This window comes from Lactobacillus apis (assembly GCF_003150935.1).
GTDB classification, from domain to species: domain Bacteria; phylum Bacillota; class Bacilli; order Lactobacillales; family Lactobacillaceae; genus Lactobacillus; species Lactobacillus apis.
This window is the reverse complement of sequence record NZ_CP029476.1, coordinates 1,591,034-1,648,704: the sequence shown is the minus strand read 5'-3', so window position 1 is coordinate 1,648,704 and position 57,671 is coordinate 1,591,034. Positions and strand designations below refer to the sequence as shown.

Annotated in this window: 54 protein-coding genes and 1 riboswitch (2 of these 55 running past the window's edge); of the genes, 42 read left to right on the top strand and 12 right to left on the bottom strand. The window is 37.3% G+C overall.

From position 1 onward, the window contains the following. The 4 genes from dltD to DKL56_RS07675 all read left to right on the top strand — a co-directional run. A protein-coding gene (gene dltD, locus DKL56_RS07690) for a D-alanyl-lipoteichoic acid biosynthesis protein DltD (protein WP_109715993.1) crosses the window boundary here: on the top strand, positions 1-231 show its 3' portion. The gene continues 1,065 nt to the left of window position 1, outside the view; only the last 231 of its 1,296 coding nucleotides appear in the window; its start codon lies beyond the left edge, outside the window; its stop codon occupies positions 229-231. Then, positions 231-1,181, top strand: coding sequence for a serine hydrolase domain-containing protein (locus DKL56_RS07685; protein WP_109715992.1), 951 nt, complete (start codon positions 231-233; stop codon positions 1,179-1,181). The genes dltD and DKL56_RS07685 overlap by 1 nt, the downstream gene beginning before the upstream one ends. 272 nt (positions 1,182-1,453) lie before the next feature. Further along, complete coding sequence (locus DKL56_RS07680; RefSeq protein ID WP_162542527.1) at positions 1,454-2,152, top strand: DUF975 family protein; 699 nt, start codon at positions 1,454-1,456, stop codon at positions 2,150-2,152. A 204-nt stretch (positions 2,153-2,356) separates the two neighbouring features. Further along, positions 2,357-3,448, top strand: coding sequence for a Fic family protein (locus tag DKL56_RS07675; RefSeq protein ID WP_109715990.1), 1,092 nt, complete (start codon positions 2,357-2,359; stop codon positions 3,446-3,448). 117 nt (positions 3,449-3,565) lie between these two features. On the opposite strand, the gene DKL56_RS07670 is transcribed toward DKL56_RS07675, so the two are convergent. Then, a complete protein-coding gene (locus DKL56_RS07670; RefSeq protein WP_109715989.1) occupies positions 3,566-3,793 on the bottom strand; it encodes a hypothetical protein in 228 nt (75 codons plus the stop codon). A gap of 156 nt (positions 3,794-3,949) precedes the next feature. Between DKL56_RS07670 and DKL56_RS07665 the strand changes: the two genes are divergently transcribed. From DKL56_RS07665 to DKL56_RS07645, 5 genes are all read left to right on the top strand, one after another. Beyond that, complete coding sequence (locus DKL56_RS07665; RefSeq protein WP_109715988.1) at positions 3,950-5,260, top strand: PTS sugar transporter subunit IIC; 1,311 nt, start codon at positions 3,950-3,952, stop codon at positions 5,258-5,260. Next, positions 5,260-6,150, top strand: coding sequence for an alpha/beta hydrolase (locus tag DKL56_RS07660; RefSeq protein ID WP_239440582.1), 891 nt, complete (start codon positions 5,260-5,262; stop codon positions 6,148-6,150). The genes DKL56_RS07665 and DKL56_RS07660 overlap by 1 nt, the downstream gene beginning before the upstream one ends. Next, the gene (locus DKL56_RS07655; protein WP_109715986.1) at positions 6,147-8,678 is read left to right on the top strand and encodes an AAA family ATPase; all 2,532 of its coding nucleotides are present in this window, start codon (positions 6,147-6,149) and stop codon (positions 8,676-8,678) included. The genes DKL56_RS07660 and DKL56_RS07655 overlap by 4 nt, the downstream gene beginning before the upstream one ends. A 207-nt stretch (positions 8,679-8,885) precedes the next feature. After that, the gene (locus DKL56_RS07650) at positions 8,886-10,985 is read left to right on the top strand and encodes an ATP-dependent Clp protease ATP-binding subunit (RefSeq protein ID WP_109715985.1); all 2,100 of its coding nucleotides are present in this window, start codon (positions 8,886-8,888) and stop codon (positions 10,983-10,985) included. A 239-nt stretch (positions 10,986-11,224) separates the two neighbouring features. Continuing rightward, complete coding sequence (locus DKL56_RS07645) at positions 11,225-12,247, top strand: branched-chain amino acid aminotransferase (RefSeq protein ID WP_109715984.1); 1,023 nt, start codon at positions 11,225-11,227, stop codon at positions 12,245-12,247. A 43-nt stretch (positions 12,248-12,290) separates the two neighbouring features. Here DKL56_RS07645 and DKL56_RS07640 read toward each other — a convergent pair whose 3' ends face one another. After that, positions 12,291-12,848 carry a TetR/AcrR family transcriptional regulator gene (locus DKL56_RS07640; protein WP_109715983.1) on the bottom strand — a complete coding sequence of 186 codons (558 nt, stop codon included), beginning with the start codon at positions 12,846-12,848 and terminating at the stop codon, positions 12,291-12,293. 96 nt (positions 12,849-12,944) lie between these two features. Here DKL56_RS07640 and DKL56_RS07635 point away from each other — a divergent pair, with 96 nt between their 5' ends. The 10 genes from DKL56_RS07635 (at position 12,945) to DKL56_RS07590 (ending at position 21,146) form a co-directional block, all read left to right on the top strand. Further along, a complete protein-coding gene (locus tag DKL56_RS07635) occupies positions 12,945-13,694 on the top strand; it encodes a sulfite exporter TauE/SafE family protein (RefSeq protein WP_109715982.1) in 750 nt (249 codons plus the stop codon). A gap of 152 nt (positions 13,695-13,846) precedes the next feature. Beyond that, positions 13,847-14,929, top strand: coding sequence for an alpha/beta hydrolase (locus tag DKL56_RS07630; RefSeq protein WP_109715981.1), 1,083 nt, complete (start codon positions 13,847-13,849; stop codon positions 14,927-14,929). A 150-nt stretch (positions 14,930-15,079) separates the two neighbouring features. Next, on the top strand, positions 15,080-15,574 hold the full coding sequence (locus tag DKL56_RS07625; RefSeq protein ID WP_109715980.1) for a PTS sugar transporter subunit IIB: 495 nt from the start codon (positions 15,080-15,082) through the stop codon (positions 15,572-15,574). A 2-nt stretch (positions 15,575-15,576) separates the two neighbouring features. Then, on the top strand, positions 15,577-16,365 hold the full coding sequence (locus DKL56_RS07620; RefSeq protein WP_109715979.1) for a PTS mannose/fructose/sorbose/N-acetylgalactosamine transporter subunit IIC: 789 nt from the start codon (positions 15,577-15,579) through the stop codon (positions 16,363-16,365). Continuing rightward, positions 16,358-17,179 carry a PTS system mannose/fructose/sorbose family transporter subunit IID gene (locus DKL56_RS07615; RefSeq protein ID WP_109715978.1) on the top strand — a complete coding sequence of 274 codons (822 nt, stop codon included), beginning with the start codon at positions 16,358-16,360 and terminating at the stop codon, positions 17,177-17,179. Before DKL56_RS07620 ends, DKL56_RS07615 begins: the two co-directional genes overlap by 8 nt. Positions 17,180-17,181: 2 nt before the next feature. Then, positions 17,182-17,598: a PTS sugar transporter subunit IIA gene (locus tag DKL56_RS07610; RefSeq protein WP_074426196.1), complete on the top strand. Its 417-nt coding sequence runs from the start codon at positions 17,182-17,184 to the stop codon at positions 17,596-17,598. Positions 17,599-17,607: 9 nt separating this feature from the next. Further along, entirely contained in the window at positions 17,608-18,465 is an 858-nt protein-coding gene (locus DKL56_RS07605) for a PRD domain-containing protein (protein WP_074426197.1), read from the top strand. A gap of 127 nt (positions 18,466-18,592) precedes the next feature. After that, on the top strand, positions 18,593-18,892 hold the full coding sequence (locus DKL56_RS07600; protein WP_074426198.1) for a nucleoside triphosphate pyrophosphohydrolase: 300 nt from the start codon (positions 18,593-18,595) through the stop codon (positions 18,890-18,892). Positions 18,893-19,077: 185 nt separating this feature from the next. After that, complete coding sequence (locus tag DKL56_RS07595) at positions 19,078-19,968, top strand: DUF3737 family protein (RefSeq protein WP_109715977.1); 891 nt, start codon at positions 19,078-19,080, stop codon at positions 19,966-19,968. Between the two features lie 2 nt (positions 19,969-19,970). Further along, complete coding sequence (locus DKL56_RS07590) at positions 19,971-21,146, top strand: MalY/PatB family protein (protein WP_109715976.1); 1,176 nt, start codon at positions 19,971-19,973, stop codon at positions 21,144-21,146. 173 nt (positions 21,147-21,319) lie between these two features. On the opposite strand, the gene DKL56_RS07585 is transcribed toward DKL56_RS07590, so the two are convergent. Both DKL56_RS07585 and DKL56_RS07580 read right to left on the bottom strand, forming a co-directional pair. Next, complete coding sequence (locus DKL56_RS07585) at positions 21,320-21,877, bottom strand: hypothetical protein (RefSeq protein ID WP_109715975.1); 558 nt, start codon at positions 21,875-21,877, stop codon at positions 21,320-21,322. A gap of 91 nt (positions 21,878-21,968) precedes the next feature. Continuing rightward, complete coding sequence (locus DKL56_RS07580; RefSeq protein ID WP_109715974.1) at positions 21,969-23,021, bottom strand: zinc-dependent alcohol dehydrogenase family protein; 1,053 nt, start codon at positions 23,019-23,021, stop codon at positions 21,969-21,971. A 281-nt stretch (positions 23,022-23,302) separates the two neighbouring features. Here DKL56_RS07580 and DKL56_RS07575 point away from each other — a divergent pair, with 281 nt between their 5' ends. Further along, complete coding sequence (locus tag DKL56_RS07575; protein WP_109715973.1) at positions 23,303-23,743, top strand: MerR family transcriptional regulator; 441 nt, start codon at positions 23,303-23,305, stop codon at positions 23,741-23,743. 680 nt (positions 23,744-24,423) lie between these two features. On the opposite strand, the gene DKL56_RS07570 is transcribed toward DKL56_RS07575, so the two are convergent. Beyond that, positions 24,424-24,789, bottom strand: a complete 366-nt coding sequence (locus DKL56_RS07570) for a DUF805 domain-containing protein (protein ID WP_046307992.1) — start codon at positions 24,787-24,789, stop codon at positions 24,424-24,426. A gap of 166 nt (positions 24,790-24,955) precedes the next feature. On the opposite strand from DKL56_RS07570, the gene DKL56_RS07565 reads away from it, so the two are divergent. The 5 genes from DKL56_RS07565 to DKL56_RS07545 all read left to right on the top strand — a co-directional run bounded on the left by DKL56_RS07565 (position 24,956) and on the right by DKL56_RS07545 (position 29,320). Next, positions 24,956-25,843, top strand: coding sequence for an SDR family oxidoreductase (locus DKL56_RS07565; protein WP_046307991.1), 888 nt, complete (start codon positions 24,956-24,958; stop codon positions 25,841-25,843). A 132-nt stretch (positions 25,844-25,975) separates the two neighbouring features. Further along, positions 25,976-26,461 (top strand): GNAT family N-acetyltransferase, encoded by a 486-nt coding sequence (locus DKL56_RS07560; protein WP_109715972.1) that lies wholly within the window; start codon positions 25,976-25,978, stop codon positions 26,459-26,461. A gap of 38 nt (positions 26,462-26,499) precedes the next feature. Continuing rightward, the gene (locus tag DKL56_RS07555; RefSeq protein WP_109715971.1) at positions 26,500-26,940 is read left to right on the top strand and encodes an ASCH domain-containing protein; all 441 of its coding nucleotides are present in this window, start codon (positions 26,500-26,502) and stop codon (positions 26,938-26,940) included. 232 nt (positions 26,941-27,172) lie between these two features. Next, positions 27,173-27,901 (top strand): gamma-glutamyl-gamma-aminobutyrate hydrolase family protein, encoded by a 729-nt coding sequence (locus DKL56_RS07550; RefSeq protein WP_109715970.1) that lies wholly within the window; start codon positions 27,173-27,175, stop codon positions 27,899-27,901. Positions 27,902-27,916: 15 nt separating this feature from the next. After that, the gene (locus DKL56_RS07545; protein ID WP_109715969.1) at positions 27,917-29,320 is read left to right on the top strand and encodes an APC family permease; all 1,404 of its coding nucleotides are present in this window, start codon (positions 27,917-27,919) and stop codon (positions 29,318-29,320) included. 1,064 nt (positions 29,321-30,384) lie between these two features. Here DKL56_RS07545 and DKL56_RS07540 read toward each other — a convergent pair. The 5 genes from DKL56_RS07540 to DKL56_RS07520 form a co-directional block, all read right to left on the bottom strand. Further along, a complete protein-coding gene (locus DKL56_RS07540) occupies positions 30,385-31,569 on the bottom strand; it encodes an MFS transporter (RefSeq protein WP_109715968.1) in 1,185 nt (394 codons plus the stop codon). 85 nt (positions 31,570-31,654) lie between these two features. Next, entirely contained in the window at positions 31,655-32,524 is an 870-nt protein-coding gene (locus tag DKL56_RS07535) for an AraC family transcriptional regulator (RefSeq protein WP_109715967.1), read from the bottom strand. Positions 32,525-32,588: 64 nt separating this feature from the next. Continuing rightward, complete coding sequence (locus tag DKL56_RS07530; RefSeq protein WP_109716054.1) at positions 32,589-33,488, bottom strand: alpha/beta hydrolase; 900 nt, start codon at positions 33,486-33,488, stop codon at positions 32,589-32,591. Positions 33,489-33,686: 198 nt separating this feature from the next. Further along, complete coding sequence (gene dapF / locus DKL56_RS07525; protein ID WP_109715966.1) at positions 33,687-34,673, bottom strand: diaminopimelate epimerase; 987 nt, start codon at positions 34,671-34,673, stop codon at positions 33,687-33,689. Beyond that, positions 34,670-36,037 carry an aspartate kinase gene (locus DKL56_RS07520; RefSeq protein ID WP_109715965.1) on the bottom strand — a complete coding sequence of 456 codons (1,368 nt, stop codon included), beginning with the start codon at positions 36,035-36,037 and terminating at the stop codon, positions 34,670-34,672. Before DKL56_RS07520 ends, dapF begins: the two co-directional genes overlap by 4 nt. Before the next feature lie 173 nt (positions 36,038-36,210). Continuing rightward, positions 36,211-36,389: riboswitch (Lysine riboswitch) on the top strand. Positions 36,390-36,483: 94 nt separating this feature from the next. Between DKL56_RS07520 and lysA the strand changes: the two genes are divergently transcribed. From lysA to DKL56_RS07460, 12 genes are all read left to right on the top strand, one after another. Next, the gene (gene lysA / locus DKL56_RS07515) at positions 36,484-37,794 is read left to right on the top strand and encodes a diaminopimelate decarboxylase (RefSeq protein WP_109715964.1); all 1,311 of its coding nucleotides are present in this window, start codon (positions 36,484-36,486) and stop codon (positions 37,792-37,794) included. Between the two features lie 9 nt (positions 37,795-37,803). Further along, a complete protein-coding gene (gene dapD / locus DKL56_RS07510; protein WP_074426213.1) occupies positions 37,804-38,514 on the top strand; it encodes a 2,3,4,5-tetrahydropyridine-2,6-dicarboxylate N-acetyltransferase in 711 nt (236 codons plus the stop codon). 4 nt (positions 38,515-38,518) lie between these two features. Beyond that, positions 38,519-39,658 carry an N-acetyldiaminopimelate deacetylase gene (locus DKL56_RS07505; protein WP_109715963.1) on the top strand — a complete coding sequence of 380 codons (1,140 nt, stop codon included), beginning with the start codon at positions 38,519-38,521 and terminating at the stop codon, positions 39,656-39,658. Between the two features lie 25 nt (positions 39,659-39,683). After that, positions 39,684-40,607, top strand: coding sequence for a 4-hydroxy-tetrahydrodipicolinate synthase (gene dapA, locus DKL56_RS07500; protein ID WP_109715962.1), 924 nt, complete (start codon positions 39,684-39,686; stop codon positions 40,605-40,607). Beyond that, entirely contained in the window at positions 40,607-41,371 is a 765-nt protein-coding gene (dapB, locus tag DKL56_RS07495) for a 4-hydroxy-tetrahydrodipicolinate reductase (protein ID WP_109715961.1), read from the top strand. Before dapA ends, dapB begins: the two co-directional genes overlap by 1 nt. Positions 41,372-41,381: 10 nt before the next feature. Next, the gene (locus tag DKL56_RS07490) at positions 41,382-42,572 is read left to right on the top strand and encodes an aminotransferase class I/II-fold pyridoxal phosphate-dependent enzyme (protein WP_109715960.1); all 1,191 of its coding nucleotides are present in this window, start codon (positions 41,382-41,384) and stop codon (positions 42,570-42,572) included. Next, positions 42,569-43,630, top strand: a complete 1,062-nt coding sequence (locus tag DKL56_RS07485; RefSeq protein ID WP_109715959.1) for an aspartate-semialdehyde dehydrogenase — start codon at positions 42,569-42,571, stop codon at positions 43,628-43,630. The genes DKL56_RS07490 and DKL56_RS07485 overlap by 4 nt, the downstream gene beginning before the upstream one ends. Before the next feature lie 200 nt (positions 43,631-43,830). Next, positions 43,831-44,661: an ABC transporter permease gene (locus DKL56_RS07480; RefSeq protein WP_046307958.1), complete on the top strand. Its 831-nt coding sequence runs from the start codon at positions 43,831-43,833 to the stop codon at positions 44,659-44,661. Next, positions 44,654-45,442, top strand: a complete 789-nt coding sequence (locus tag DKL56_RS07475; RefSeq protein ID WP_109715958.1) for an ABC transporter permease — start codon at positions 44,654-44,656, stop codon at positions 45,440-45,442. Before DKL56_RS07480 ends, DKL56_RS07475 begins: the two co-directional genes overlap by 8 nt. An 11-nt stretch (positions 45,443-45,453) precedes the next feature. Further along, on the top strand, positions 45,454-46,494 hold the full coding sequence (locus DKL56_RS07470) for an ABC transporter ATP-binding protein (RefSeq protein ID WP_109715957.1): 1,041 nt from the start codon (positions 45,454-45,456) through the stop codon (positions 46,492-46,494). 25 nt (positions 46,495-46,519) lie between these two features. Continuing rightward, on the top strand, positions 46,520-47,572 hold the full coding sequence (locus tag DKL56_RS07465) for an ABC transporter substrate-binding protein (protein ID WP_109715956.1): 1,053 nt from the start codon (positions 46,520-46,522) through the stop codon (positions 47,570-47,572). Between the two features lie 54 nt (positions 47,573-47,626). Then, positions 47,627-49,330, top strand: a complete 1,704-nt coding sequence (locus DKL56_RS07460) for an adenine deaminase C-terminal domain-containing protein (protein WP_109715955.1) — start codon at positions 47,627-47,629, stop codon at positions 49,328-49,330. A gap of 159 nt (positions 49,331-49,489) precedes the next feature. On the opposite strand, the gene DKL56_RS07455 is transcribed toward DKL56_RS07460, so the two are convergent. Beyond that, positions 49,490-50,407, bottom strand: coding sequence for a LysR family transcriptional regulator (locus DKL56_RS07455; protein WP_046307952.1), 918 nt, complete (start codon positions 50,405-50,407; stop codon positions 49,490-49,492). Positions 50,408-50,535: 128 nt separating this feature from the next. On the opposite strand from DKL56_RS07455, the gene DKL56_RS07450 reads away from it, so the two are divergent. The 3 genes from DKL56_RS07450 to DKL56_RS07440 are packed head-to-tail and all read left to right on the top strand — an operon-like array spanning position 50,536 to position 54,559. Beyond that, positions 50,536-51,789 (top strand): MFS transporter, encoded by a 1,254-nt coding sequence (locus DKL56_RS07450; protein ID WP_046307949.1) that lies wholly within the window; start codon positions 50,536-50,538, stop codon positions 51,787-51,789. Between the two features lie 10 nt (positions 51,790-51,799). After that, positions 51,800-53,281: an FAD-dependent oxidoreductase gene (locus DKL56_RS07445; protein ID WP_046307948.1), complete on the top strand. Its 1,482-nt coding sequence runs from the start codon at positions 51,800-51,802 to the stop codon at positions 53,279-53,281. A gap of 21 nt (positions 53,282-53,302) precedes the next feature. After that, positions 53,303-54,559, top strand: a complete 1,257-nt coding sequence (locus DKL56_RS07440; RefSeq protein ID WP_109715954.1) for an MFS transporter — start codon at positions 53,303-53,305, stop codon at positions 54,557-54,559. A 67-nt stretch (positions 54,560-54,626) separates the two neighbouring features. Here the strand turns inward: DKL56_RS07440 and DKL56_RS07435 are convergent, their stop codons facing one another. After that, positions 54,627-56,069: a vinyl phenol reductase gene (locus DKL56_RS07435; RefSeq protein ID WP_162542525.1), complete on the bottom strand. Its 1,443-nt coding sequence runs from the start codon at positions 56,067-56,069 to the stop codon at positions 54,627-54,629. Positions 56,070-56,137: 68 nt separating this feature from the next. On the opposite strand from DKL56_RS07435, the gene DKL56_RS07430 reads away from it, so the two are divergent. Together DKL56_RS07430 and DKL56_RS07425 are read left to right on the top strand one after the other, a co-directional pair. After that, positions 56,138-57,070, top strand: a complete 933-nt coding sequence (locus DKL56_RS07430) for a LysR family transcriptional regulator (RefSeq protein ID WP_162542524.1) — start codon at positions 56,138-56,140, stop codon at positions 57,068-57,070. Between the two features lie 95 nt (positions 57,071-57,165). Next, positions 57,166-57,671 carry the 5' end (the start) of a sigma 54-interacting transcriptional regulator gene (locus tag DKL56_RS07425; protein ID WP_162542523.1) on the top strand. Its footprint extends 2,215 nt past the window's final position, so the window shows 506 of its 2,721 coding nt (coding positions 1-506); it begins with the start codon at positions 57,166-57,168; its stop codon lies beyond the right edge, outside the window.

Genomic DNA, 57,671 nt, shown 5'->3' with positions numbered 1-57,671 from the left:
GACCTCTCAATGCATGGCGGTGAAAAGTACTTCATGGAAGATACCATTCACCTTGGTTGGCGCGGTTGGGTTGCAGTTGATCAAGCGGTCAAGCCGTTCATGCAACGCCCTAATGGTCGTTATAACTATAACATTCATGATTATTTCTACACTAAAAAGTGGCAAAAGGAACCGCACAAGATTGGTTCAACGGATAAGAGCCCAATAAATTACAGCTTAAAAGGAAATTAGTGCGCCAGCAAATTGATGCTTTAGGCATCAAGGGTTCAGTTTTGGTCATCAGAAAGGGTAAGGTTTTACTCAATTATGCTGATAGCAATACTACTGACACTAGTTACTTAATTAATTCAGCACAAAAGTCGCTAACCGCGGCTATGGTGATGAGATTGGTTCAAGATGGTAAGCTAAGCTTACAAGACCGATTGAGTAAGTTTTATCCGGAGATTCCAGGTGCGAAAAAAATCAAAATTGAGCACTTGTTGGCAATGCGAGCAGGTTTGAGCCTCAAGCCGGGTGCCAAACTTGGTAGAAAACACTTTGTTTCAGACCAAGATAATATTGCCTGCGATGTGAAAAAGACTGTTTTTGACCCTAAGTTGTTAGGAAAATGGCATTATAGTTCACTTAATTATGTCTATCTATGCGGAATTATTACTAAGGTGACCAATAAGAGTTATGAACAGTTATTCCATGAAACTTACGTTGAGCCGCTAAAGCTGAAGCATACAGAATTCTTGTGGTCAAAGCCACATCGTATTTTGAAAAGCGGACTAGTGCCCGGGTTCTTTTATCGTAATGGGCATTATGATATTATCAAGCACGAAGCAGCTCTGCGGGATGCGCATAATGAACTTGGTGCAGGCTCAGTTGTAATGTCAAATCAGGATTTGGCAAAGGCAATTCGCTACGTCTTAACAGGTAACTTGTTAACTAAGAGGAGTCGTAAGCTTCTCTATGATGCACAACCGCCAAGTTACTATAATGGTGGCTTATATCACAATGACAAGCAGAAGACCAAACTGGCCAATGGTGCAGGTGAAGGCTATTATACTTTTATGCGTACCACAAATGATGCCAAAACAATGATCATTATTCAGTCGAATCGCACACGCAAAAACGAGTTCGATAAGTTGAAAAAGTCAGTCAATCAAGTCATGCGCCAACTGCTTGAAAGCCAGTAAGGCTGTGAAAATATAATCTGCCGTATCTTGTTTTTTAGTTAATTGCATGCTAAAATTTTGTTGTGTCGCCAGAGAAGAAGTACGAGTTTTCTCCGGTAGCGAAAATATAATACTTCTATATGTGGTCAGTAATGGCGGCACAAACACTGTGTGAGCTTAGTTCCGATGTTGGTGGAACTAGGCTTTTTTGATGCCTTTTGCTAACAGATGAAAAAAAGAGTAGAATATAATTAAATATGTCAATAACAGTAAATCATAAAGGGGATAAAATAATGACCAGAGCAGAACTAAAAACGGAGGCCAAAAATCAGCTTCGACACAATTGGGGTTGGGCTGTTTTAGTGACGCTTATTTTTACCGTCGTTTATACCATCTTTTTAGTGCCTAGTGTTAACCGGTCGCTCCAAACTACCAATGGCGTTAATGATGTTATGGGAGGCGCATCCATTGTTTCTATTCTTGCTCCTAATGGCTGGGCTCGTGCGCTTGGCGAAGATGTCCTAGACATTTTAAGTGGGTTCTTTTTTGTTAGTTTTCCACTTGTGTTTCTTCACTTCATTCATGGCGAAAAAATGGGCTATATTAAGGGACTTTTCGCTGTTTTCACTGATGGCCGCTTTATTCCTGAGTTTCTTAATTACTTTTTAAGCTACATTTTTCAATGGCTTTGGACGCTGTTGTTAATCATCCCTGGGATTGTTAAATCATACTCTTACGCATTAACACCATACATTGTTAATGATATGGTAGCTAGTGGGAAAGAAGTACACGCTACTACTGCCATTACTGCAAGTCGCCAGTTGATGAAAGGCCATAAGTGGGAACTGTTTGTCTTAGACTTAAGCTTCATTCCTTGGTACCTGCTCGGTATCATTACGCTTGGAATTGGCTATCTCTGGTTAGTTCCCTATATTTCAACGACTAAAGCCAATTTTTATCGCAACTTAGCAGGTGATCAATTCAGTAATTAAGGCTAAAAATTAGGCACTTAATGCAGGAATAACTATATTAGTTAGAATAAGCCGCGGATAATAATAGAGTATCTGCTAAGAAAGCCACTTAAGTAATTTTACTTAGGTGGTTTTTTAAGGAAAAAAGAGTAGTAATGCAAAGTATCATAATCATCTTTTGAATATCTTGATCATTTAGGATAAAATGATCAAGATATTAATGGGATGAGCAAGATAAAGTGGGTGATGGCGATTAAGAAGTTTGATTATCAAAAACTCAATAATTTTAAATATACAAACACATTAATAAACAAACTAACGCAGATTTACAACCTTAGCGGAAAAACAGACAGTTATGAAACTAATTATCGCGATACTTTAAATAGATTAGTTGAAGTTGCTAAAGTTCAGAGTACTAGTGCATCTAATAGAATTGAAGGAATCTATACCACTAATGAGCGACTTAACAAAATTATGGAAAAAAAGACCGATCCTAGGAATAGAAGTGAGCAAGAAATCTCAGGCTATCGTAATGTATTGGAACTAATTCATGAGCAATATGATTATATACCGATAAATTCTAATTCAATTTTAGATTTACATAAAAGATTATTCGCTTATACTGATAGCACTTGGGGCGGACAATTTAAAGATAGTGATAACCAAATTATTACTGAATATTCTGACGGACGGCGAGAAGCTAGATTTAATCCACTATCTGCACTTCTTACACCGCAGTTGGTACAGGAGCTGTGTGATTCTTATAATCAAGCTTTACAGGCTAATACTAATAGATTTTCTCCATTGATTTTATCGGGCGCATTTGTTTTTGACTTCGTATCGATTCATCCATTTCGAGATGGTAATGGCCGAATGTCGCGTTTGTTGATGTTGCTGACAATGTATAAAGCAGGCTTTGACGTAGGAAAATATGTTAGTATTGAAAAATCTATAGAAGATACTAAGTCAGAGTACTATCGAGTTTTAAAAGAGAGCTCGGTCGGTTGGATGGATAATACCAATGATTATTTACCATTCTTGGATTATTTTTTAAGTGTAGTTTTGGAAGACTATCGTGAATTTAATGAGCTAATGAGCATTATTAATCAATCAGATTTACCTGTCGATAAACTTGTTTTGAAGACTTTGAGAAAGGCCTTGCAGCCATTATCTATCAAGGAAATTAATAATAGTATTCCCCAGTACAGTGAGATAACAATTCGTCGCGCGCTTAAAAAAATGCGAGAAGATGGCAAAATTGAGAAATTTGGTAACGCACGTGCAACGAAATATGGTTTGAAGATTAATAATTATTGAGATAGTAGAACAATGTAGTCTTAGAATGGACATCCTTAAGCATGACTTTATTCATAATAAAAGACAACTAAGTTGATTATTTACAGCTTAGTTGTCTTTTCATTTTATAGATATTAATTAGAATCTGTTTAAATCGTCAAGATTAAACAATTTTCCCGCATATTCTGAACTGATATCATCAGAATCCTTTAGTGCTTCCTTAATTTGATTGGAATTTAAATGATCAATGAGATAAGCCTTTAAAGCAGCGTTGGTCAGGTCATCTAAGTCAGTTCCGGTAATCTGAAGATACTTTTCTGCCAGTTTTTCTACTTTTCCATTTAATTCAATTTTTTTCCTACTCATTTTTCCACCTTCTAGTAATCGTTTCTATTATAACATTTTCGCTAGGTTGCAAGACGGCAAATTAATCATTTGCTGCCACACTTAAAAAATTGAAGCCCTTAGACAATTGGAGTAATATTTTAATTCAAAGAGATACAACAAAGTAGGACTTACTCAATGATTAACTTATCTACTAAAACTATATTAAAAATCAGGCAGTGGTCATTTTTCCGCGCCACGCAAAGAACCCTGGTGATGTTAATGCCAATTGCTGTGATTGGAACATATTTTAATCTTTTTAATGATTTGATTTTCTCACCAGATGGCCTAATTTATAATATCTTTGGCCTAGATAAGATTATGACAGATCACTTTTGGTATGCAGGCTCGTTTGTTTGTCGTGGCATGATTGAAGTTACCTTTGGCGTTTTTGGTATTTACGCCAGCTTTTTTATGGCGCGATACACGGCGCGAATCTACCACAAAGATTCCACAATGTCGGGAATCGCTGCGGTTTTAATTATGCTTTTTTGCTCATATGCAACAAGCAATAGTCGGCCAAGACATGGCTCTTTTACAGGTGGTTTTTTACAAATAAATGCCCTTTTTATTGCGTTGCTTGTTGGCTTTGGTGTAGGGCAAATTTTTCATTTATGCGGTAAAAATTATCAGCAAGTGGAAAATGAGGACACGAAGTGGCTACGAAGGCGAGTTTGGAATGCTACCTTGCCATTTATGATATCTCTTGTTTTTGGAATTTTGCTCGGGATTGCTCGCTATGAGTTACAAATAAAGGTGCTTGATACGGCAAGCTTTAGTGAATTAGTTGGTCGAATGCAAACGACTAATAATTTGGCAGAAGTTTTGTTTTTGTCGGCAATAACGACACTCTTGAACTGGATGGGAATCGGCTATCCACTTCACGCACTTTCCGGTACGACGAGCAATGCATATACAGCCGAAAACTTGACCTATGCTTTTCAGAACGGTAGTTCTTGGAATGTGCCTTACAAATTTCTAGGTAGTTCTCTAATCAAAACATATGGCACGATGGGCGGTGCCAGTGTGATTTTAGCTATTATAGTTGTTTTGCTTATGCGGCGCACACAAGAAAACAACAAAATCAATGTTGCCGTTGCAAAAATCAATTTGTTACCGGTAGCGTTTGGCTCAAGCTTGGGTTTTTCGGCAGGCTTACCGGTAATTCTTAATCCGCTCTTTGTTCTACCTAGTGTCATTATTCCGTTGGTTAATATGGCATTGGCCGGATTAGCGATTAGTTTACACATGATTCCAGTGTGTGTTTACCCAATATTGAAAGGAACGCCTGGAGTGTTGCTTTCCTTTTTTGGCACTAATGGCAATTGGGGGACTTTATGGTTTACTATTGCGCTTTTTGTACTCGATGTTTGTATCATGTGGCCGATTATGAAAATTAATGAACAGGTTGAGGAAATGTTATGGGCTGGGAAAGGAAGACAGTTCTAATGCGGGTACGAAAGAATCCTAATTTTAAATGGCTGCTGATGCTAGTGGCGTTGTTAGTAGTGATTGCCATTCCCAGCTATTATTGGATGGAAAAGGAGAATAATGCGCACGCAGAGCGTAGTCGCTCGCTGCTTTCACCAGTCATCATGGTACCCGGCTCGAGTGCCACAACTGAGCGCTTTAATGAACTAATTGATCAGTTGAACAAAACGACAATGAATGAGCATAGCGTTCTTAAAGTTACTGTTTCACGTGAAGCAAAATTATCGTATAGTGGTTCGATTAATAAAAATGATCAGGAACCGATAATCATTATTGGTTTTGCCAATAATAAAGACGGTTATGGCAATATCAAAAAACAGGCTTTTTGGCTAGACGTTGCCTTTACATCTTTGATGCAAAATTATAAATTTAATAACTTTAAGGCGTTTGGGCATTCAAATGGTGGTCTTATTTGGACATACTGGTTAGAACACTACTATGCGCAGTATTCTGATGATGTAAGGATTAAGCGGTTGATGACATTGGGAACACCTTACAATTTTACCGAAAATAACATCAATAACCGTACACAAATGCTAGCCGATTTTATTAAAAACCGTACAGCACTTCCAGAAAGCTTGAAAGTCTACTCGTTATCTGGTGGTAAAAGCTATGAATCGGATGGAATTGTGCCAGAAACTAGTGTTGCCGCAGGTAAGTTTATTTTTCAAAAACAGGTCAAATCTTACACGGCAATGACGGTCACTGGCGAAAAGGCAGACCACTCGGATTTACCACAAAATAAACAGGTAATACAAGCCATTCGGGAGTACTTGCTAAAAAAACCTGATCGACCTGGGAGACCAGAGAAAAATTTAAAGCCAAGAAGAAGGAGAAGTAATCGATGAAATATCATGAACAGCCAACTAAGATTGAAGTTATCGGTGGCAAAGTTAATAACTTAAAGAATATTAATGTTGATATCCCACTACATAAGTTCGTGGCAATCTCAGGCTTGAGCGGTTCGGGGAAATCGAGTCTCGCAATGGGGATTCTTTATTCAGAGGGAGCACGACGTTATCTCGATTCACTTGCAGCTTATACTAAAAGGCGGATTAGTCAGGTCGGTAGGGCACAAGTGGATGAAGTACGTCATATTCCTTCTGCCCTTGCTTTGCGCCAGCGCCCAACTGTTCCTGGAGTTCGGTCAACCGTAGGCACAGTAACAGAGGTTTTTAACGTTCTACGTTTAATTTTTTCACGCTTAGGATCACCTGTATGTCCTAATGGTCATAGACTAGCGCCAACCATTAAAATTGCTGAAGCGATGGACTTAACTGGAGAGGCAATGGGACGTGTTACTTGTCCAACCTGCGGTGTTCAGTTTTATGCTTTTAGTGCTGAAGACTTTGCTTTTAACTCAGATGGTGCATGTCAAAAGTGTCAGGGGTTAGGAACCGTTGAACAAATTGACGATGATAAGATTATTGCAGATGAAAATCTATCATTGGAAAATGGCGCAGTTGCCACATGGCAAATCCCCGGAAGAAATTGGATGTGGCGTATTGCCCGTGAGCTAGGTGTTCGGACAGATGTTCCATATAAAGAATTGTCCGAGGATGAAAAAGAAATTGTTTTACACGGTGAGGAACGGAAAATACCAGTTGATATTCCAACTTCGACTGGGCGAGTTTATCACCTTGACGCACTTTATGAAAATGCCTATAATGCTGTCGCAAATTCACGCAAAACGACTAAGTCCGAACGCGGCTTAGAAAGAATCAACTCTTTTTATCGGTTCAAGCCTTGTCCACGCTGTCACGGTTATCGGATTGATCCAAGTCGTTGGAATCAGTTGGTGGCAGGGAAGAACATCATCGAGGCTGAAAAACTTACGCTAGGTGAACTAGCAGACTATTTAAAGAAAATTATGGCATGGCTTCCAGCAGACATGCATGATTTAGCTGAAAACTTAACTGGTGAACTGATGCATCAGGTTAAACCATTACTAAAATTAGGTCTAGACTACTTAAGCTTAGATCGTCAAGCTAATAGCTTATCTACTGGTGAATTGCAACGGATTCAGCTTGGTCGGACCTTGAGGACAGAGACGACGGGAGTGCTCTATGTTTTGGACGAGCCATCTGTTGGACTGCATCCAGATAATGTTGCCGGCTTAATTGAGGTCTTCCATGAGCTCGTCAACCAAGGTAATTCGCTTGTTGTTGTTGACCATGAAACTTCTATTATTGAGGCAGCTGATTGGATAATTGAAATTGGTCCTGGTTCGGGTTCAGAAGGTGGTCAAATAATTGCGCAAGGATCCCCGAAAGAAATTGAGCAAACTAATGCTTCATTAATAGGGGAATATTTAACTGGGGATGCACCGTTATATGTAAGAAAAAGTGCTAAACCTGATGATCTTTTTAAAGATGGCACAATTGCTTTAACTGTTAATAAACGCTTCAACTTGAAAGATTTCCATGCTGAGATACCAGTCGGACGCCTTACTTCTGTTACAGGCTTTTCCGGTGCTGGAAAAACGACTTTGATTCTAGACTCACTTTTACCAGCTCTGAAGGCTGAAAAAGAAGGCAGTGCTAAACCTGAGTGGGTGACTAGTCTTACAAGCAATGGCATCAAAAATGTGATCAGCGTCGACTCGTCACCCGTTGGTAAAAACCAACGTTCCACGGTAGCAACATACACAGACATTATGGATAACTTACGTAAGTTATTTGCCCAGCAGCCGCTCGCTAAAAAGTTGAAATATCGTGCCTCCCATTTTTCATATAATAATAAAGAAGGAGCATGTCCGGCATGTGGAGGAACTGGGGTAATTTCGCTTGATATTCAATATTTACCGGACATGGTGGAGACATGTTCTGTATGCGGCGGGCATCGCTTTAATCAGGACGTTTTAAGAGTTAAATGGCATGATTTAAGTATTGCGGATGTGTTAGATTATTCAGTTGATGATGCATTGAAAGAAAATCTTTTTGGGGATGAACCAAAAATTGCTAAGACGATTGAAACTCTGCATGATATGGGCTTAGGATACCTTCACTTAGGAGAATCAACGCCAGCATTATCAGGTGGAGAAGCGCAACGATTGAAATTAACCAGCCATATTCACCGCCAACAAAAGGGCAGCCTCTTTGTTTTCGATGAGCCAACCGTGGGCTTGCACCCAAGTGACGTTAGAACGTTGCTGCAGGTTTTTCAAAAATTGTTAGACCAGCATGCAACAATCATTACAATTACACATGACCTCGATATTATGGCCAATAGTGATTATATGATTGACATGGGTCCGCGTGGCGGATTGAACGGTGGAAAAATAATTGCCTGTGGGACACCTGTGGATATTTCACACCAGAAAGATAGTTTAACGGCAAAATATTTGCGTGAGCACATAAATTTATATCAAAAATAACCCAAAATCTAGGCCTTGTAGCAGTCGTAAACACGATTACTGCAAGGTTTTTTGCTACAAAAGAAATTTCACAAATAAAATGTGGAAAAGTTTTGCAAAAAGGTTGCATTCTGTGGATAACCTGTTAGAATATTATATGTAAGCAATTAGCAGTCGAAGATGTCGAGTGCTAATTACAAATTTTATCCTATAAAGGGGTGCATATTTATGGCATATTTTGACAACGAATTTGATAATTTATTTAACGAACTTAACAACTCTTTCTTTAACGATGATAATAATGGCTCTATCCCAGTTCACTATTCAAGCATGAACATTTCTCCACAAGGAATTAATCAGAGCGAACAAATGCCTGGTCAACCAAAAAAGGAGAAACCAATTGGTGTTGACTTGGTTGAACAAGCTAAAAACAATAAATACGATCCGGTAATCGGTCGTGATGAGCAAATCCAAGAAGTAATAGAAATTTTGAGTAGACGTAAGAAGAACAATCCAGTTTTGGTAGGTCCTGCGGGAGTTGGCAAAACTGCAATTGTTGAAGGTCTAGCTCAAAAGATTGCTCAAGGTGATGTTCCTGACAAGATGAAGGACAAGCACATTATTGCAATTAATATTAATGACATGGTTGCAGGTTCAAGTCTACGTGGTAGTTTTGAAGAGCGCCTGAAGAAAGTCATTGACGAAGCAAAGAAGAATCCTAACATCATTTTGTTTATTGATGAAATTCATAACATTGTTGGTGCTGGTTCAACAGATTCTGAAAACAATAGTGGTGATGCCGCAAACATTTTGAAACCTGCTTTGGCAAGTGGCGACTTAAACTTAATCGGTGCAACTACAACAGGGGAATACCGTAGAATTGAAAATGATGCTGCTCTAGCACGCCGTTTCCAACCAGTCCAAGTTCCAGAACCTTCAACTGATGTAACTGTTAAAATCCTGGAAGGGTTAAAGAAGAAATATGAAGACTATCACCACGTTAAATACAGTGACAGTGCTTTGCGTTTAGCAGTTGAATTGTCACAACGGTATATTCAGGGACGTTATTTACCTGACAAAGCAATCGACTTAATGGATGAAGCCGGTGCTAAAAAAGGTCTCGATAGCGTTCCAAGTGATGAAGCCACTCTGAAAAAGAGAATTAGCAGTCTTGAAAGAGAAAAAGCAGAAGCAGCTAAAAATGAAGACTATGCAAAGGCAAGCGACTTGAAGAAGAGAATTGAAAAACTTCAAGAACAGGCCGAGCATATTGATGAAACTGCAACACCAAAGGTAACTGATCAAGATATCTACGCTTTAATTGAAGCTAAGACCAAGATTCCAATGAGCGAATTACACGCTAACGAAAGTCAAAAGAATCTCAACTTAGCAGAAAAATTGAAGAAAGCTGTTATTGATCAGGACAATGCTGTTGATGTTATTACTGATGCAATTGCTCGTAAGCAAGTCTTCAAAGATAACAATCGTCCTACTGGTTCGTTCTTGCTAACTGGACCAACTGGTGTAGGCAAGACAGAATTGGCTAAACAACTTGCTATTCAATTATTTGGTGGTGAAGATCATCTAATTCGGCTTGATATGTCAGAATATCAAGATCAAATGGCAGTTAACAAGTTAATTGGTTCAGCACCTGGCTACGTTGGTTACGGTGAAGGCGGACAATTAACTGAAAAAGTTCGCCACCAACCTTACAGCTTAATTCTGTTTGATGAAATAGAGAAAGCTAACCCACAAGTCTTCAACGCATTATTGCAGATTATGGATGATGGGCGTTTAACAGATGCTCAAGGCAGAACTGTTTCCTTCAAGGACACAATTCTAATTATGACCTCAAACGCTGGTTACTCTGACAACTTGTTAAAAGATGGCAAAGTGGATCACGATAAGATGATTAAGGCCTTAGAAGCATACTTCAGACCAGAATTTTTGAACAGATTAGACGCAATTGTGCCATTTAATTCATTGACTGAAACTGACATGACTAAGATCATCGACATTTACCTAAAGAAGATGTCACATGTCTTGGCAAAGAAAGATGTTAAAGTTGAAGTTTCTGATGATGCTAAAGCTTACTTCGCTGAAAAAGGTTATGACAAGAAATTTGGTGCACGTCCTCTTCGTCGAGTAGTTGAACAAGACATGGAGACGCCAATCGCTAAATTATTGCTAAAAGAGCCAGATACTAAAGAAGTTAAATTTACTGCTGATGATAAGCATGTTTATCTCAATGGTGAAGTAATTTTAGATATTGAGCCAAAAGCTGATTCAAATGATGAGCAAACTGAAGCTGAAGAAACAAAAGAATAATCGTTGCTTAAAAGGCATTCCGAAAGGAATGGCTTTTTTGCTTTATAAACTTTTTTACGAGTAAATAAGGTGGTGTTTCACGTGTGACATTTTTGACGGAGAGACTCTTAGAATTAATCTTTGGAAAGCTGTTGACAGTAGTAAAATTATGGTTTACATTAGTTAACAATTAAATAATAATTAAAAGTTAAAAAGAGATTTTTAACTGAAGTTTTTAAGGAAAAAGTAGGAGCATTGCTATGAAACAAAAAGTAGAAGACCTTGACTGGAAAAATTTAGGCTTTGTTTATCGCGATTTACCATATCGTTATGAAGCCAAATATAAAGACGGCGAGTGGCAAGAAGGAAAATTGATTGAAGATTCTACTCTTGTTCTTTCCGAGGGTGCAGAAATTTTGCACTACGGTCAAGAAATTTTTGAAGGACTGAAGGCTTATCGTAGAGAAGACGGTAAGATTAACTTGTTTCGTCCCGATGAAAATGCGCATCGATTTGCGTTATCTGCTGAGCGTTTGGCAATGCCACCATTTCCAGAAGATCGCTTTGTTGAAGCCGTTAAGCAAGTAGTTTTAGCAAATAAGGAATATGTACCACCTTATGACAGTGGCGCAACACTATATTTACGTCCTTTCATGATTGGAACATCTAATGTTTTGGGTGTTCAAGCTGCTGATGAATATACCTTCAGGATTTTTGCTGTTCCGGTTGGCGCATATATTAAGGGGCTTAACCCAGCAGATTATATTGTTAGTGAATATGACCGTGCTGCTTATGCTGGTACGGGTCAAGCAAAGACCTCTGGTAACTATGCCAGCAGTTTGCTGCCATCAGTTGAAGCTCATAAAAATGGCTTTGCGGATTGTTTATACCTTGACCCACGAGAGCACAAATATGTTGATGAATTTGGTGGCGCTAATTTTTACGGTATTACCCAAGAAGGTCAATTTGTTACACCAAAATCTAAATCAATCTTGATCTCAATTACCAAGAGGTCACTGCTGGAACTAGCTAAAAAGCAGGGCTTAAATCCAGTGGAAAGACAAATCACTTTAGAAGAAGCCTTTAACATGAAAGAAGCTGGAGCTATGGGCACTGCGGCTGTTATTTCACCAGTAGGTTCGATCACTTATGAAGGTAAAAAGCATGTCATTTACAGTGAAACAGAAACAGGTCCTGTAACAACTAAGCTTTATAATGAGCTAGTTGATATTCAATATGGAAAGCAAGAGGGACCAGAGGGCTGGGTCCAAACAATTGATTAATTAAAATAGAAAAGGTGCCGAGATATCAAATCTCGGCACCTTTTTAATTGGCAATGTTCTTTAGAACCTGTTCTAACATTTTTGGAAAACTCTTATCAGCAGGTAGTGATTTATCCGCAAACCAACCAGTTCCAACATTTACAATATCGCCGATAGTTAAATCACGAAGATAGCGACTAGCAAGCAACTGCTGTTTTGGATCTGAGTATTCAGTAGCCAATAGTTGATTTATCAAAGAGCGTAGCTGCTCAAAGGCTGCAGTTACTTCGGGATAAGCATTAGTCCGAGGCATTTTTAGAACTAGCTGAGTTAGTTTGAAATGCTTAAGTGCAAGTGAGCGGAACTCTGTAGCCAAAGCGATAATGCCCTTGATTCCTGTTTGCCCAAAGATTTTTTGTTGAAGTTGCTGACTTACTTGGTTGATAGCCCAAGCAACGACACAATAGCTTAATTCTTGTTGATTAGAGAAATAACTATAAAGTGCTTGTGAGCGTGTACCTAATTGTTGGGCAACTAGCGAAAAACTTAGTTCACTGCCTGATTCGATTAAAGAAACGCTAGTTTCAATGATTTTTTGTTTGGATAAAATTTGACGTGGCATTATTAACCTCGAATAGACTTGACTGTTACAATGTGTAAACTATAATTACATATTGTAAATATAGTTTAGTGTTTAATATTTAAGAAGGCAAATATAATGAAAATTTTTCTATTATTGCTAATCGGTTTGGTGATAGGCACTCTTGTTATCCTGTTTGGTGGGGGTGGTGCCGCAATTTATTTGGGAATATTAACAGGTTTATTTGGCTTAAAAGCTGCAAGTGCCTCGGCAACTTCATTAATGACTGCTTTACCTTCATTAATTATTGGCGCATGGAGCTATTATCGTCAAGGAAAAATTAATACTAAAATTGGCAATCAAATGTTATTGGCAGCAATTCCTGCTGTAATAGTTGGTGCACTCTTATCAAAATATATTCCTGCTAATTTGTACAAATGGTTGATAGGCATAGTCTTAATTTTACTTGGTATCAACATGCTCATCCAAAAGAAAAATAAGACTTCGGATTCAATGCATAAGCAAGGCCATGCCAGATTGCAGGCAAGTTTATTCGGGATTTTTGGTGGACTAATGGTCGGTGTTGCAGGAATGAGCGGAGGAGCTGTAATTATTGCTGAACTGTTTTTGCTTGGCTTAAAGGACTTTCAGGCAACAGCAACCTCAACTTATGTTTTAGTATTTATGACCGCTACAGGTGCACTGTTTCACATTGCAGGAGGTCAAGTAGATTGGGCAGCCGGACTACCATTAATGATTGGTGCATTAGTAGGAGCAATCATTGCTCCTAAATTGGCGCAACTACTGGCAAAAACAAAGATCACAAAGTATATGAAGCCAACTACTGGGGTGTTATTAATACTGCTAGGTACTAAGTCTTTACTATAAAAAATCTGGGAAGCGCTTTCCAAAATAGTACAGATGTGCTACTATAAATTTACATTCAAGTTGGATCGTAACAGTTTAGAAACTGGCGAAACCGAAAAAGTATGCATAATTGTATGCTTTTTCGGTTTTTTTGAGCAATAAGGAGAGTAGAAATGGAACAAAGGCAGTATTCTGAAGAATTAATAACTGAACTACAGAAAAATGCAAGAGTAGAAGTTATTAACGGAGTAGAAGAATTAGTTAAACCGGTACCAGGTCAAAAGGGAGAAACAAGGTTAGATATCGTTGACCCACATGTCAAAACAATTATTCAGAAAAAAATGAGTGAAGGAATAGGTTCTAAACCATTTTCATTAAATTTTGATCGAAACCGACCTGAAAATATTACTTATGATTTAACAACAAGTGAAGTGAGCGAAGAAGAGCAACTAGTAGAAGTTGATCATGACCATTACGTCGATACTTTTGTCTTTAAAGCTGAGCATGCTAATAAAGCTAACCCTATTTTGGTTTATTTCCATGGAGGAGCTTTTATGACAGGCAAAATTGAAGAATTCGGTAAGCAAATGAAGTATATTGCTGAACAGGCACAAGCTACCGTTATTTTTCCGCAGTATCGATTGGCACCGGAAAATCCTTATCCAGCAGCAATTAATGATGCTATGGGGATTATTAAGTGGGCAAGTGAAAATCACGAACTACTTGGATCAAATAGTGAAAAATTAGTTTTGGCTGGTGACAGTGCGGGAAGTAGCCTAATCAATTCATGCATTGTTTTAATGAAAGATACCTCAATTATCGCTAGAGCAGTGGAATTATATCCTGCTATTGATAATGATATGAAACCTTATTATGATTGGAGCAAATTTGACGTTTGTCCTGAGGATGAACAGTATGCAAAAAATAGGGTTTGTCGAATGCTTAATTCTATTGATAATTTTGAAAAAAATTATTTACACTACAAGATAGATCCAAGGGACGAAGTAGTAGATTTCTTTAATGTTAGAGACTGGAGCAAAATACCACCAATAACTTTTATTTTAAATCAATATGATTTGATTACATTGGTGGCAGAAGAATTTATAAAAAAGGCACTAGAGCACGACGTACAGTTGAATGTTATTAAATATTTAGGGTGTGACCATGGAAGTCTCAACTTTTTTGGTTCGGAACCGCAGGCAGAAGACATGTGTATCGAGATTGCTAATATTATAAAAAAGCGCTTGCATGATTAATGTATAGCTGATAATATAATAAGCGAAAAATATGAATAACGGATCGTAACAGTTTAGAAACTGGCGAAACCAAAATAAGGATTATTAGCACGGACTTTTGCAGTGTTAAGGATTATTATTTTGGTTTTTTGTTTTTTAGGAGGAAAAATAATGGCAATTGTAGGAGCAAGAATTGATAACAGATTACTTCATGGTATTGTTGCAACTAGTTGGGCACCAGATTCAGGAGCTACAAGAGTAATGGTGATTGATGACAACGTGGCAGATGACCCGCAAAAAAAGCAGGCAATGAAATTGGGACGTCCTTCGGGAATGGCTGTATCTATAATTTCTAAGCAAACTGCTCTAGATAACTTTAAGAATCATAAATATGATCGGCAAAAGGTTTTCATCATTTCACAGACGCCAGATGTTTTTCTTGATCTCCTTAATCAAGGCGAGGACCTGAATGAGCTCGTGTTAGGCGGAACATTGACCTTTGATAATGCAATAAAAGTGACTAAGAGGGCTTATATTAAGCCTGAGCAGGAGAAAACATATCAGGCAATTATTGATAAGGGATGCAAAGTAATCTCTAAATATGTTCCACAGGATGACAGTGTAGATGTAGCTAAAGTTTTACGTAATAAAAAGGCTGGTGCTTAATTATGGGGTTTACAATTTGGCAAGTAATTTTAGTCACTATTTTGGCTTATATACAAAGATTAGATTTTGAAACAACACAAATAGTTCCAATGAATTATATGTTCTGGTCCTGCATTGTAGGGGCTGTATTGGGCGACTTTCAAATGGGACTTGTTGTTGGAGCAACCATCCAATTAATGTCATTGGGAGTTGCTGCCCTAGGTGGTAGCTCTGCTCCGGATTATGCGGTTGCTGCAATGATTTCGACTGCTGTTGCAATTGGTACTGGAAAAGGTATGGCAGCAGGACTGGCATTAGGTGTTCCAGTTGGAATGATTTGTATTCAGTTAGATGTTCTATTAAAGATTCTCAACTCATTTATTACTAATAAAGCACATGAATTGGCCAATAAGCGTCAATACCGTAAGATGCGGATGCTAATTCCTGTAATGACATCATTAATGCCTCTTGAGTCAGCTGTACCTGTTTTTATTGCCGTCTTATTTGGCAGGCCAGTTGTTAATGCTATTCTCAATTTTATGCCAACTTGGTTTACTGTCGGTCTGAACGTTGCTGGTGGAATGCTACCAGCGGTCGGAATGGCAATGCTTCTATCCTACATGCCATTGAAAAAATATGGTTACTGGTTATTGGTTGGCTTTGCCTTATCTGCTTATTTGAAGATGCCTGTTTTAGGAGTTGCATTAATTGGTATTGCAGGTGCAATACCAACATTTATGAACTATTCAACTAGTAGTAATGCAGGAACAAGTGCAAATGGTTTAAGTCAGGAGGATATGGAAGATGAGTAAAGAAAAAAATACTATACAAGAAGGAAGAGTTTTAAATAAAAAGGATATATGGCGTGCCATGAGACGACATTATCTAGCCATTAGTACTTACAACTATGATAGTGGGTTTGCAGCTACTCTTGTATGGGAATTGTTTCCAGCTTTAAGTAAAATATATAAAGACGACCCTGATGGTTTACAGGCTTCAATTGATAATCAATTTAAATTTTATAATTGTAATCCTTGGATGTCTCCAATCATTACAGGAGCGACTTTGGCGGTTGAAGAAAAAGGAAAAACCAAGTCATTACAAGCGGTTCAAGACTTGAAAACTGCTTTAATGGGGCCATTCTCGGGTATCGGTGACGCACTTATTTGGGTTCTATTTCCAACAGTACTTGGTGCAATTGCTGCCTCAATGGGCAAGCATGGTAACAGCATTGGTATGTGGATTTATTTTGCAGTCTATGTTCTATTCTTTTTCTTAAGATCTTTTCTTTATAAAGTCGGTTATGAGTCTGGTGCAACGCTCATGACTAGCATGAGCGATAAGCTATCTGCATTAACAGATGCTGTATCTGTCTGGGGTATTGCAGTGATTGGTGCAATCGTACCAAGTACAGTTAATTTTAAATTGGCCTTAAAATTTAGCCAAGCTGGTGTTTCTCTAACTGGTCAGCAGATTTTAGACCAAATAATGCCAGGGCTTTTGCCGGTATTATTAACTGGATTACTTTACTGGATGCTGAAAAAAGGGCGTAAAATGACTACACTAATTTTGATGGTAATTGTTATTGCAATGATTGGTGCAGCACTGGGGATTTTTAAGGCATAGTTATGAAACAAATAGTGATTATTTCGCACAAAACAATGTCAAAAGGAATGACTGAAACAATTAAGTTTTTTGCGGGTGATATAGAAAACTTACATTATATTTGTGCATATGAGAATGGTGAAAATGAATTTCCACTTAATCAGCTAGTCGGATTACTTAAAAAGTTTGATGAACTAGATCAAGTCTTCTTATTAACCGATTTGTTAGGTGGTAGTGTCAATCAAACATGCAGCCAGCTAATTAAAGACTATCATGTAAAGGTTATTACTGGCGTAAATCTCGCATTAGCTTTATCGATTGTTTTAGATCCTTCTGATCAGTTGACCGATGACAAAATTTTCGAATTAATTGAAGAAGCAAAAGGCCAAATGGTTTATATGAATAACTATAACGGTGATAATGAATCAGACGATGAATAGGAAATGGACATGAAAGTAATAAAAGTCTTTAATAATAATGTTGTTTTGGTCAGTGATGAAAAGCATGAGCAAGCAATTCTTTTTGGCAAAGGAATAGGCTTTAAAAAGCAGCCGGGAGATGAAATCTCAAAAGGCAAAAATGTTCAAACCTTTATTAAAAATATTAAAGATCCAGAGTGGCTCAATTCTTTATCAAATTTGTTAGAAAACGTTCCAGTAGAATATTTAGCTGTGTCTAAAAATATTATTAAACATGCAGAAAAGGATCTTAGTACAACTTTCAATCAGTTTTTAGTTATTAGCCTTGCAGATCATATCTACTTTGCAGTTAAAAGAAGTAGCAAGCAAGATGTGTCCTCACTTGTCAGTGTTAAGGAGGTTTATCCTTTAGAATATGCAGAGGCAGAAAAAAGTGTTAAAAGAATTAATACAGCTTTTAACGTTAAATTACCTCCAGGTGAGGCAGGATTAATTGCAATTCATTTTGTTGAAAATGAAATGAGTCCGATTAATGAAAATCAAAAGTTGGGTGAAGACTATGTGAGCTTACATTTAAGTAAGATTTTACAAATAATTATTTCTGACTTGGGGTATCCTGAACAGCCTGCAACACTAGAAAGACTAACAGTTCATTTACGATTTTTAATCACGCAAATTCAAAGCGATAATAAATATATTTCAGACGCCTCCCCAGACAATAAAAAAATATTGGAATCTTTTTTAAAACAATTTCCTGAACTAAGGACTACACTTAAAAAGATCCAAGACTATTTCTATCAAGAAATGAACTACAAGTTGAATAATAGTGAGCGTCTTTACTTAGTTATTCATTTGAAGCAAGTGGAAAATAGTTCAGAAGATGAATAGGATAGTACGGCAAAAATATTTCCTGGGAAATATTTTATAACTAATTTTTATAGCACTTTTTTAAAAAGTAATATAATAGGGTTAGATTAATGAAACTAAGAATGATTTATTTTGAAAAGAGTGCAAAATGAAAAAATTAGTTAGAGATAAGATACCGGAATTTGCCACAGAGGCTACATATCGAGAGCTGCCTAAAGAAGAAATTGAGCCAGCCCTTAAAAATAAGTTGATTGAAGAGACGCAGGAAGTTGTTGAAGCTAAGACAGAAGACAATCTGATTGAAGAATTAGGTGATGTCTATGAAGTCTTAACAGCATATTTGAAATTTAAAGGCGTCAGTCAGGAAGAATTTTTAAAACTAGTTGCAACAAAGCGTGATTATAAAGGTGGCTTTACTAAGTTCTTAGAAATGACAACTGAGGATTAATTATTGAAAAAGTGGACTTTAGAGATGACATAATCTCTGAGGCCCACTTTTTATATACACGTAGTAGCAAAATAACTAATAGTAATTAAGTAGGCTTAATAATAGGTATTTTAAATTTCATACTTTTTGTTAAATAATTGAGTGTATAAAAGATATAGATATTTTGATTTAGAGAAAGAAAATAAATGAAAAGTATTAAAAATCATTTTTTTGAAGGCGAACGGATCCTTTTTGGACTTAATGATGCAGAATTAGACGGAGTCACTTTTGGTCAAGGGGAGTCTCCACTCAAAGAAGCAAACAACATTAAAGTGAAAGATTCAATTTTCAAATGGAAGTATCCACTCTGGTACGATCAAAATGTTGAGGTGGAAGATTCTGTCTTTGAAACGATGGCTCGCAGTGGCATTTGGTACACAAAAAACATTTCTATTAAGAACTCTTCTTTACAAGCTCCTAAATTATTTAGACGTGCACAAAAAATTACGTTGGACAATGTTCATTTTGCTAATGCGGAAGAGACTATGTGGTCCTGTGATGGCCTTAAAATTACTAATAGTCAAATTAGCGGCGATTATTTTGGCAAAGACAGCAAAAACATTTACTTAGATCATGTCAGTATAATTGGCAATTACGCTTTTGATGGGGCAGAAAACATTGAAGTACATAATTCAACTTTTGTTGCTAAAGACGCTTTTTGGAACTGTAAAAATGTAAAAGTTTATGATTCAACTATTGATGGAGAGTACTTAGCATGGAACAGTGAGAATATTGAGTTTATTAACTGCAAAATCATTAGCAGTCAGGGCCTTAATTATATTAACAATTTAAAGTTAAGAGATACTCAGCTACAGCATACAGATTTAGCTTTTGAATATGTTTCAAATATAGATGCTGAAGTGACTTCGAAAATTGATAGTGTTAAAAACCCAATTTCTGGAAAAATTTCTACTCCTGTAATCGGCGAATTAATTATGGATAAGTCAAAAATAGATCCCGCTGATACAAAGATAGATTGTGATAAGATTGAATTGAACACAAATCAGTCAGATCGGAATCAGGAACCAAAGGATTAATAATGAAAGCTAATTACGATTTTGTTAATGTGCCAGATAGAAGAAAAACAGACTCTGTTAAGTGGGACGTTGCATCAAATGAACTACCAATGTCAATTGCTGACATGGATTTTAAAACAGCACCAGAAATCATTGATGCAATGAAGAAGAAAATTGAACTAGGTGTATTCGGTTATGAATGGCCTAAAGATGATTATTTTAATGCAGTGGCCAATTGGTATGCAGAAGAGCATGGACATCGTCCACAACAAGAATGGATGATTTTCACTACTGGTGTAGTGCCAGCAATTTCATCGATTGTTCGGCGAGTTTCACATATCGGTGATAACGTTCTAGTTCAAGCACCCGTTTATAATATTTTTTACAATTCAATTGAAAATAATGGGCGACATGTTTTGTCCAGTGACTTGGAATTTGATGATGAAAACTATGAAATTAACTGGGAAGACCTTGAACAAAAATTAGCTTTACCACTTACCACTTTAATGATTTTTTGTAATCCTCATAATCCAGTTGGTAAAGTATGGAGCCAAAAAGAAGTTCAGAAGGTTGCAGACTTATGTTTTAAACATCACGTAGTGCTCCTATCTGATGAAATTCATGGTGACTTGGTACGCAAGGGACCAGGGTATACACCTGCTTTTTCGGTTGAGGGTGCTTCACGTGAGGGTGTTATTTCGCTAGTCTCACCAAGTAAGACCTTTAATGTTGCAGCTTTACATGCGGCAACTGTAGTGGTGCCAAATGACAACTTACGTGAGACTGTTAATCGTGGTCTGAACAGTGAAGAACTTGCAGAGCCTAATTTACTAGCTATTCCAGGGACAATTGCTGCATATGAGCATGGTCATGATTGGTTACAAGCATTACTGAAGCAATTAAACACTAATTTTGCTTATACTGAGAAATTTATTAGTGAGAATATTCCAGAAATTAAGGTGGTATCAGGTAATGCAACATATTTAATTTGGCTTGATGTGCGTAAAATTACTTCGAATTCGCAAAAGCTAGCAGAATACTTAGATAAAGAAACAGGACTAGTTTTATCGCCAGGAAGTATTTATCGCGGCAATGGTAATGATTTTCTACGCATGAATCTCGCTTATCCTTTAGCAACGGTTAAAGATGGTTTAGGGCGACTTAAAGAGGGAATAGCAAAATATTCTAACAAAGCATAAAAAAGCGACTATAGCGTTGGCTGTAGTCGTCTTTTTGGTAGGTCTTAATATATTCTCGGGAGTACAACAAGTCTTTTAGTGTGACTAAAAGCTTTTGAAAAATATGCTGTTTCATGTGAAACACAGAATTACTGTTAAATGTCGAATTGCTAATAAGACTGAATAATCTAGTATTAGTTTTTAGACTTTTTGTGTGAAAATGCTTGAGCAAGCTGAATGGCAGTTGTAACGTAATCTAACATAGTAGTTACTGCTAACGCTATGTTCTTAAAGTTGACGGAATCTTCCAAAACCAGTGGCACCTTAGCGCCTAACGCAATAAACAAAACAATTATCAATAATTTGGTTGGTTCAATCTTACTGCTATTGCCAGCAAATCTATCTAATAAAGTATGAATTTTTTGAGTTGTTTGAGGTGAAAGCTGCATTTTACTAGTAAGTAGCTTTAAAAAAGTTGGATCTTTAAATATTGGAATTAATCTTTTACTAGATACTTGAGCAAGCTTCTTTAGCTGGATTGCAATTTTTTCATTATGTTTAGCACAGAATTGTAAAAAGCTTTGAACCTGCTCAAGGCCAGAAAGGTTCCATGAATACCTAGTAGAACGCAAAGCATGCCAAAACTGTGAAATTTGATCAGTCGATTGATCAAATAGTTTAAACAATTGCTGTGTTGGCTTTGTATGCAATAAATTTTGTGGCCAGTTTACTAGTTGAGTTTTTAGATGCATAAAATCGCTTCCTTTTTCTAATTATAGCAAGGGAAGAAAGTGGAATGGATTTATATGCTTTGGTAAAAGTGCTTATAGCCAAAAGTTCAAGTTAGTTTGAGTTTATATCGTCAACTAATAATAGGGACTTGATTGCTTCACGGCGGTCCATTGCCTCATAAGCCTCTTGAATTTGATCAAGCTTAAAGCTTTTGGTAAAGACTCTACCTGGATGAATTTTTCCATTTAAGACAGCATCTAGCAATATTTCACGGTCATAGGTGGTAACCGAAGCTGTACCCCCGCGAATACCAATGTTTTTCCAGAACATTGCGGAAGTATCAACATCGGAATTATGTGGTACACCGACACGACCAACAATTGCGCCTGGGCGGCCGATTGCTAAAGCCGTTTGAATTGATTGATTTGTTCCAACGCATTCTAAGATTGCATCTACACCGTTGTGATTAGTGAGTGACATTACTCGTTGGACAGCTTCTCTCCCACGCTCAGGGACAATATCAGTTGCTCCAAATTCAATTGCTAACTTTTGGCGGTCACGATGGCGGCTCATTGCAATAATCCTCTTTGCACCACGCAATTTAGCAGCAATGATCCCACATAAACCAACTGCGCCATCTCCTAAAACTACGACAGTATCGCCTGGTGTCACTTCAGCACTAGCAGCTGCGTGATATCCAGTTGCCATCACATCCGCTAAAGCTAAAAAGTCATTTAGTTGATCATCACTATAATCAGTTGGCTTACCGGGGATTTTGACTAATGCCCAATCTGCATTATGAAAGTTTAGGTATTCCGCTTGATAACCGCCATTTTTAAAATTGCCTTTGTTAAGACAATTGCCATCAAACCCAGCTAGGCAAGCAGCACATTTGCCACAGCCATGTGTAAATGGGACAATGACAAAGTCACCAGGGTGAATGTTATTAACGTTTTTACCAGTTTTTTCAACAATACCAAGTGCCTCATGCCCAGTGAGCGAATTCGCATCAATCTGTGTTATTCCACGGAACCACCATAGGTCAGAACCACATACGGATGAACGAATAATTTTTAATATTGCATCATTTTCTGATTCTAGCTTAGGCATAGGGTAATCTCCTAGCACTATTTTTCTAGGTTCAATAAATGTTCCTGCTTTCATATAATATCTCCTTAATAAACTGGTCGATCTGCTCCTTGAGTATCTGGATCGGCAATTCTAATATTATCCTTGACATATAAGTTAAGAATTAAATGTAACTTACATAGTTTTCTGCATATGTGCACTTGCAAAAGACACACCTCTTTTGGTGTCAGCTGTAAGTATAGTGGGTTCGAGTAGCTCTAAGTCAAATCTTTTTTGAAAATTACTTTTTGACTGAAAGTGTTAGTATTAGTACAACTTAAATTATTGAACCGCTTTAACTGAAAGGAAATAATATAATGAAAAAATATCGGATAAAGGATGTTAGTGATCTACTGGGAATTAGTACATATACTTTGCGCTATTATGAAAAAATAGGTTTATTAAAGTTTGTTAAGCGTGATGAAAATGGTGTTAGAGAATTTGAACCTGACGACCTTATGACACTCTGCACTATTATTTACTTGAGAAAAACAGGGATGCCACTTAAAGACATTAAAGATTATCTGCATTTGGCTGAAAAGGGCATTGATACGATTGATCAACGAAAAGAAATGTTCTTAAAGCAAAAGCAAAAAGTGCAAGAAGAAATGACGACTTTAGAAAAATCTATGGAAGTAATTGATCGAAAACTAAATTTTTATAGTGAAGCCAGCAAAAAGCATAGTATGAATGTTTGCCAAGATGAGCGTGAAAAATGGTTGAAGGATATACTAGCAGGTAAAGAAAAAGTGCAGTAATACACTAATGAAGTAACTTCTAAATGTAGTGGTTATTTTTATGGTTAAATTGTCAAACAAAAAAGTGAGTAAACATTTTTACTCACTTTTCTTTTAATTTGTTAATAAGTCACCCGGATACTTACCAATAAGAAGTATAGGTGTTTCTGATATATTACCGTACTTTAAAAAACGTTTTAATTGTTTTGCTTATTTTTACTAGCCATTGCCCTTAGTTCGAAAATAGGTTGCAAATCCTTATTAGGTAGATTTTTGTTATAAATATCATTCACGCAATTTGTATAGCACTTTATATTTACCACCCTTAGAAACCATCAGGAACGCAGTTTTTAATGATTGACGGCTTTTTGACCTTAAATAGTGTGGTTCTTAACAAGTTTCTTTAATACCTTTTAGTTGTATGGTTTACCGCCGAAAAGTACTTGAATAAATAAAAATTAAACCGAAAGCAACATAATACCTCTTTATTTTGACATACATAGTCTTGCTTGAAAGATTTGCATTTTTCTTCTAGTTCTATGGCCCAATTAACTTTATAAAACTAAGTGCGCTTTTGTAGTACTGAATTTAACCATAGTAAAACCCTCTAGATGGATTTTTGCTCCAATCTAGAGGGTTGAATTCATGCATTAAAAGCAGTTCTGCACTTTTTATCTCGCCATCGCAAAATGAGATGCTAATTATTCATAGTTATTAGCTTTTGAAGGTAGAAGCATTAAGATGATAAACCATAGCTGGCCGATGAAAGGAAGGATATTAATCAAAATCCACCAACCAGAGTGGTTAGAGTCGTGTAAGCGTCTGAAGCGTAGTGAAAGTGTGGCTAGCCAGACAATAAATGAAATGATTAGAGAACCAGTTTTGGCACTCCAGTCACCCCAAGTATAGATGTCTTCAATGGAGTGCCCCAAAATCTGTTGTACCAGTGCCATCAAAATAAACCCTAAAATATAGTTAATAATAACTGGAATCCAATATTCGCCTCGACTAGCAACGCCAGAAAAGTTGAAAATGTTACTCCAGAATTTTTTGTAAGCTTTAATCATTAAGCTCAGCCTCCTTGATTACAGTACTTTACACCATCATTGTAAAACCAAACCAATCTCCGTAGCAAAGAATATGATTTGTTTATACTTTATAAGCATATGTTTTGTTTTAAAAAATGAATCGCTGTAAATTGAAGGTGGATTCTAAAGAAGGGAGATCTTTACAATGGACAATAGTTTATCTGATCCGCTAAAACGTTATCACACTGGTGATTTTTCTAAACAATCACAGGAATATCCAGGTGTACAAAGCAAAATGGATCCAGTACCTGCTGGTGATATGGCTGATTACGAAGGACATGGCTTACTTGAAGGACGCCATGCCATTGTCACTGGTGGTGACTCGGGAATTGGTCGTGCTGTTGCAATTGGCTTTGCTAAAGAAGGAGCCGATGTCGCAATCCAGTATTTGCCTGAAGAAGAAGCAGATGCCAAGGAAGTGGCAGAACTAATTGAAAAAGCGGGCCAAAAGGCAGTTCTTTTACCAGCTGACTTCCGTAAGCGAGGTGAAGCAGAGCAAGTAGTTCAAAAAGCTGTCGATGAATTCGGTAGCTTAGAGCTATTGGTGATGAATTCCGCAATTCAACAGCATGTCTCAAGCTTGGATGAATTGACGATGGATCAAGTCCATGACACTTTTGAAGTTAATATTATTTCAATGTTTGAAATGGCTAAAGCTGCAGTGCCTCATATGAAACCGGGCAGTGTAATCTTAACTTCTACCTCTGTACAGGGCTTTAGTCCAACACCTATTTTGCTTGACTATGCCTCTACAAAGGCTGCGATTGCTAACTTTTCAATTAACTTGGCGCAAGAGTTAGCGCCAAAAGGAATTCGCGTTAATAGTGTAGCTCCCGGTCCAGTTTGGACACCGTTGCAAACATGTGGCGGTCAACCAACAGATGCGCTTTCAACTTTTGGTCAGGAAGAACCATTGAAGCGTGCAGGTCAACCCGATGAAGTAGCCCATGTTTACATTTTCCTAGCTTCTAATTTGGCTAGTTATGTTACAGGTCAAGTTTACGGCGTAACCGGTGGACAACCAATTAATTAAAAATATAGCTAAAAAACGTTTCTACATAGCTTAGTGCTTATGTAGAAACGTTTTTGTGTGGTTTGCTTTTTGAATTACCTTTGGGTATATTTGGTAATAATATAATGTAATAAGTTAATAAGGAAAACTCAAATGACAAACAATATTTTTAAAAAAATTGGCCAATTATCGCAGGCTAATGCAGAAATAATTGCCAATGATTGGCATTACGAGGGTGAATATTCTTTTTATGATATGGAAAATGATCAAGAAGATTATGACGAAATAATGTCTCAAGAATTAAGAAGCGATCACTATTATCAGGTTTTAGACGGTGACAATAAATTAGTTGCATTCTTTTGTTTAGAGCCAGATGATCAAGATTCAATGAAAGCTGAGATAGGACTTGGTTTGGCGCCATCTCTAACAGGTCATGGTTTAGGGAAAGAGTTTATAAAGGTTATTGAGGACTATGTGAAGCAAAACTTTGCTTTTAAAACTTATATTTTGTCCGTTGCGGAATTTAATAAGCGTGCAATTAAGGTTTATCAAAAAGCTGGTTACCAAGAAACTGGTTCGGAAAACGTTCATACCAACGGTGATAGTTACAAATTTATTATTATGACTAAAAGCGTTTAGCTTTTGTCAATTTATTTAGCTAAAAAGAGAGTATGATAATGGAGAAAAAAGTAGAACAATTTTGGCGTACCTTTTGTAAGAAGCATAACTTGGGAGAGGATACTAAAGTAGATGCGTGGTCATTTGGAGCAAGTAAGGAAGAAGCGAATGAATTAGCAGACTTAGTAAAAAGAGGTATTAAGACTGCAACAACTGCAGCATTTTTCCCAGAAAATGAGATGCCAAGTGTTGGTGACTGGAATATTATCCTTGATTGGAATGGTAATCCCGTTTGCGTGATTCAGGACAAGGTAGTTGAAGTTATTCCATACAATCAGATATCTGCAGAGCATGCATATCATGAAGGTGAAGGAGATCGTAGCTATCAGTATTGGCGTGAAGTTCATGATCAATTTTTTGAAGCGGAATTTGCAGAAAGTGGACAGAAGTTTTATCCTCAGGCACCAATGATCTGTGAGGTCTTTGAAAAAGTTGATTAAATTATAGCAAGCTTTACGTAGCATATTGCAATTCAGTTATTTTTACAAACCACTAGTCGATTAGACCAGTGGTTTTTGTTTTAAATAAAACTACATTATTTCCTAGGGAATAATATCCCAAAGAAATCGTTACAAACTATTAAAGTAATATATCAATCAAATCACAACATAGTTCAGTCTCGTGCATGTATAATATATTAAAAGTAGGTTAATTTTTGATTGGGGGAAAAAGATGAGTAAACCAATTATCGGCATTGCTGGTTCAGAAATAAGAGATGCAGAAGGGCCATTTTATGGATATAGACGTAGTTACGTTAATGAGGACTATGTTGATTCTGTCGTTCAAAATGGTGGGATTCCTTACATTATCCCCTTTACTGCAAATGATGAGGTTGTTATAGGCCAAATAGAACATGTTCAAGGACTTATTTTATCTGGTGGACATGATATTGATCCACATTTATATGGTGAAGAACTGCAACCAAATATAGGTGAAATTTGGCCAGCACGTGACCATTTTGACATGCTATTGTTAAAAATTGCGGAAGAAAAAGGTCTCCCAATTCTTGGGGTTTGCCGTGGGGCTCAACTAATTAACGTTGCTCACGGTGGTAACTTATATCAAGATGCAGGTTATCGCAAAGAAAAAACTTTAAAGCATAATCAAGGCCATACACCTGATTTACCAACGCATGGCGTTAAGCTTAAAGAAGGTAGTTTACTTGCACGGACAATAGGTAAAACTGAGTTCTTAGTTAATTCATTCCATCATCAGTTGATTAAAGATGTTGCACCGGATTTGCGCGAAGTTGCGACTGCAACTGATGGTGTCCCAGAGGGCTTAGAAAACGAGCAGGGCAATATTTTGGCAGTTCAGTGGCACCCTGAGATGCTGCATAAAAATCCCAACACGCCTTATATGAATAATCTATTTAAATTTGTTGTTGAAAATGCTAAGTAAGAAAGGCTAACTATCGTGAATACAAGTAAGGATACAGAACGAGCAAATGACAAACTAGGCTTCTGGTCAATTGTTCTTTTAGCAATCAATTCTATTATTGGCTCAGGTATTTTCTTAACACCGGGAAGTGTAGTTAGCCAAGCGGGTAGTAAATCTCTAGTTGTTTATTTAATTGCAGCAATTTTTGCCGCAATTCTGGCGATTTCTTTTTCAGCAGCGGCTAAATATGTGACAAAATCAGGCGCTTCGTATGCGTATTCCAAGGCGGCCTTTGGTGATAACGTTGGCTTCTATGTCGGCATCTTGCGTTACTTTTCTGCCAGCGTGGCTTGGGGCGTAATGGCTGTCGGTGTAATTAAGTCAACCATTTCGATTTTTGGCGGCAATCCTGATAGCGTTATGAACGTTACAATCGGGTTTCTAGTTTTGATGCTGCTAATAACAATTATTAACTTGTTTGGACAAAAATTTGTTAAGTTTGTAATGAATATTGCTACTGCAGGTAAGTTATTCGCTTTGGTTTTAATCATTGTTGCTGGAGTTGTACTATTACTTACAACAGGAGCCTCACATAATTTGGCGATGGTTGATCAAATTACGCAGAATGGCCATAAGATTGTTCCGACATTAACAACTACAGGTTTTGTGATGGCTATTGTGTCAGCTTTTTATGCTTTTACAGGCTTTGAATCTGTACCTTCAGGTTCGGATGATATGCAAGAGCCCGAAAAAAATCTACCAAGAGCAATACCATTAGCAATTTTTGTTATTGCTGCAATTTATATAGGGGTTGTTGCAGTTGGACTTGTTCTCAATCCGAAAGCTTTGATGACAACTAAACAGGTTGTGGCAATTAGTGCAATTTTTGACAATGAGATCTTACGAGACGTGATTTTAGTTGGTGCCTTGGTATCGATGCTTGGCATCAATGTTGCTTCCAGCTTCAATGCGCCGCGAATTTTAGAGGCAATGGCACGTGAAAAGCAGTTGCCGTCATCATTAACTAAGAGAACGAAAAACAATTTTCCAATTAGGACATTCTTTATTTCTGAAGCGTTAGCGATTTTGGTACCGCTGGCATTCCAATATAATATGGTTAACCTAATTACATTAAGTGCAATGGTTAGGTTCTTAGGCTTTATTATTGTGCCACTAGCAGTCATTTGCTTCTATTTTGGTAAAAATAAAGAGCAGGTTTTACCAGCACCAAAAAATGTTTGGACTGATATCGTAATCCCAATATTATCAATTATTGTCGTTATTTTCTTACTAGTTAAATATAATTGGCAAGCACAATTTGGCATTATTAAAAATGGCCAAGTTGTTGGTATTAACTGGTATGCGATTTTGATGATGGTCTTTGGCTTTATCATCTTGCCACTTTTGATGTTTTTATTTACAAAGAAAAAGAGGAAATAGCAAAGAAGCTAGTCACTTCTGAAAAACTAGCTCAAGAATCAATTTTCCAATTGAAGCAATGGATTGATAACAAAGTTTATGCTAATATTCCTACTCTTTTAATCGGTAATTTTTAATTTAATGCTGCTATCAAAGTGACTCTCTTATTAATTTGCAAAACACATGGAACAGCTTAAATTGAAGATTGAAATTTTTAAATAAGCTGAAATAAAGTAATTGGGCTAATTGTGAAATTACCTGATAATGAAAAGGAAAGACTGTTAAACCTGATGTAAGGTTTTAGCCTTATGGTTGTGAGTTTTGCAGAAACTTCATTTAATCTACACTATATTAAGTTTTGCTATAGTTTAAAATTAAAGCACTAATTTTTATTTTAAATGTTTTATTTTTTTAATATTTTAATATATACTAAGGCATAACCGAATAGACAGGAACAACTAGTGCCATTGGCTTAGCCTGTTTTATGAAAGTCAGAAGTGATTTGGGCTATATGAATGATACACATCCAAACAATTATCTTTATATGGATGTCAACCTTACAGGAATTTATACCATAGCAGCTCTTTAATCATAATTAACAGAAAGTGTGTTGAGCTTATGTCTGAATCAATAGGATACATAGCTTTTATAATCGCAATGTTTTGCCTTTCGCAAACTTATAAAGATAAGCCCTTCTTTAAATTTATGAAGCAAAATCGGGGTACACTCCTGCTTTCCTGCTCGTTACTAATCCTTTTCGGATTTGGAATGGTGCAGGGATTTAGCAACTTATTCCCGCCATTTACCACAATATTATTAGTGTTCATGCTGGTCGGTGCGTTCTATATTTTTAAAGACCGCAAAATAAGCTAGATTAAATTATAATTACTAATTCTATAGCAGTCTTTTCTAACTCAGTTAAGGATGATTGCTATTTTTGATATGAAAGAAGATTAGTTTGCAGCTATCAAATCAAGTAGGAGGTTCAACTTAAAATTTAATTCTTTTTGTTTAGATAATTTAGTCATAAAAAAGCCCCAAAAGGTGTTCAACTTTTGAGGCTCAGTACATTTTTACTTATTTAATTAATTATGCTTTTTCTTTAATTGGAAGTAATGAACAATGCTGTAGCAGAACAGAACTGCCATACCAATTCCAGCCATTGTCATGTCAGAACGAGGAGTTCCACCGCCAAAAGTTGTACCTAACCAGTTAACAATTGTTGGTGAAGCGGCACAACCAATATTAACTAGGATTAAGGTAATGGTTGTTGCGAAGTTAACGGAGTTCATTGGAGCTGCTTCATCAAGCCAGTTAAAGATATAAGGTACGGACAAACCGAAGCCAGCACCTAAAACAATAACGGCTACAACTAACATTGGTAGGTTAACTGCGTAAGCAATTGCCAATAAACCAGCAACTTGTAAGAATAAACCAATTGGTAAAATTAAATCCTTTAATTTCTTCTTTAAAAGACCGTAGCACATTCCAACAGGAATACCGATTAAAGTAACTACACTTGAAACAAAGGCAATTTGACTAACACTAGCAAGTTTTTGGCTTGTAGCAAGTTGTGGCAACTTGAATGACATTGGCATAAAGAAAACATACATAAAGAACATAATAATTGCTATTTCAATTACAGCACCATTAATCTTGTTTTCTTCTTTAGTAGCAGGTTGCGCTTCTGTATCGACTGTTTGTGATTGACTGGGCAATTTAACTACGAAGCCAAATAGCAATAGAATTGGCAAAGCAGCCAAGTAAATTGCAAAAGTGGCGTGCCAACCATTAACAGCTAATAAGCCAACACAGAATGAAAAGATTGCTGCACCGACACTACCCATTGAGTTTTGGAAACCAAGCATTGATGATAGTTCATCGCCTTGGTAAAACTTCGATAATAAACTAACGGCTAATGAGTTGAATAAACCAATACCAGCACCCAATAAGAAACGAGAGATTAAAATTGTTGTGTATCCCGTTGCGTACATTGGGTATGTTCCAGCTAATAGCGCAATTACTAACCCCGTGATAACAGTATTTTTAGTACCGATTAGCTTAATTAAAAATGGACTTATGATTAGTCCGATGACTATCCCGATGTTTGGAATTGTACTTAGTGTTTCAACAGCAGCCCGTGAAACGCCAGGAAATGACGAGTACATTAGGGGCAATACTGAGGAAATTTGCGGCGCAATCATCAATAATAAGGATATTGATAATAAGGCGACTTTGAACAACCCAGATTTTGGATTAACTTTTTTCATGTTAAGTTCCTCTATTCTCTAACTTCTATTGTATTCGCTAATATTATACTTGCTTTTTGATTAACAAATAGCGCTTTCAGTCACCTTAATCTGGCGCTGAGGAACCTTCGCGTATTTGTCTGCTGGTTTGTCCGTAATTGTTAACCATTGCACGGTTAAGCGATCTAACACCACTGAAACCATTATTCATGGCAACTGCAGTAAAGGTATTTGTGGTCGTAGTAAGCTCTTGGTAGGCTTTTTGTGCACGATAATTTTTGATGTATTCTCCTAAAGTACACCCCATATTTTCGCGAAAAATTCGTTGGAGATATTGACGTGCCAAATGACAAGAATCCGCGATCTCTTGAAGAGAAAAGGGTTCTTGATAGTGCCCTTGGATATAGTCAAGCGCGTTACGCAAATGTCCAGTGATGACTAAATTGTGTGACAACTGGCTGTTATTTTTACGAGGTTTCAAAAAGTACTTAAGTAGTGTTTCAAGAACTTGATAGCTAAGGATAGTTAACTCAATATTTTTAAAATCACTCTCTTCACCTAGCTTAATATCAGTAATTTGCGTAAGAAGATCTTGTAAATGGTGATATTGAGCTACTTGCTGAAGTGATAACTTGCTTAGTGAACCAAGTTCAAAAAAATATTGATCAATTTTAGGAAACACTTGTAAGACCAGTGGATAGGGGAAGAGAAGCGTCAACATTAAATCGTCCTTAGTGTGGATACGATTACGCACACTATGCACAATTTGAGTATTAACAATTAAAATCTCTCCAGGATGTGTTTGATGATCGACGCCACCAATTATAAAATGGTCAATTTGTCCTCGAATGGTAAAACTCAATTCAATGCTTTGATGCCAGTGAGCCGGCACCTCGGAATCATTGCGATGATGGTGGATTTTAATGTGTAACGGTAATTCATCTAGTTGAATTAGCTCGTGTTTGTCGCCTGCCATAAGTTCCTCCTAGAAAAAAGGTTGAACTATTTAGTTCAACCTTTATTTTACAATGAACCGAGCACTAATTGATGTACTTACGGAAAAAGTTAAGTTCATCCAAATTACACTGCTTAGCTAAATCATCTTTTTGATTAACGTTAAAGACGTGGCCACGACGATTATCTGGATCACCATAAAAATGAATTTCGTGGTAAATGCCTTTGGCGTGTAAGTAACCAGAAAGCATGTATGCATTGTCACGTAAGAAATCATCTGTACAAGTCATTAAGAAAAGTGGTGGCAAATCTGTAGTTAAAAACTGTTCAGCGTTTAATTGATCATGCTCTGTTAAACGAATTTCTGGACGGAAATATGCTTCTGGTGCGCCCACAATTGAACTAATTTTTTCAGTTAAGAAATATGCACCGCAATTTAATGCTGCAGCCTTAATTGTTAGGTCAGGAACAGAGTAACCAAAGTATTTACGATAGTCAGCGTTAGTATAAGCAGCTAAAATTTGCTCACCCATTTGACCACCGGCACTGTCCCCAACGATAAAGACATTGTCTAAGTCTAATTGATATTTAGCTGCGTTAGTTGGATCTGCTACCCAATGGAAGACGCGGTTGACGTCATCTAATTCACCTGGATAAACAACATCTGGTGCTAGGCGATAATTTGCATTTACTACTGCAAAACCCTCTTTAGCAAGTGCCATGCAGTAAAATTGATAGGTTTCTTTTGTGCCGTATACCCAGCCACCGCCGTGAATGTTAACAATTACCGGTAGTTTAGCGTCTGTGCGTTTGCTTGGTAAATAGACATCAAGTAATTGATATTTAGGATCTTTACCGTAAGCAATGTCATCAAAGCGTTCTACTTCAGGGATGCTGGTAGGTAAGCCTTCATCACGCTTATCATCACCATCTTTAAAAGCTTTGCGCATCTCATCGACTAATTTTTGATAATTTACTTCTGCCATTTTAATGACTCCTTTTTGTGAAATCGCTTTATTAAAAACATTGTACTTCATTGAAAGGAAAAAGAAAGACCAAAAAAGCACCTCAAACTGGCAAACAAGGCTTTTTGCTGAAGTGCTTTCAAACATAAATTTAGTTAGAACGTAATTTTTTATTAAAAAGTTTATATATCAACAGTAAATACAAAATAACTTGGAAGGTTAGTTAGCTTTTTTCGCAATAAAAGCTTGATAAGCTTCATCTTCTTTAGTTGGAGTAACTGAAAAATCAGAAAAACGAAGGAAAGGCTGATGTAATTCACCTTCGTCTACTTCAATTTCTGCCATTACAGTCGCATTACCAATTAATTCAACCCAATAGCTGTCATCTGTTTGATGAACCTTAGTTTGAACAAATCCACCAGGATTAGTAACAGTAAGCAAGCGCTCAAAAGCGTGTTCTTGCGGTTGAGTTAGGGCAAATACGAGACTTGCCGCGGACATTCCAGTACCACAGGCATTAGTAAAACCGACACCGCGCTCATAAGTACGGACAAAAAGATGATCAGAGTCTATTACTTGTGCCAGACTAACATTAACACCGTCAGGAAAGTAGGGGTTAGGTCGGTTTAACGCTGCACCCAAAGTTTTTAGAAAATCACTGTGTAACACATCAGCTGAAACTAAGCTGATAAGGTGAGGATTAGGCACAGCGACTGCTGTAAAGGTCAAATCATCATCAAAGGCAGGAACATTTTGGTCGATTAATTCATCAGTACCTAAATTGTTAAATGGTAAGTCTTTTGCTTTAAAGCTGATAGGACTAATTTCTACCCCGACTGCCTTAACATTTTCTGCCCAATCTGGTTGACATGTTACAGCAAGATCGGCTTGATCTGTTTCCACTTTGAAAGATGTTTTGTGGTATTTTTCCGCTAAGTAACGACCAACAGTGCGCAAGCCATTACCACACATCGATGCAAACGAACCGTCTGCATTAATTACCTGCATTCTCCCTAGAACATCGGGATGGCTGGATTCACTAATGACAAGTAAACCATCTGCTCCGTTCAAAAAGCTAGTTCGTCTATCTGTTAATTGACGTGCTAAGTTAACTAATTCGGGATCGATAAGTGGCTTTTCTAATTGAGTCTGATCTAATAAGAAAAATTGATTTTGCGAACCATGCACTTTTTGCATTTGAATCATGATTTTGCTACTCCTTTAAAAAATTGTTGATAAATTTGGCTAACAGCATTTGCTGCGTCTTCTTTCTTGGTGCCTAACATAATAGAAATACGTGATGCACCCTGATTGATCATGTGAATGGCAATATGCTCTTTGGCTAAAGGGGTAGTGATATTCTTCATTGCACCAATCTTATTCCGCATCCCTTCACCAACTACCATAATGATAGCATAATCATCAATCCATTCTAATTGGTCGGGATGAATCACTTTTTGAATTTCACTGCACATTTGCTCGCGCAGTTCTTCAGTAAACTGCCGTTTGTCAAAGATAACCGTTAGATCATCTATACCTGAGGGCATGTGTTCGTATGAAATATTGAACTTGTAAAATATTTCTAGTAATTTAAGAGTGAAACCAGTTTCTTTATTAAGTAGATATTTGTGTAAATATAAAGCGGAAAAGTGATTTGAGCTGGCAACACCTGTAATCGTACTTTTAGGATGAAAATCCTTTTCTGGAACAATCATTGTTCCTGGTAATTCAGGGTGATTAGTATTTTTAACATTGATGAAAACCTGGCCTTGAATTGCCGGAATCAACGCTTCGTCATGGAAAACTGAAAAACCAGCATAAGATAGTTCCCGTAATTCCCGGTAAGTCATGATTTTAATTGGATGAGGGTTAGCAACAATTCTAGGATCCGCGGCATAAATTGCATTTACGTCAGTAAAGTTTTCGTACAAGTCTGCTTTAATTCCTCTTGCCCAGATTGAACCGGTGATATCCGATCCACCGCGTGAAAAAGTGGCAATTTTGCCCTGAGTTGTAACACCATAAAAACCGGGAACTACTAATATTTCTGGCACTTCACGCCATCTAAGTAAATTTTGGTAAGTTTCAGGTAAGACTTGAGCGTCGCTCGCGGCACTGCTTACCAAAAAACCAGCGTCCTGTGGGTCTAGAAAGCGTGTTGGTAAACCTTGCTCTTGCAAAATTAATGCTAGTAACTGTGCGCAGAGTTTTTCTCCGTGTGCTTTGAAAGCTGCCATTAGGTATTCTGGCTCGTCATTAAAACCTATTGGTAAGTCAACCAACTCTTGGTGCAAGAACGCAAATTTTTGGGGCTCAAGTGCAAAAAAAGCGGCAATTTCTTGATACCTCGTCCAAATTTGCTGAATAACTTCAGTAGTGTCTTGTTGTTTCAGTGTCTTTTGAGCATATTCAATTAACAGATCTGTAACTTTTACATCTTCCGCAAATCTTTTTCCTGGTGCGGAAGTGACAATTACTTTTCTGGTTGGGTCAGCATTAATAATATTTAGCACTTTTTGAAATTGTTCACCGCTTGCAAGTGAACTACCACCAAATTTAACAACTTTCATTTTTGCAACACCTACTTGATTAAAATAATTTAAATTCGATAGTAACGCATTTTAACATTTTAATTTTTATCTGCAACTAAAACATAACTGCAGTCATGTTTGCAAAAAATAAAGTTAATTAATTATGAAAAAGCCGTTGACAAGTAATATTAATAATAATAATATTTTTATAAATTAAACGAAGAGGTCGCAACTAACAAAAGTACCTAGTGGAGTTTCTGCAAAAACGGTGAAGCTAGCGAAAGGGGCGGTTGCCGAAGCGTTAATTATTGCGGTAGTTAATCGGCTGGGACGTAATCTAATAAATTACGGACTGTCGCAAATTTAAATTTGCGGAGCGCTATCGCCAAAACTGAATCAGATCAAGGTTTAATCTGAAAGACTCTTTTGTACGCTATGCGCGTATTAAAGGGTCTTTTTCTTTACCAAAAAACGGGGGTTATTAGATGTCAACGAATGATTATTACCAGACGAATGATCAAGGTCACTTAATGATTGGAGGTGTAGATGCACTTAAGCTAGCCGAAAACTTTGGCACGCCATTGGTGGTTTATGATGTTGCCCAAATTAGAAAACAGTTCAATGCACTTAAGCAAGCTTTTGTTGCTGGACAGGTTGATTATGCCATCAGCTATGCTAGTAAAGCTTTTACCTCGATTGCAATCTATCAAGTAATCAACGAATTGGGTGGCCACATTGATGTTGTTTCAGGTGGAGAACTGTATACAGCGTTGAAAGCAGGCTTTTCAACGGAAAAAATCAGTTTTCACGGTAATAATAAAACAAAAGATGAACTCTTAATGGCCGTTGAAAATAATGTTGGGGTAATCATTTTAGATAACTTTCATGAAATTGAACTCCTGAAGCAAGTACTGCATGAAACAAACAAGAAAGTGCAAGTAATGCTCCGCATCACTCCTGGTGTGAGTGCACATACGCACGAATATGATCAAACGGGTCAAGAAGACAGTAAATTTGGGTTTGATGTTCGTTCGGGTCAAGCAGAAAAAGCCTTTTTACAAGTTGAAGCGGAAGAGCAAATGGAGTTGATTGGACTTCACGCTCACATTGGTTCACAAATCCTTGAAACTGAAGGTTTCAATCTTGAAGTGGAAAAATTGATGCAGCTAGTTCAAGAATGGAAGCAAAAGTATGATTATCAGCCACAGGTTCTAAATTTAGGCGGCGGTTTTGGTATAAGATATACCGCTATAGATAGCGTAATTGGGCTAGGTACATTTGTTGAACAAATCATTGCCAGTGTCCGTACATTAGCTGAACAGTATCAGTTAAACGTACCAGCAATCTGGGTAGAACCCGGACGCTCAATTGTTGGTGAAGCAGGATATAGTCTTTATACCGTTGGCTCCAGAAAGGATGTGCCAGGTTTAACTCCTTATGTGACTGTTGATGGCGGCATGGGTGATAACATTCGACCTGCGCTTTATCAAGCAGAATATGAAGCATTGGTTGCCAAGCGACCAGCGGCTGAACCAGTTGAAAAGGTCCATTTAGCAGGACGCTATTGTGAATCTGGTGACATTTTGATTGATCAGGCATATTTACCAAAAACTAAGCCAGGGGATGTAATTGCTGTTCTTGCAACTGGAGCATATGGTTACAGCATGGCTTCTAACTATAACCGTGTTCCAAGACCAGCAGTTGTTTTTGCAGAAAATGGACAAGCACAAGAAGTTGTTACACGTGAAACCTATGACGATTTAATTAAGAATGACCGTTTTTATCAAGAAAAGTGAGGATATCAAATGAAAAATATGTCAGCGACAGAAATTATTGATTTTATTGCCAATGCGCCTAAGAAAACCCCAGTTAAGATTTATGTTAAGGGCGACTTGGAGGACTTGAAATGGCCTGTAGAAGTAAGAACATTTATCGAGGGTAATTGCGGTGTTGTTTTTGGTGACTGGGATGATCTAGTACCATTTTTACGAACTAATGCGGCAAAGATCAATGACTATCAAGTTGAAAACTGCAGCCGTAACTCTGCAGTACCCCTTTTAGATTTAAAAAATATTCAAGCAAGAATTGAACCTGGTGCCTTGATCCGTGAACAAGTAAGTATCGGTAAAAACGCGGTCATTATGATGGGAGCGGTAATTAATATCGGTGCTGAAATTGGTGATGGGGCAATGATTGATATGAACGCTGTTTTGGGCGGGCGTGCAATTGTTGGGGCTAACAGCCATATTGGTGCTGGTGCCGTTGTAGCGGGTGTAGTCGAGCCTGCTTCCGCCGAACCAGTCAGGATTGGACAAAATGTTCTAGTTGGTGCTAACGCAGTGATTTTAGAAGGGGTTCAAGTTGGTGATAATGCTGTGGTTGCCGCAGGTGCCGTCGTGACAAAAGATGTTCCGGCTAATACTGTTGTAGCAGGCGTCCCAGCCAAAGTTGTTAAAAAAAGAGACGAACAAACTACTGACAAAACTAAGATTGAGCAAGATTTAAGAAAGTTGTGAGTTAATGTTAACTACTAGTCAACTGATTCAAATTCGTCGTGACTTACATCAAATTCCCGAAGTGGCATTGCAAGAGCATGACACCAAGCAGTATTTATTAAAGGTTATTCAACAATTTGATCAGCAATTTTTACAGATTAAAACTGTTCCTGAGTTGCCAACTGCCTTGCTGGTAAGAGTGCAAGGAAAGCGACCTAAAAAAACGATTGGTTACCGAGCTGATATTGATGGACTACCAGTAAAAGAAAAAACTGGGTTAGCATTTTCTTCAAAAAATGAGGGAAAAATGCATGCGTGTGGTCATGATCTTCATATGACAGTGGCATTAGGAATTTTGAATTACTTTAGTGAGCATCAACCACAAGATAATTTGCTTTTCTTCTTCCAACCAGCTGAAGAAAGCAAAAACGGTGGCAAACTAGCATATGAACAGGACGTTTTTACTGGTGAGTGGCGACCTGATGAATTTTTTGCATTACATGTTACGCCTGACTTACCAGCAGGAACAATTGGGTGCCGTAACGGAACACTATTTGCTGGCGCTGCAGAAATTAATATTGATCTGTATGGTCAAGATGGTCACGCTGCATATCCACAGCGTGCAAATGATATGGTTGTAGCGGCTGCGGCATTAATTAGTCAGATTCAGACAATTGTGGCGCGCAGCATTGATCCAATTGAAAGCGGCGTGATAACAATTGGCAAGGTTCGTGCGGGCACGATTAGAAATGCAATTGCTGGTCATGCGCACCTAGAAGGTACGCTTCGCGGCTTGACTCAAACGATGATTGAACAAATTGAGAAGCGTTTGCGTGAAGTAACAGCTGGTATTGGTCAAAGTTTTGCGGCTAGAGCAGAAATTGAAATTAACCAAGGAGGCTATTGGCCTGTCGAAAATGATCCTAAGATTACCGCTGAATTTATTGACTACATGAAAAATAACCCAGCAGTTAAGTATCAAGAAACTGAGCCGGCAATGACAGGTGAAGACTTTGGTTATTTACTTGCCAAAATTCCTGGAACAATGTGCTGGCTTGGCGTGGAAGATGACTCTCAACTTCATTCCGCTACTTTCAGTCCACAAGAAAGTGCAATTGAGGCAGGGATTAAAGCAATAGTCGGCTTTTTCGAAGAGCACATGTAAATGACTAATAATGAAAGGAAAAACTATGACAGATTTTACTAGCGCTGATTTACTAACTGCGTTGATCACACCATTTAATGAGCAAGGAGAAGTTGATTATCCCGGTTTAAAAGAACTAACAGAACTTTTGCTTGCCACAGGAAGTCGCGGTTTTGTAATTGGTGGTACGACTGGTGAAACGGCTACGATGAACCATGATGAAAAAATCGAGCTTTATACCCGCTTTGCAGAAATAGTTGCAGGTCGAGTACCAGTGATTGCAGGTACAGGTAGCAATAACACTGCTCAAACGGTGGATTTCACAGAGGAAGTTAGTCAAATTTCAGGCATTGATATGGCTTTGGTTGTTACGCCATACTACAACAAGCCCAATCAACGTGGAATCAAAGCGCATTTTGAAGCTGTTGCCAAAAAATCAAAGGTTCCACTAATGATTTATAACATTCCTGGTCGTACAGGTGTAAAAATTACTAAGGAAACTGTTGTTGAATTGGCTGCTAATCCTAATATTGCCGGCGTGAAGCAATGTACAGAAATAGAAGACTTGGAATATATCGTTGAGCATGCACCAAGTGACTTTTTAGTTTATACCGGTGAGGACGCACAGGCACTCAGCGCTAAAACTTTAGGGGCAAGAGGCGTAATTTCTGTTGCTTCACATATTTATGGCAAAGCAATGCGCCAAATGTATGATGAACTGGAAGCTGGTAATGTTGAAGCAGCTGGTGCACTTCAGCGAAAACTGACACCAAAAATGGCTGCATTATTTATGTACCCGTCACCATCTCCAGTTAAGGCCGTTTTAAATGCACAAAACTTACCAGCAGGGGGATGTCGCTTGCCAATGATTACTTTAAATGAAGAAGAGAAAAAGCAATTGGCACTACACTTGGGCTTAAATGAAACGGCATTACTACATGAGTTACCAGTAGAACTAGGAGTAGATTAATGAAAAGAGTTTTTATTGCTGGCGCGACTGGATCAATGGGAAAGCAGGTCGTGCAGTTAGTTGAAAAACAGGCAGATTGTGAACTGGTTGGCGTATTAGCGCCGCATGCCAAAAGCGAAGGGGATTTTGCTAATACTGTCCAGTGCTTTGACCAACTTGATGAGATTGACATTAGTGCAGATATTTGGATTGACTTTACAACTCCTCAAGCTGTTTTTGAAAACGTCAAGTTTGCTTTAAACCACCAAATGAGACCAATTGTCGGTACTAGTGGACTGACAACTGAGCAAACAGAAGACCTGCAAAAAATTGCAGAAGACCAACAGCTAGGCGGGGTTATTGCGCCGAACTTCGGGCTGTCTGCTGTCTTACTAATGAAATTTGCCCAAGAGGCTGCACGTTACTTTCCAGATGCAGAAATTATCGAAATGCACCATGCCGATAAGCTTGATGCACCTTCAGGAACGGCGATTAACACCGCAAAGATGATTGCCGAGGGTCGAAGCGGATCAGGTTCAACAGATACTAACAATGATGCAAGAGCTCGCGGAGATCTTTATGATGGCGTTCCCATCCATGCTGTCCGCTTGCCAGGTTATGTTGCCCACGAACAGGTTCTTTTTGGCGGACCTGGTGAAGCCTTGACCATTAGACAAGATTCATTTGATCGCTCATCTTTTATGAAAGGTGTAAAAGTTGCACTCGATCAAGTGATGAGCCTATCCAAACTGGTTGTTGGTTTGGAAAAAATTCTATCAATATAAGGAGGAAAAAATGCCACATTTAGCTTCAGATTTAACCCCAACTACAAGTGTTCCGCTGACTCAAATTCCAGCTTCAGGTATCCGTGCATTTGCGCAAAAGGTTGATGATATACCAGATTTAATTAAGTTGACACTAGGAGAGCCAGATTTAAATACGCCAGAGCACGTCAAAAAAGCGGCAGCTCAGAGCATTTTAGACAATGACTCCCATTATTCAGCACAAAAAGGAACTTTGAGACTTCGCCAAGCGATTAGTGATTTTCTAAAGCGAAAGCAAAATATTTCATATGATCCGGAAAATGAGATCGTTGTAACGGTAGGGGCGACTGAAGCAATTGCTGCAGCAATGTTGTCATTAATTCAGCCAGGAGACCAAATTATTGTTCCTACGCCTTCATATGCCTTGTACTTCCCACTGCTTCAATATGTAAAAGCAGATTTAGTTGCAATTAATACAGCGGATACGGACTTTGTCCTGACGCCTGAGGCCTTAGAACAGACTTTACAAAGCCATCCGCAGGCGCAGGCAATTATTCTCAATTATCCGACTAATCCAACTGGTCGTGAATGTTCAGAAGAAGTGTTAAAGCAGCTGGCACAAATCATTGAAAAACATCACTTATACGTAATTTCCGATGAAATATACGGCGAATTGACTTATGACTTTGAACACATCTCAATTGCGCGCTATATTCCTGAACGGACCCTAGTAATCAATGGTTTGTCAAAGTCACACGCAATGACTGGCTACCGGATTGGTTACATTGTAGGGCCAACAGAATATATTAGCTTGATTGCCAAAATGCATGCCTTTTTGGTTACTGCACCATCTAATCCAGCTCAGGCAGCTGCCTGTGAAGCATTAGAAAACGGTGATGAAGACCCAATTGAATCACGTCAAATTTATCATAAAAGGCGTGACTATATCGTTAATGCACTTAACGAGATGGGATTAAAGACGATGGTTAGTGAAGGAGCATTTTACGTTTTTGCCAAAATTCCTGAAGAATATGGAACAGATGATGAAGCCTTTGCATTAGATTTAGCACATGAGGCGAAAGTTGGTGGTACACCAGGAAGTGCTTTTGGAGATGGTGGACAGGGCTATATTCGCTTTTCATATGCTGCTAGTGATGAGGACTTGCATGAGGCAATGGCACGAATAAAACGATTTTTGGCAGAAAAGGATGATCATCAATGAGAGAATATGTTGTTGCAATACTGGGTGCAACCGGTGCAGTTGGTCAGCGGCTGATTAGTGAGCTTGAACAATCCAGTATACCGGTTAAAAAACTAAAACTATTAGCGTCAAAACGTTCAGCAGGTAAAAAGTTAAAATTCAAAAATCAAGAAATTACAGTTGAAGAAGCCCAACCGGATTCATTTAATGGTGTAGATCTTGTTTTATCGTCTGCTGGTGGCGCAGTTTCAAAAAAGCTGCTGCCAGAGGCAGTTAAACGTGGTGCAGTTTGCGTTGATAACACGAGTGCTTATAGAATGGAAGATGACGTGCCACTAGTTGTTCCTGGAGTTAATGATAAGGAACTAGCTAATCATCATGGTATTATTGCAAATCCGAACTGTTCAACCATTCAGATGGTTGCAGCTCTTTATCCGATTTATCAGCGGTGGGGAGTTAAGCAGATTATTGTTTCAACCTATCAAGCAGTTTCAGGTGCTGGAAAAGCGGCATGGGATGAAATGCTGAACCAAGCTCAGGCAAGACTGAATCACCAAGACTTGAAAGCTGAAATTTTGCCGACTGCAGCGGATAAGCGCCATTATCCAATGGCATTTAATTTGCTGCCGCAGATTGATGTGTTTGAAGATGATGGTTACACGCATGAAGAGTGGAAAATGATTCATGAAACTAAAAAGATTTTGCTTAATGATCAAAATGCGGGTGAAATTAAAGTAACCGCAACTTGTGTGAGAGTTCCAATTGAAATTGGTCACGGTGAAACAGTTTATTTTGTTGTAAAGGATTCGTCGGCAACTACTGCTGAAATACAAGAAGAGATTGCTAAAACATCCGGTTTAGTTTTGCAAGATGATCCTAGCAAACAAGTTTATCCGCAGCCACTTTTAGCAGCTGGTAAACGGGAAACCTTTGTTGGACGTATTCGCCAAGATCAAGAAAATGATGGTGCCTTTCAGATGTGGGTTGTTGCAGACAACCTATTGCGTGGTGCAGCTAGCAATACAGTCGAAATTGCAGAGTGTCTTGTACGCGATGACCTAGTACATCAAACAAATTAAACATTTATCAAAAAGCCACAGAAAAAACTGTGGCTTTTTATTGTTCGCCTTTAATGGTTATACATATATATTTTTATCTTTTATAAAAACTAGCAGAAATAAAATACAAACTTTTAAAAGCTATATAAATAAATATATTCGGATTTCATCTTGACAGAATGCTGAAAAATAGATAATCTAGAATCAATCGGAGGTAATATATGAATCGGAAAACCGCAGTTTGGTTACTAATACCTGCATTCTTTGGCGTCTTGGTTTTTACCTTTTTTCCATTAATTGAAATCGCAATTCCAACGTTCCAGAGTCAAGCAGGTTTTTTTGCGCTTTATACACAGTTTCTTAAAAGCTCTTATAACTGGACAGTAATTGGAAGAACATTTTTGATTGCAGTTTTAACAGTGATTATCGTTTTGATTCTTGGATTACCCATCTCGTTATGGATTGGAAGACAGAAAAAGACAGTTAGACAGGTACTAAACTTACTAATTCTCTTTCCAATGTTAACTAACGCTGTTGTTAGAAACTTTGCCTGGATCATCATCCTAGGTCGTGATGGCATAATTAACAAATTATTGCTCTCACTGCACTTAATAAAAGCACCGCTAAACATTCTATATACCAATACGTCGATTATTATTGGCTCGGTTTATCTGTTTTTGCCAATCATGATTAATACTTTGATTGGTAGTGTTGCAGAATTAAATGTCGAAATTGAAGAGGCTGCTGCTGTTTTGGGCTCCAGCCCATGGCACACTTTATTCAAGGTTATTATTCCGCAACTTGCTACAAGCATTTTAACAGGATGTATTCTGGTTTTTGCTGGAACAATGACGGCATATACTACTCCACAAATTCTTGGTGGTAATCGTCATTTGGTGATGGCCACATTAATTTATCAGCAGGCCATGACACTAGGAAATTGGCAAAATGCCAGTGTAATTGCCTTGATCTTAATCGTTATCTCAGCTCTTTCGATGTGGCTCATGAAACGGTTAAGCTATCGCCTAGACCGGAGGATGACTAATGCTTAATCGTAAAAATAAAACGTTAACCATTATTTCACTTATTATTCTGGCGCTGATTATGTTGCCACTAGTCCTAGTGGTTATAACTTCATTTAATAATCAAAGCTCGATTTCCTTACCAATCACAGGTTTTACCCTTTCGTGGTATAGCAATATTTTTCAGCAACCTGATTTTATTACTGGCTTTGAGTCAAGCTTATTGGTGGCATTAATCGCCAGCTTTTTAGCCTTAATTATTGGCATTCCTGCTGTATATGCTTTAACACGTTATAATCTGCAACATGCGGCTTGGTTCCAATCATTTTTTCTAAGTCCGACTTTAATTCCTGAAATTGTAATTGGCTTTGCGCTGTATCAAACGGCTGTTATTACCTTTAAACTGCCAGTTTTTATCAGCTTAATTATTGGACATTTTCTCCTGTGTTTACCGTATGTCATTCGGCTAATCACAGCCAGTATGTTGATGATGGACAGTCATATTGAGGAAGCAAGTTGGGTCTGCGGCTGTTCGCCTAAAAAAGCGTTCTTTTTGATTGTTTTACCTAATATTAAGTCTAGTATTATTGCGGCCTTCATGATGTGCTTCATCAATTCGTTCAATAATATTCCAATTTCATTATTTATGAACGGACCATCACTTACGATGCTGCCACCAGCAATTCTAAACTATTTGCAAAACAATTATGATCCAACTGTTTCTGCAATTTCAGTTGTTTTAATGGTCTTTACAGCGCTAATGATGTTTTTAGTTGAAAAAGTAATTGGTATTAGCAATATTACTAAATAGGGGTTTTGAGTGTGGCAAATTTAGAAGTAAAAAATTTAGCAAAATCATATGATGGTAAAACTAAAGTTTTGCAGGATATATCTTTTACAATTAAAAATGGTGAATTGGTTTCAATTTTAGGACCTTCGGGTTGTGGAAAAACTACAACTTTAAGAATAATTGCGGGTCTAATTCAAGAAACTGCAGGGCAAATTTTAGTTAATGGTAAAGATATTACCAAAACACCTGTGTATAAACGCAACTTTGGGATGGTGTTCCAAAGTTATGCCTTATTTCCACATTTAAGTGTTTTCGATAATGTGGCGTTTGGCTTAAAAATGCACAAATTACCAAAGCAGGAAATTAACGAAAAAGTGACCGGAATACTTGAAATGACGGGTTTAAGCGACCTAGCAACTCAATTTCCGGCACAACTTTCTGGAGGACAGCAACAACGAGTTTCCTTGGCAAGGGCGCTAGTTACCAATCCAGAGATGCTATTGATGGATGAGCCATTAAGTAACCTTGATGCTAAATTGCGTTTAAAAATGCGTGAAGAGATTCGTAAATTACAGCAAGAAATGAAGATGACAGTTCTTTTTGTCACACATGATCAACAAGAATGTTTTGCAATTTCTGACAAAGTTTTAATTATGAATCAAGGACGAATCGAACAATTTGACCGTCCCGAAAATATTTTTCATCATCCGCGTACTGAGTATGTGGCTCGGTTTATTGGTTACGACAACTTTATTCCAGTTAATGCAGACAACCGTGAGGATAGTTATCATATTGCAGTCAAGGGAACGAGATTAACAACTGAAGAAAATAATGAGAATGCAAAAGTTCTTACCATTCGCCCCGAAAACATTCAATTGAACGCAGATAGTACTGAAAACACTTTGACTGGTACGATTACTGGTCGTGAATATTTGGGACAAAGTTTTAAATACACTATTCATTCAGAATTGGGTGACTTCCAAGTTGAGGAAGCAAGACAGAAGATGCGAAGTTCAGGGGATGAGGTCAAACTTACACTCCCAGCTAAACATCTTCATCCATTGTCAGAGTAAATATTCAGGAAGGTTTTTTATTATTATGAAATTCAAAAAAGCTTGCTTGGCAGCTGCCAGCTTTATCGTTGCCGGAACTGCTATTGCAACCACGGCTTGTTCATCTAGTACAAATAGTGGTAAATTGGTTGTATCAACCTTTGGTTTATCAACAAAGCAAATGCGCTCAGATGTCCTTGATCCTTACGCTAAGAAAAATAATGTGAAAGTTTCTACGCAATTTGGTGATAGTTCAACTCGTTTAACGCAGATAGAACACAACCCTAATTCAACAGTTGATGTGATTGAGCTAGCACAAAATAATGCGATTACAGGTTCTAAAAAGAAACTGTTTAAAAAGTTAGATTTTTCAAAAATTAAGAACTTTAAGTATTTATCGAGTGATCAACAAAAGCTAGCTAAACAAACTAATACTGTGCCATACACTGTTAATAGTTTAGGGATCATTTACAATCCAAAGAAAGTTCAAATCAAAGATTGGAATGACTTATGGTCAAAGAAATTAAAGGGTAAGATTGCCGTACCAGATTTTGCAACAACTTTTGGTCCTGCAATGCTCTATGTTGCAGGTGACCATGCTAATGTTGATGTGACTAAGGATGATGGTAAGGCAGCGTTTCAGGCAATGAAACAGTTGAAGCCAAATGTTGTAAAAACTTATGCACAAAGTTCAGATTTGAGTAATATGTTTAAGACTGGGGAAATTACTGTTGCAGTTGTTGGTGACTATGCTGTTGGAATGTTGAAAGCAACAAATCCAAGTTTGAAGTACATGGTGCCAGCTTCAGGTACTTATGCAAACTATAACAATATTGCGATTTTAAAGAATAGCAAAAATGCAGACGCTGCTTACAAGTACATTGATTTTAGACTAAGTAAAGAAAACCAGAAAAAAGTTGCTGGTGCTAAATCACTTAATAATGCACCAGTTAACTCACAAGTTGAATTGTCACCTGCAGAGGCAACAAATAAGACTTACGGTGACATTGCTAAAAGAGCAAAGACAATTGATTTCTTCTATGTGAATAGTCACATGTCTTCGTGGATAAGTCAGTGGAACAAGATAATGAATCAGTAATAAGGAAAAATAAAAGAGTTGGCTAAAACCAGCTCTTTATTTATGGGAGGCAAAATGACACAAGTTGATCTGTTGATTAAAAACGGCCATATTTTTAATGTATTTCTGCGTAAATTTGTTGACACACAAGTAACAGTCAAAGATGGTAAGTTCTATTGGATTAATACAGATTTGCCAGGAATTGAAGCAAAGAAAACACTTGATTTAAAAGGTAAGTACTTAATTCCGGGATTTGTTGATGCCCACATGCACATTGACTCTTCAATGACTACGCCAGCAATTATGGGCCAAACGATTTTAAAATACGGTACAACGACCATTGTGGCGGATGACCATGAAATAACCAATGTTGCTGGTATTAAGGGACTCAAAAACTTTATTGATGAACCAGCACCAATTGATATTTTCTTTGGTATTCCTTCGTCTGTGCCTTCGACTAATCCAGATATGGAAACAACTGGTGGCCAGATAGGTGTCAAAGAAGTTCAGGAACTACTTAAAGATCCCCGATTTATTTGTTTGGGTGAGGTGATGAACTTTAAAGGGATGACATCACCACGTGAAACATTAATCAAAGATATTATCAAAACTTGCCGTCATGAAAAGCCTACATTACCATTAGAAGGACATGTTCCAGCATATGCTGGTGAAGATTTGGCTAAAGTTTTGTATGCAGGTATCACTACTGATCACACTCAACAAACGGCAGATTTAGTTAATGAAAAAGTTCGTAACGGAATGTTTGTTGAAGTACAGTTGAAGTCAATGCATCAAGAAGTAATTGACACAATTATTGAGCATAACTATTTTGAGCACGTGGCCCTTGTGACAGATGACTCAATGCCAGACACTTTACTGCACAGTCATTTGAACCATTTGGTCAAAAAAGCAATCAAAATGGGAATGACACCAGAAGAAGCAATTTATATTTCAACATATACACCAGCTCGTCATATGGGATTATGGGATCGCGGTGCAATTGCCCCTGGTAGAGTAGCCGACTTTGTTATTTTGGATAATCCAAAGACTTTGTCAATTGAAGCAGTTTACAAAAACGGGATAAATGCTGAAGATATTGAAGCAAAAACTGATTACCAGTTTTTACCGGCGTTACGCCATTCAGTCAATGCCCCTAAATTAACGAGTGAAGACTTTGTGCTTAAAACGGACTTGGTAAGTAATGGCGACGTATTGGCTAATGTCATTCAAATTAACCCAGTTGGTACTTTCACAAATCATATTCAAGTTAAGTTAGAAGTAGAAAATAATATTGTTCAATGGCAAAAAGCAGGCCTAGCTATGATTCTTGTACAAGACCGTTATAACGGTGAAGAAGGTCGCTATAGTGTTGGCCTGGTTGATCGCGGCATCCTCAAGGACGGTGCAATAGGCGCCACCTGGGCACATGATCATCATAATTTGATGGTAATGGGAACCAACACGAAGGCAATGCTAAAAATCCAACATCAATTAATTGAGCAGCAGGGTGGTTATATTGCTGCTAAAGGTGAAGAAATAGTTGCTGATGCTGAGCTACCAATTGGTGGAGTTGCTAGTGACCAACCAATGCAAGTGCTCGGTAGTGAAATAGGTAAAATCCGCAAGACAATGCAAGAACTAGGATATAAAAATACTAACGAGATTATGTCCTTCTCAACGCTGTCTCTGCTTGTTTCACCAAGCTTCAAAATTTCAGATAAGGGTTTATTTGATGTCAAAAGTCAGCAAAAGTGCCCTTTATTTGAAGAAGTTAAATAAGCGTAATTACTTAGAATTCTAATTTGAGTGATTATAATTTTCAAAAGTTAAAGTGCTCCATGATAGTTAGACACACAAGCTAATTATTATGAAGCACTTTTTTAATAATTATAAATTCCAGCTATAGCAATAGTAGCTTAAAGAACTAAGCCAAAAGTCTTAATCAATCCACGTTTTCTTTTCTTCTAGTTCCGCATTTTTCAAAGCTGTAAAAATTTTTTGAAAATAGGGCTTTTGCTCGTAGCCCTTTCGATAAGCAATGCCATTTTCAAACGATAACTTATAATTTAACAAAATAAAATCAAGTTTTTCGTTAACTTTATCGTAAAGAATACTTGGAACAATCCCTAAGCAACGATTACTGGCACAAAAAATTTCGAGTACCACTTCATCACTAATACTCTTGAAATTGAATTCCGGATATTTTAATGATAGTTCAAATTTAAAATGATTAATGAGAGGCAAAGGTGGAACTGAATTCCAGATATAAACATCTTGCTTAAATAAGTCTTTGATACCTATGGTTTTTTTCTTACTTAAAGGATTTTTCTTTGAGGCAATAACAGAAAGGCCAGACGAAAAAACAGGTTTAAAAGTAATTTCTTTTTTATCAATAAAAAAGTCGTTTTGATACAGAACAAAATCATATTTACCCTGAATTAATGAGGTTGAAATGCCGTTACCATCATTAGGATCAAAAATTTCAAGGTTAATTCGTGGTTGCAAACTATTATCTAGATCTTGAATAAATTTTGAAAGAAATTCTATTTCAAACAGTGATCCAGTAAAGGCTATAGTAATAGGTTCAAGTGCTTTTAAATTACTATTTTTAATATCCGTAACAGTATCATCAATGTCTTTATATATTCTTTTGGCTTTAACGTAAAAAAATTCTCCACTAGTTGTTAGCTCTATTCCACGTCGACCAGGCTTGATTAATTTTGTACCCAAAAAGGTTTCTAACTTATGTATATTTTTAGAAACTGTTGATGGAGAAACAAATAGTTGATTAGCAGTTTGTGTAATATTTCGAGTTCGGACTAATGATAAAAAGTATTTGATTTGATTAGTATTCATAATTTACCTGAAGATAATTAGCAGCTTTTCCAAAATGGAAAAGCTGCTTTCTGTAATGTCTGATGAAAGTGCTTAACTCAATGCTAACATAAATGTGATAAAAGTAATTAACAAAGGAGAAAGGATAAATGAGTAATAAACAGAAAATATATCCATGGCTAATGATAGTCACTACAGGACTACTTTGTGGTATCGTGGCGGGTGTCTTTACACAAGTTATGGGCCTATTTTTAACACCACTAGCTAACTCAATTGGCGGTGGAAAATTGGGCTCAGTTTCTTACTATTATACCGTATTAATTTTGGCAACAGCCGTTGGTACAACGCTAGTTGGTAAGTTTATTCACAAAGTTAATGTTTCAATGATTCTTTTAGGATCCATTGTAGTTGCAGCAGTTTCAACATGGCTATTTTCAATGGCTAATAGTGTTATTGCATTTTATATTTTAGCTGCGATTGTTGGTATTTGCTGTGGTTTCAGTGGTTATGTTGTCCAAGGTGTAGTAATAAATAATTGGTTTGTTAAAAGAAAAAACTTTGCTTTTACAGCAGGTGCTTTCTTTAACACAATTTTTTTAGCAGTTATTACTCCAGTTGCTTCACAAATAATTCAAAGTAACGGTTGGCGGAGAGCTTTCATCATTTTGGCAATCATAATGCTAGTTATCGGAATACCATGTTCTTTGTTTACTAAAGTTGAGCCAGCTAAATTAGGTCTGTTGCCTTATGGTGTCTCCTCCCAGGCTGAGTTGGCCCAAATTAACGATGATGCTGATGCAGAAGCTGGAAATAGCTCGAATACAAGTAAGGTGCTCTTCTCTTTATCATTCGTCTTAGTTCTAATTTTCTTCTGCTTCAATGAATTTGCGGGTAACATGACATCACTTTGGCCATCATTTGCTGAAGGAATCGGCTTTGGTGCAAATGTTGGTGGCTTAATTGCAACCATCATTACTGTAGCTGATTTAGCTATGACCCCATTATTTGGTGTAACAACTGACCACTTTGGCGGAAGAAAGGCACTTCCATGGTGGCTACTTCTAACTATTTTGGCACCAATTTTGATGATTATTGCTAACCAAACCAGAATGATTCCTTTGGCTTTAGCCGCAGCCATTCCAGCAGATGCAATTTCAGTTGTAATGGGCTCAGGTGAACAAGTTTTTGCCAAAGATATCTTAGGTAAAGACTTTGATGCAGGCTATTCATACGCTAGTTCTATTACTTATGTTGTTAGTGCGTTTGCTACACCAGTTTTAAGTAATATTGCAGATGCAACACACAATTGGAACATTGTAGTTGGAATTGTTGCGCTTTGCGAGTTAGTCGTTTTGTTAGCAGTAATTTATGGCGAAAATAGAGCAAAAAGATTAGCAGATTAGGAGAAATAAAATGAACACAAACGAATATGATGTAATTGTAGTTGGTGCCAGCAATGCTGGTGGCATGGCAGCATGTGCAGCTGCTGAAAAGGGTGCTAAGGTTTTAGTAATTGATAAAATGAAAAGTACTAACTTTTTATATCGCTTATCACTTGCTGCGGTCGGGACAAAAGCACAGAAAAAAGCAGGAATTGAAATTGATAAGTATCAATTAATCAATTACTTATCTGCTTTTGCCCAAGATAACGTTGACCAAAAGTTACTTTGGACATGGGTTAATAATAGTGCTTCTACAGTTGATTGGCTTGAAGACAATGTTTTAAAGCCTCATGGTGCTCACTTATATCCTGAAACAGACGCACATTATCAGACCTTAATTAATACAGCTTTTCCTACAGAACACGATGTTACCAATGATAAGCATGAGGATGTCTTTTATGGAGACTGGGTCGTAGAAAAAGCTAAAGAGCTTGGTGCAGAATTTTTGTGGCAAACTAAATTAGAGCATCTAATCACAGAAGACGGTACTGTAACTGGTGTATTAACAAAAAACACTAAGACATCAGAATTAAAAGAGTTCAAAGCTAAGAAGGGTGTCATTATTTGTTCTGGAGGATATGGCTCAAACGAGGCCTTAATGCAAAAATGGAATCCACTTGGCTTGAAGAAAAATGTTTACTCCGATAGTCCACGTGATGATGGTTCTGGTCAATTAGCGGCTGTTGAAGTCGGTGCTTGGCGTGATGAAGAACCAGCTGAAATCATTTTTGATCGCGGGTCCGTGCCAGTAGGAACCAATACAAACGAATATTACGTTAAGTCTTGGGAAGATATTGGTTATTTCTGGATGGGAAGCTACCCACTTTTGAAATTGAACTTAAATGGTGACCGCGTAGGTAACGAAAGTGCTCCTTATGAATTTGATATGAATAGAGCAACTAAGCAACCAGGCTATTTGCAAGTAGCGATTTGGAATGATGCAACAATGGATAATTTAGAACAGTTCCATACTTTAGGCTGTGCACGATTGAATTGGCCAGGTTTTTATAATACCGATGAAAACAAAGAAGAAATAAACACTAGAATAAAAGAAGGCTTTATTCAAAAAGCAGATACAGTTGAAGAACTGGCTAAAAAGTTAAACTTACCAGTTGAAAATCTAAAAAACAGTGTAGATAACTATAATAAGATGTGTGCTCAGGGTAAGGATACAGAGTTTGGTAAAGAGAGCTTTAGACTTCTGCCACTTACAGAAGGTTCATATTATGGTGCTGTGTATGGTGGACGCTTATTAGCGACATTGGATGGTCTTAGAGTAAACACAAAAATGCAAGTACTTAATACACAAGGAAACGCAATTCCACATTTGTACGCTGCAGGTAATGCTAGTGGTGGATTTTTCTGGGGGTCATATCCAGATCATGTTCCAGGCTTAACTGCTAGTCATGCTCAGACTTTTGGCAGACTAGCTGGACAACAAGCCGCTTTATAATTAGTTGTTTTTTTAAAAACAATGTTTATTGGAAAAAACATTAGGGAGTCCAAATTAGCTAGGATTTATCCGTGGTTAATTGTCTTGGCATCTGGACTGCTGATGAGTTTACTTGAGTATACTTACACTTTACTATTTAGTTTATTTTTAAATCCGTTAGTAGAATCTTTGAATAGCAGAATGTCAATAGTAGCGCTGTATTATACATTAATTAGCTTTTCAATTTCAGCAATGCTACCAATAATTAATCGAGTAATTGACCGAATTAGTTTGAGCAAAATCACCCTTACTGCCGTTATAGTTGGCACTATAAGCATATGGTTCTTTTCAAAAATTAATCGAATTTGGGAGTTATACTTACTTGCGATTGTTGTAGGAATTTGTAGTGCTACTTGTGGAACTGTAGTCCAAGGTATAGTTCTTAATAATTGGTTTGCTAAAAGAAAAAATTTTGCTTTTACAATGGGGTCATTTGTTTCGACTATTTATTTGTTGATTATGACACCACTGATAACTTATCTCATCAATATTTGTGGTTGGAGACAAACAATGCTAATTCTTGCGTGGATGACGCTAATATTAGGAGTGCCATGTGCATTATTAATGAAAGCAAGTCCACAAATGATTGGATTGAAGCCTTATGGGATAAGTGATGATGAAACAGGGAAAACAGATAAGGGGTATCTGGCCAAAAAAGTAGATCCAAAAAAGATAATTTTTTCGCGACCGTTTATAATTACACTAATCTTTTTCATAGCAATTACTTTTGCTTCTAATATGAGTCAACTTTTTCCAACCTATGCAGTTAAAGTCGGTTTTGGAGCTACAGTAGGCGGATTAATGGAAACAATTATGACAGGTGTTGATATTTTAATTACACCCTTGTTTGCAATAACTACTGAAAAATTTGGTGGTAAGAAAGCTCTCCCAGTATGGACTTTTTTGGGGTTATGCACTTTTCCTCTTTTAATCTCAGCAACAAATAAGCATATAGAAGCCTTTGCACTTATTAGTGCAATCGGTGCGGATATTCTAACAGATATTTATGGACCTGGTGAGCAGATTTTTGCTAAGGACATTCTAGGAACAAATTTTGCTAAGGGCTATTCGTATATTAATTCGATTACTTATTTGGTGGGTGCATTTGCAGTGCCGGCAGTTAGTCTAGTTTATGAATTATCATTGAATTGGAATTTTGTCTTTATGTTAGGAATAGGCTTATTAGTATTAATGCTAATAATGCTAGCATATGGTTATTGCAAAGTTAAAAATAAATAGAAGAAAAGGGGCTGCCCAGCTAATTACTGAGCACCCCTTTTTGTTAATGGTAAAGTTAAAGCTCCTGCTACGCCTTTACTATATTATCAACAGCATTTCTAGCTGAGTAGATACAGTAGCCTGCATGAGTTCCACTAACTTCAACACCATATGTGTCGCCATAGATGACTCCAGAGCCGTCACTTCCAATTGCATATAAATGCTTTATTTCATGTCCATCGTTGTCAATAACTTCATTGTTGACATTAACTTTCAGCCCATCACCCGTAGTGAAAGCACCAACTTCCATTTCTAATGCATAGAATGGCCCCTGAGTAATTGGTAATAAGTATTTTGCAGGTTTACCAAAATCAGTGTCTAACTCAGTAGCTGCCATTTTATTGTACTTATTAATGCTTTCAACAAGATTGGGAGCTGAAATCTTTTCAGCAAGGTCTGCTATAAAATCACTTACAGTAATGAAACTAAGCTTCTTGTCCAAGGCAACCTTAATTTCTTTTTTCAAATTAGGGTAATTAGGTAATTCATAAAAGGGATGTAAATCTAACGGAAAACTCTTTTCGGTGAAGTCATCAATCGTTTTTTGATCAAAAATAGCAAAAACCCGATCTTGACGTAGCATTGAGTTCCCTTCATTGGCCCAATTGGTCACGCAGTCATATTCATTAACAAAACGATCACCGTTTTCATTAATCCATAAAACTGGCTCATCACACACTGCACTACCAAGATTCCAGTCAGAGAGTTCGTAGGCTGGTACCTGATTAGTTTTATCATAAATTTGGCCACCAAAGTTCATTGTCATTCCGGTAAAGAACTTTCGTGCACCCACAGACCAGGCCATTTGTAAGCCGTCGCCAGTGCTTTTTCCAGAATTTACGGCCACAATTTTTTGAGGATTATACTTATGCGCATTGGCCATTAACTCAGGGTTGTTTAGATAACCTCCTGTTGCCAAAATGACGTCTTTAGCACTAATCGTCTGAGTCGAATTGTCGGTAACATTAATTAAATTAAGCTGAAAGCTTCCAGAAGAAGTAGTAGTTAGTCCTTCTGCACGTGTGAGCGTCTTAATTTCGACTCCTTTAGATTTAATATAAGGTTCCAAACCATCATGGATAGCTTTATCACCATATCCCTCAAAAAGATGCCAAGTCGAAAAACCGGACCCCATATTAACGACGTCTTTAAATTTTACTCCATGCTTTTCCAGCCACTCGATATTTTCTGCTGAATGTTCAATGTACTTTTTCCAAATTAAGCCGTTGGCTTCATAATGTGAATAATCTAATTCAGCTTGGAGAATACTTTCTGGTGTGATATCGATCCCTGCCTGCTTTTGCATTTTGGATTGAACTGCAAAAACACCTTCAACATAATTGCCAGTTCCACCGGTAGTGCGACCTTTTTCGACAAGTAATGTTTTAAGGCTTTTATCTGCTGCCTCTGTTGCTGCTGCAAAGCCGGACAAACCTCCACCAATAACTACAACATCATAATTATCTGTCATTTTGCTTTTTTCCTTTCTACTATTACACATTAATAGTATTCCCTGGGAAATAAGTTGGTTTTTAAAAATTGGAATATGCTATTACTAAAAGGAATAATAAAATGAATTTCACACAACTTCGCTGTTTTATTTACGTTGCTGATAATCTAAGTTTTACGACAGCAGCACGCAAACTTAATTTCTCACAATCAGCAATTTCCAAAAACCTTAACGATTTGGAAAAAGAACTTAAGACCCGTTTACTCGTCAGAAACCCTCATAAGATTGCTTTAACTTTAGATGGTGAGTATTTTTATCAAGTTGCAGTTAATATTCTTAAAGAAAAGGATAATGCAATTTTAAATATCACTAAATCGCATCAAAAGGAATTGTTTGGCAACGTGAATATAGGTCTGGATTATTCGCCTTTTGAACGGGCCTTTCTACCTACTTTGATAAGGCAATGTAAACCAACCAGTTTTGACTTTACAGTTAATTACTTAGGTGATTACGTTTCTCAACTAACAGATGGCAAGGTTGATATTGCTATTCTTTCCGATGATATTATTAAGAGTGCTTCAGGACTGAATTTTGTTTCTCTAATTTCTGGTGAGTTTGTCTTAATGTATAACGCAAATGCTAACTTTGATTTTGGCAAAAAGGTGAGTATTACTGAACTGAAAAACACTTGTGTATTAGTTCCTTTTACTGATCGCTCATATCCAAGTATTTACCACCTTAATCAAGTGCTATGCCAAAAACTTAATGCAGAAAATATTAAAACAGTTGATAATTATTTTTTGATGTACGATTATATTTCAGCTACAGTAAATCAAGTTGCAATTATGCCTAATTTTGTAGTTGACCTTAATAAAAAGGGATTTAAATACTCTTATTTAAACTATAGTGATCCTTTTTCCTATGGAGTGGCATATCCGATGCATAAAGAGAATGATACGTTATTTCAAAGAATCATAGCCATACTAAAAGAAATAGTACCCACTAATATACTGCCTAAATAAAGCTGTTTAGGTATTGGTGACTTTGATATTCTAACTTGAACAGTTTCTATAAAACCGCTAACATGGTGATAAGATTATGTAATGGGGAAATTAGCATGAATGTAAAAGAACAACTGCTAGAAATAATTAAGAACGAACATCAAGATGAAGATCATTATCTAACGACGAATCAATTAGCTGAAAAAATTGATATTAAGCGTAATACTGTCAGCCATTATTTAAATCAATTAGTTAAAGAAAATAAATTAATTAAAATAAATACTCGTCCAGCTATCTTTATTGATAAGGAGACTGCTGAGAAAAAAGCAAAAAGTGAGTTAAAAAATGAATATGATAGTATTCAAAGCTTACATAGCGAATATCAGCATCAAGATGTTTTTGCTAGTGTAATTGGGAATGATAAATCTCTTTATAGTCAAATAAAGAAATTGAAGGCAGCGGCCTCATATCCGGGAAGTTTGCCTGTACTAATAAATGGTCAAACAGGCACGGGTAAAAGCTATATTGCTAGAAAGTACTTTGATTATTGTGTAGCAGAGGGATATATTCCTGCGGATGGTAAATTTGTTAGCTTTAACTGTGCAGAATATGCTGATAATCC

What these genes read in the sequence shown, in the direction of transcription:
- DKL56_RS07435 (WP_162542525.1), bottom strand. Translation starts at nt 56,069, where the DNA reads ATGACAGATAATTATGATGTTGTAGTTATTGGTGGAGGTTTGTCCGGC.
- DKL56_RS07465 (WP_109715956.1), top strand. Translation starts at nt 46,520, where the DNA reads ATGAAATTCAAAAAAGCTTGCTTGGCAGCTGCCAGCTTTATCGTTGCC.
- DKL56_RS07475 (WP_109715958.1), top strand. Translation starts at nt 44,654, where the DNA reads ATGCTTAATCGTAAAAATAAAACGTTAACCATTATTTCACTTATTATT.
- DKL56_RS07665 (WP_109715988.1), top strand. Translation starts at nt 3,950, where the DNA reads ATGATTAACTTATCTACTAAAACTATATTAAAAATCAGGCAGTGGTCA.
- DKL56_RS07575 (WP_109715973.1), top strand. Translation starts at nt 23,303, where the DNA reads ATGAAAAAATATCGGATAAAGGATGTTAGTGATCTACTGGGAATTAGT.
- DKL56_RS07670 (WP_109715989.1), bottom strand. Translation starts at nt 3,793, where the DNA reads ATGAGTAGGAAAAAAATTGAATTAAATGGAAAAGTAGAAAAACTGGCA.
- DKL56_RS07655 (WP_109715986.1), top strand. Translation starts at nt 6,147, where the DNA reads ATGAAATATCATGAACAGCCAACTAAGATTGAAGTTATCGGTGGCAAA.
- dapA (WP_109715962.1), top strand. Translation starts at nt 39,684, where the DNA reads ATGACAGATTTTACTAGCGCTGATTTACTAACTGCGTTGATCACACCA.
- DKL56_RS07560 (WP_109715972.1), top strand. Translation starts at nt 25,976, where the DNA reads ATGACAAACAATATTTTTAAAAAAATTGGCCAATTATCGCAGGCTAAT.
- DKL56_RS07540 (WP_109715968.1), bottom strand. Translation starts at nt 31,569, where the DNA reads ATGAAAAAAGTTAATCCAAAATCTGGGTTGTTCAAAGTCGCCTTATTA.
- DKL56_RS07530 (WP_109716054.1), bottom strand. Translation starts at nt 33,488, where the DNA reads ATGGCAGAAGTAAATTATCAAAAATTAGTCGATGAGATGCGCAAAGCT.
- DKL56_RS07630 (WP_109715981.1), top strand. Translation starts at nt 13,847, where the DNA reads ATGGAACAAAGGCAGTATTCTGAAGAATTAATAACTGAACTACAGAAA.
- DKL56_RS07635 (WP_109715982.1), top strand. Translation starts at nt 12,945, where the DNA reads ATGAAAATTTTTCTATTATTGCTAATCGGTTTGGTGATAGGCACTCTT.
- DKL56_RS07590 (WP_109715976.1), top strand. Translation starts at nt 19,971, where the DNA reads ATGAAAGCTAATTACGATTTTGTTAATGTGCCAGATAGAAGAAAAACA.
- DKL56_RS07505 (WP_109715963.1), top strand. Translation starts at nt 38,519, where the DNA reads ATGTTAACTACTAGTCAACTGATTCAAATTCGTCGTGACTTACATCAA.
- DKL56_RS07485 (WP_109715959.1), top strand. Translation starts at nt 42,569, where the DNA reads ATGAGAGAATATGTTGTTGCAATACTGGGTGCAACCGGTGCAGTTGGT.
- DKL56_RS07440 (WP_109715954.1), top strand. Translation starts at nt 53,303, where the DNA reads ATGTTTATTGGAAAAAACATTAGGGAGTCCAAATTAGCTAGGATTTAT.
- DKL56_RS07535 (WP_109715967.1), bottom strand. Translation starts at nt 32,524, where the DNA reads ATGGCAGGCGACAAACACGAGCTAATTCAACTAGATGAATTACCGTTA.
- DKL56_RS07680 (WP_162542527.1), top strand. Translation starts at nt 1,454, where the DNA reads ATGACCAGAGCAGAACTAAAAACGGAGGCCAAAAATCAGCTTCGACAC.
- dapD (WP_074426213.1), top strand. Translation starts at nt 37,804, where the DNA reads ATGAAAAATATGTCAGCGACAGAAATTATTGATTTTATTGCCAATGCG.
- DKL56_RS07600 (WP_074426198.1), top strand. Translation starts at nt 18,593, where the DNA reads ATGAAAAAATTAGTTAGAGATAAGATACCGGAATTTGCCACAGAGGCT.
- DKL56_RS07660 (WP_239440582.1), top strand. Translation starts at nt 5,260, where the DNA reads ATGCGGGTACGAAAGAATCCTAATTTTAAATGGCTGCTGATGCTAGTG.
- DKL56_RS07555 (WP_109715971.1), top strand. Translation starts at nt 26,500, where the DNA reads ATGGAGAAAAAAGTAGAACAATTTTGGCGTACCTTTTGTAAGAAGCAT.
- DKL56_RS07650 (WP_109715985.1), top strand. Translation starts at nt 8,886, where the DNA reads ATGGCATATTTTGACAACGAATTTGATAATTTATTTAACGAACTTAAC.
- DKL56_RS07520 (WP_109715965.1), bottom strand. Translation starts at nt 36,037, where the DNA reads ATGAAAGTTGTTAAATTTGGTGGTAGTTCACTTGCAAGCGGTGAACAA.
- DKL56_RS07480 (WP_046307958.1), top strand. Translation starts at nt 43,831, where the DNA reads ATGAATCGGAAAACCGCAGTTTGGTTACTAATACCTGCATTCTTTGGC.
- DKL56_RS07645 (WP_109715984.1), top strand. Translation starts at nt 11,225, where the DNA reads ATGAAACAAAAAGTAGAAGACCTTGACTGGAAAAATTTAGGCTTTGTT.
- DKL56_RS07610 (WP_074426196.1), top strand. Translation starts at nt 17,182, where the DNA reads ATGAAACAAATAGTGATTATTTCGCACAAAACAATGTCAAAAGGAATG.
- DKL56_RS07675 (WP_109715990.1), top strand. Translation starts at nt 2,357, where the DNA reads ATGAGCAAGATAAAGTGGGTGATGGCGATTAAGAAGTTTGATTATCAA.
- DKL56_RS07580 (WP_109715974.1), bottom strand. Translation starts at nt 23,021, where the DNA reads ATGAAAGCAGGAACATTTATTGAACCTAGAAAAATAGTGCTAGGAGAT.
- dapB (WP_109715961.1), top strand. Translation starts at nt 40,607, where the DNA reads ATGAAAAGAGTTTTTATTGCTGGCGCGACTGGATCAATGGGAAAGCAG.
- DKL56_RS07490 (WP_109715960.1), top strand. Translation starts at nt 41,382, where the DNA reads ATGCCACATTTAGCTTCAGATTTAACCCCAACTACAAGTGTTCCGCTG.
- DKL56_RS07570 (WP_046307992.1), bottom strand. Translation starts at nt 24,789, where the DNA reads ATGATTAAAGCTTACAAAAAATTCTGGAGTAACATTTTCAACTTTTCT.
- DKL56_RS07605 (WP_074426197.1), top strand. Translation starts at nt 17,608, where the DNA reads ATGAAAGTAATAAAAGTCTTTAATAATAATGTTGTTTTGGTCAGTGAT.
- lysA (WP_109715964.1), top strand. Translation starts at nt 36,484, where the DNA reads ATGTCAACGAATGATTATTACCAGACGAATGATCAAGGTCACTTAATG.
- DKL56_RS07595 (WP_109715977.1), top strand. Translation starts at nt 19,078, where the DNA reads ATGAAAAGTATTAAAAATCATTTTTTTGAAGGCGAACGGATCCTTTTT.
- DKL56_RS07640 (WP_109715983.1), bottom strand. Translation starts at nt 12,848, where the DNA reads ATGCCACGTCAAATTTTATCCAAACAAAAAATCATTGAAACTAGCGTT.
- DKL56_RS07615 (WP_109715978.1), top strand. Translation starts at nt 16,358, where the DNA reads ATGAGTAAAGAAAAAAATACTATACAAGAAGGAAGAGTTTTAAATAAA.
- dapF (WP_109715966.1), bottom strand. Translation starts at nt 34,673, where the DNA reads ATGATTCAAATGCAAAAAGTGCATGGTTCGCAAAATCAATTTTTCTTA.
- DKL56_RS07625 (WP_109715980.1), top strand. Translation starts at nt 15,080, where the DNA reads ATGGCAATTGTAGGAGCAAGAATTGATAACAGATTACTTCATGGTATT.
- DKL56_RS07455 (WP_046307952.1), bottom strand. Translation starts at nt 50,407, where the DNA reads ATGAATACTAATCAAATCAAATACTTTTTATCATTAGTCCGAACTCGA.
- DKL56_RS07620 (WP_109715979.1), top strand. Translation starts at nt 15,577, where the DNA reads ATGGGGTTTACAATTTGGCAAGTAATTTTAGTCACTATTTTGGCTTAT.
- DKL56_RS07550 (WP_109715970.1), top strand. Translation starts at nt 27,173, where the DNA reads ATGAGTAAACCAATTATCGGCATTGCTGGTTCAGAAATAAGAGATGCA.
- DKL56_RS07445 (WP_046307948.1), top strand. Translation starts at nt 51,800, where the DNA reads ATGAACACAAACGAATATGATGTAATTGTAGTTGGTGCCAGCAATGCT.
- DKL56_RS07585 (WP_109715975.1), bottom strand. Translation starts at nt 21,877, where the DNA reads ATGCATCTAAAAACTCAACTAGTAAACTGGCCACAAAATTTATTGCAT.
- DKL56_RS07450 (WP_046307949.1), top strand. Translation starts at nt 50,536, where the DNA reads ATGAGTAATAAACAGAAAATATATCCATGGCTAATGATAGTCACTACA.
- DKL56_RS07565 (WP_046307991.1), top strand. Translation starts at nt 24,956, where the DNA reads ATGGACAATAGTTTATCTGATCCGCTAAAACGTTATCACACTGGTGAT.
- DKL56_RS07460 (WP_109715955.1), top strand. Translation starts at nt 47,627, where the DNA reads ATGACACAAGTTGATCTGTTGATTAAAAACGGCCATATTTTTAATGTA.